This is a genomic window from Microbacterium sp. PAMC22086 (genome assembly GCF_019443525.1).
Taxonomy (GTDB): domain Bacteria; phylum Actinomycetota; class Actinomycetes; order Actinomycetales; family Microbacteriaceae; genus Microbacterium; species Microbacterium maritypicum.
The window spans coordinates 57,672-115,342 of sequence record NZ_CP080380.1; the positions used below are offsets into that span (position 1 = coordinate 57,672).

Sequence of the window (57,671 nt, forward strand, 5' to 3'; positions counted from 1 at the left end):
TCGAGCAGCGTCGACTTGCCCGCACCGCTCGGCCCGAGCACCGCGACGGTCTCCCCCACTCCGACCGCCAGTTCGACGTCGAGCCGGTACGCGCCGCGGTCGACGACAGCTCTCACCTCGAGCCCGCTCATCGGATGCCTCCCGCAAGGTTGCCGGGGCGCCACGCGCGCACGAGCAACAGCACCGCGATCGCTGTGACGAGCAGCAGCAGCGACAGCGCGACGGCCGTGCCCTGCGAGACGCCGGCGCCGTTGAAGGCAGTGTAGATCGCGAGCGGCATCGTCTGCGTGACTCCCGGCGCGTTACCGGCGAACAGCGCCGTCACGCCGAACTCTCCGACGGCGCGCGCGAAGCACAGCACGACACCCGAGACGAGCCCGGGAGCGGCCAGGGGCAGCGTGACCTGCCCGAGAATGCGCCAGCGGCCCGCGCCGAGCGCCGCGGCGGCACGCCCGTATTCGACTCCCGTCGAGCGCAGCGCCCCCTCGAGCGCGAGGACGAGGAACGGCATCGCGACGAACGTCTGGGCGAGCACGACGGCGGTCGTCGTGAACGGGATGCGGACGCCGAACTCGAGCAACAGCTGCCCGAGGGCGCCGTTGCGGCCGAACAGGAACAGCAGCGCGACACCACCGACCATGGGCGGCAACACGAGCGGCACCGTGACGATCGCACGCAGCACCGACGCGGTGCGTCCGCCCGAGCGGGCGATCAGCAGCGCGAGCGGCACGCCCAGCAGCAGGCACATAGCGGTCGCGACAAGCGCCGTCGCGAGCGACAGGCCGAGGGCCGACAGCGCCTCGGGTGAGGTGATGTCGGCCCCCAGCGCCGTCCACTCGACGCGGGCGACGAGCGCCCCGAGCGGCACGACCAGCAGCGCCAGCCCGAGCAGCGCGGGAACGAGGAGGATCTGCGGCATGAAGCCGCTCTCCCCCCGCCCGCGCCGGGCGAGGCCGCTCGACCGGCCGCTCACGGTGTGACTCAAGGAGCGCCGAAGCCCAGTCCGCTGAGCACCGAGCGACCCGTGTCGCTCAGCACGAAGGCGACGAACGCGGCGGCGATTTCGGAGTCGGGGGCGCCGGTCAGGGCGACGATCGGGTAGCGGTTGACGACGGCATCCGCGCCCTCGGTCTCGGCGGTCTCGACCTCGTCGGTCGTCGCGGCATCGGTGACGTAGACCAGGCCCGCATCGGCTTCGCCGCTCGCTACCTTCGTCAGCACGGCGGTGACGTTCTGCTCGTAGCTGTCGACGCTTGCGGTGACGCCGGCGTTCTCGAGCAGCGTTGCGGATGCCGCGCCGCACGGCACTTCGGCGGCGCACAGCACGACCGTGAGGTCGGCGTTCGCGAGGTCGGCGAGGCCCGTCACACCACCGGGGTTGCCGACCGGCGTGACGAGGGTCAGCACGTTCGTGGCGAACAGCTCGGGGTCGGTCGCAAGGTCTGCGTCGACGACCTTCTGCATGTTCTTCTCGTCGGCCGATGCGAACACATCGACGCTCGCGCCCTCGATGATCTGCGTCGCGAGGGTCGACGAGCCGTCGTAGCTGATCGGGTTGACCGTCACACCGGGGTTCTCGGCCTCGAACTGTGTCGCGAGCTCGTCGAACGCGGTCTTCAGCGGCGTCGAGCCGGGCGACGAGGTCGGCGGCGATGCGCTCGAGCTCGGGCAGCAGCTGGGCGACGGCGTCGGCATCCATGAACGGGTCGAGCAGGTGGCGCATCTCGGCGTGCGCCGCCCCGTCGAGCCCGTTGGGCACCTGCAGGTGGCGCGAGACGATGCTCGAGAAGGTCTCCGGGTCGTGCGCGAGGCGGACGACTTCAGCATGGTCGCCGATGACGAGGCGGCCCTTCTGATCGAGATGCACGCGGTCAGTCGTCGACATGGAAGATCCCCTTCGCCCCCTTCTCGGCGTCGCTCATGATGTGCGTGACGAAAGGATAGTTCCCCGCCTCGGGGAACGACAGCTCGACGAAGCCGCCCTGCGCGGGCTGCATCGCGAGCGCCTGCGATCCGCCGGCGTCTCCGGGGCGCAGCGTGTACGCGCCCTCGAAGTAGACCGTGTCGAACTGGCCGCCGACGATGTGGAACGACGAGGGCGTGTTGGGTCCGGCATCCAGGGTCCAGATGCGCACGCGCTCGCCCACGGCCGCCGTCAGCGGGCGGTACGCGTACTGGTTCGCGTACCCGTTGAAGGTCACGAGGTCGGGAAGCTGCGTCGCGATGCGGTCGGCGTCGGCCGTCTCGCCCTGCGGGCCGAGGTACAGCTCGCCCTGCACGAGCACGTACTCGCGGTCGACGGGGGCGAGGTCGGGAGGGTCGATGATGACGGCGCCGAACATGCCGTTCGCGATGTGCATCGACATCGGCATCGTCGAGCAGTGGTACATCCAGATGCCCGCCTGCGTCGCGGTGAAGCGGTAGGTGAGGGTCTCCCCCGGCTGGATCGTCCGCATGGGCGCGTCGGGTGCGAGTGCGCCCGCGTGGAAGTCGATCGAATGCCCGATCGACCCATCGTTGACGAGCGTGATCTCGAAGCGGTCGCCGATCTTCCCGCGGATGACGGGCCCGGGCGCGCTGCCGCCGAACATCCACCGCGTCTGCGCGACCCCGGGGGCCACCTCGACCTCCTCCTCGCTCACGTCGAGGGTGATGCGATGGACCGTGTCGGTGGATGCCGGGGCCAGCGCGGCCGGCCAGGGCTCGAAGTCGGCGTCGGGCTCGGCCTCGAGGTCGATGTCGTCGGCGGCCGAGGCAGCGCCCGTCGTGCTGCCGTGGTCGTGGCCCGACATCGAGCCGCTTCCGGAAGCCGTGCCGGCGCTGCCGCCGATGCCACCCGCGGGTGCGCCCGTCACGACGACGGTCAGCTCCATACCCATCTGGCGGTGCCCCGCGATCGAGCACCAGCCGGCCATGTCGGCGCCGATGAGGCCGACCTCGACCGTCTCGGAGGCGCCGGGGGCGAGGCGCTGCGTGCGCACGCCGTTGGCGAAGGTGAGGTCGTGCACGTCGGTGCCGGTGTTGTGGAACGTCACGACGAGCGCGTCGCCGTACGGCACCTCGATCTCGGCGGGCGTGAAACGCATACCCGACACCTCGACCGTGATCTCGGTGACCTCGCCGGATGCCGTGACGTCGCCCCCGGCTGCCGTTGAGATGCCGACGGCGGCGGGGTCAGCGGCGACTCCCCCGGCGACGCACAGCGCGAGCACCGTGAAGGCGACCGCGACCATGCCGACACGGCGCGGGGGCGCCGTGGGAGCGGCCGCGACGGGCACTCCGAGGCCGACCCGCCCGCTGCGGTCGGGGCTGTCGCCCTCGGCACGGCGCACGCGGCGCCCCACGACGATCGCGCGGATCGCGAGGACCAGGAACGCGATGACGACCCCGGCCGCCACGAACGACAGCAGCACGCGCGCGACCGACGGCATCGGCAGCAGGTACAGCACGATCGCGCCGTTGAACGCCGTGACGCGGAATGCGGCGCCGCGATCGAGCACTTCGGCGCCCGCCTTGGCGGCGGCGGGGCTGCCGAGCGCGACGACGGGCAGCAGGTAGCTCATCGCTCCGGTCAGCAGCTGCACCGCGAACCCCGCGACGAGGGGTCCGAGCACCATGAGGTAGCTCTCGCGCAGCGTCACCCAGTCGGGACTGAGCGCGGCGATCACCGCAAGGCATACCGCCGCGACGACGACCCAGCCGTACGCGGCCGCGAGACTCCAGCCGGCGAAGGTGCCCGGCGGCATGCTGCGCGCCTGCCGCCAGCCCTCGATCCCGATGCGGGCCGTCCCGACGATCCAAATCGCCATGCCCAGGGTCACGAGCAGCCGCAGGTCGAGGAGGGGCCCGGATGCCGCGACGACGAGCCCCGCGATGAGCACGGGCAGGGCGAACCGTGCCCCGGCATCCGCCGTGTCTGCCATGCGCGCGTGCAGCACGGTCGGGAACAGCAGCACGAGCGTGCCGAGCGCGGTCAGGCCGATCCAGCCGTAGGCGTTGAGCACGAGGTGCGCCGTCACGAGCCGGTCGGTGAGGTCGGGGTCGCCCGCGGCGCTCATCGTGGCGCCGATCGCGATGCCGCCGAGGAACACCACGGCCGCCGCGACGTAGTACCGCACGAGCGGCCCGAACCGCGACGGCAAGGCGCGGCGCAACTGCAGGAACAGCACGACGGCGTGCGCGAGGATCGCGGCGGCGACGACCGACGCTCCGACGATGACGAGCGGGACGGATGCCGCGAGCACGCCTGCCACCACGAGCCCCGCGCCGACCGTGTGCAGACCCAATCGGATGCCCAGCCCGGCACGACCCGCGGGTGCCTCGCGCCGCAGCAGAGTGTCGGAGAAGTGCTGTGACCAGATCAGGATCGCCGCCGTCACGGCGCCCAGCAGCGGTACGTGCACCATGAGCCACATCGGCTGCGACACGAACCGGTGGATCGTCACCGCGACGACCGTCAGCACGATCCATGCGAGCACGACCGAGTTTGTCAGCAGATACCAGTTACGCCGGGACACGACCGCGGCTCCTTTCCCGTGTGGGGGCGCTGCGGCCGGCCCGCAGCGATACGGCGACGACCGTCACGCCGAACCCGAGGATCGCGACGGCGGCGCCGATGCCGCCCGCCTGCAGCCCGAGGGTCAGTCCCCACGCGTCGCCGATGACGACGCGCACGAGCAGTGACAGTTGCAGCAGGGCGACCGGCACGTACAGCGCCACGTGGTACGGGATCCGCACACCGAGGACGGCGGGCAGGATGACGGGCGCGTGCGCCATGATCATCGTGATCACGAACCCGAGGAAGACCGCGTGCGTCGTGGCGTCGTAGATGACTCCTTCGGTGCGCGCGCCGCCCAGCAACCACCCGGCACCCGCGACAGCGAGCCACGCGTAGCCCGCGAACAGGCATACCGCGACGTACCGCGGCAGCCCCGGCATCCGCACCGTCGCACGGGCGACGTCGTACCGCAGCAGCCACGCGACGACGCCCAGCAACAGGATGCCTGCCACCGGCACCGCGACCACGGGCGTCGTGAGACTCAGGATGGCGACCGCCGACAGCGCGAGCGACAAGGCGAACAAGAGGCGCTCGGCGCGGATGCCGGGAGCCGCGATGCGGGCGAGCTCGAGCCGCTCGCCCGTGATCGTGAGGATGAGGAAGACCGCAAGCAGCGGCACGAGCCGCGGAGCGGGAACGCCGGCGCACCACACGACCGCCGCGACGAGCCCCGTCACGGCGCCGAGTCCCTGGATCGCGGTCGCCGTCATCGGCTGGCGCGCCCAGATCGCGCGGTACTGCAGCGCATGCACCGCCATACCGACGGCGATCGCAGCCTGGCCGGCGATGACCGGCACCGGCGTGAGCGCGAGGATCGTACCCGCCGCGAGCAGTGCGGGCGCGGCATAGGCCCACGCCGCGCGAAGCGCGACGGCGCGTTCGAGGCTGATGAGAGTGCCGACGAACCCGAACACCATGAGCGCCGAGTGCAGTTCGGGCAGCCGCGCGCTGACGATCGGCAGCGCGACGCCCATGAGCAGCAGCCCCGCGACGAGGCCCAGCACGAGCAACCCCGCGGCGGGGATCACCAGCAGCAGGCGCGGCCAGGTGTGGCGGCGCGCGGAGGTGTCCATACTCCGACGGTAGGCCCCTGGGCGCGGCGGCGGGCCGGGGATGACCGTGGTTATCTCCGGCGTTTGGCTCCGGCGGCTACCTCTCGTGCCTACAGCTCCCGCGCGAACGCGACGACGTCGTCATGCGAGGCGATGCGCGTGAACCCCAGCGATTCTCGTCATCGCGGGTTTGACGGTGATCGGTGCCGTGATCCTCACCACCGTCCCCGTCCCCGTCCCCGTCGCCGCCGTGGGCTGGATCATCGCCGGGCTCGGCGCCGGTCTCGGTTTCACGATCAACTCCATCGCCGTCCTCGATGATGCCGCTGGCACGGTCGGGCGCGCCTCATCGCAGATGGAGCTCGGCAACCAGGCCGGCATCGCCATCGGCACCGGGCTCGCCGGTGCCCTGGTCGCCACCATGGGCGCCACTGCAGCCGGACTAAGCGGCGTCCTCGTCGTCGCTGGGGCCGGCGTCGTACTCGCTCTCCTCGCCCCCACGAGGTTCGCCGAAACCCACCCACCCTTGACTCCCCCCGAAAGATGATGCTGACTTGGACTCGAAGTCCGAGCACAAAAGGAGAACACAATGACCATCAACGACATCGGGCCCCGCCCGAACGCGTTCGACATCGAAGAGGCCACCCGGCGGAACGAGAACTACCGCAGCGTGGCGTGGACCGGGAAGTATTTGCAGGTCACGCTGATGTCTATCCCGGTCGGGGAGTCCATCGGCCTGGAGGTCCACCAGAACACCGATCAGTTCCTGCGCCTCGATGCCGGACAGGGCAGGGCCGTCATGGGCCCGGCCAAGGACCGGCTCGACTTCGAGCAAAACGTCTCGGATGGGTGGTCTGTCCAGGTCCCCGCCGGCACCTGGCATGACGTGATCAACACTGGCGACGAACCGCTGCGCCTCTACGCGATTTATGCCCCGGTGCACCACGCACCTGGCATCACCCAGGGAACCAGCGACAAGGCAGAACAAGACGAAGCGACCGGTAAGGACGAGCCTCCCGCATGGACCGTCCAGCCCGAGGACAGCGCGCCGGACGAGCACGCCAACTGACGTCTACTTGTGTCACCGCTCCGTAAGGATGTTGCGGACGAGGATCGTCTTGGTCCACCCCGGGCAGCGCGCCCCGCCGCCGCGTGAAGACATCGGGCAGGCCAACACTGTGCCCTGTCTGCGACACCGTGCGATCACAGAACGCCGCCACAAAGCGTCAAACTCCACACGCATGGGAACGATGCATCTGGCGGCGGAGAAAGCGGGTGCCCAGAAGCCGCTGGCAAAAATTTCACCGAGCTAAGAGGACGCCCGCCGAAAACGATCGTTTGTGGCGGTTCGGTGACCTGCTCCAAGCCCGTTGTCTAACGTGGAGGCGGACGCCGGCCCGACTTTGGGTCTGCCCGTCCTAGTCAAAGGAGACCGATGACATTTCGCAGGCGCCGGCGCGCTCTAGTCAGCATCCTTGCGCTGGCTCTCTCCGGGTGCGCCACCACGGCCGTTCCCGGAACCACTCCAACGGCAACCCCCAAAGGCTTCCTAGAACTGGCTATCTCCGAGACGTGCACCGAGGGGTCCGATCCGCAGTGCATCCTTATCGGTGATGACTATGTGATGCGCCCCGCAACTTTCGAAGACGCTCCCGTCGCTAACGCCGCGGCAAGCGAAGGCCAGGAACAGGAGGCCGTTGACATCACTCTCACCGCGGAGGGAGCCGCGGTCCTTCATGACCTCACTGGCCAAGCAGCTCAGGCCAGAGGTGAGTCGCGTCTACTTTTCAAAGCCGGCGGCGAAATAATAGGCTCGACCGTAGTGATGGAAGCTCTGCAAGGCGACCACATCACCATCGCACTCCCATCCGAACACACTGCCCGAGAAGTGCTCGACCTAATCCGCGGCACCTGAAGCTCACCACATACGACAGTCGACGTCCGTTTCTGCGGCACCTGCCGGAAAGTTCGATAATATTCTCGGGCGGGACTGGCCTTCCCTCGAGGTCGGTCGCCGCACCCCGGAGCGGATATAACTCCCTAGCTTGGGAGGCGAGCCCCTACACTCGTCTCCCAAGCGCCCGTGGTTAGTCCCCGTGACTATAGGACTTCAGCCAGCTCGTCCAGCGGCGCCGACTGTCAAGCCGCCGGGCGTGGATCTAAGCGTCGGTTGAGCGATTGCGAACCTGTGCTCACCCCTCGGGTTCACCCTCGACAGGTGCCTCCGCGGCGTAGCGCTCCACCCGCAGCACACAGGAGAGATCCTTCTCGTTCACCGCCACGGTGGTCGACCATTCGGTCTCTGTGCCGGCGTCGATCGGATCGACGTTCACCTGGGTGAGCGAGCGGGTGTCGCCGCCCTCGGTGAGCAGTGAGACGTAGATCCGGTAGGAGGCGCTGGCCTCGCTGGAGTTCGTTACGGTGCCCGCGACATTCCAAGCGCCGTCGGCTAGTTCGCAGGTCTCCACCTGCGTGTCAGCGAGCGCGCCCACGAGGCCTGCACCGGAACCCGGCGCATCGGTGATCTCAGTGATCCCCGCCTGGGCGGTGGAGGTCGTCGTGGGCGTCGGCTTCGGCTGGGCGTCCGACGTGCACGCGCTAAGCCCCGCGACACCGAGCAGCACCGCGAGACCGGCTCCGAGCATCCGGCGACCGCCGACATGCTGCGCTCCGGCGCGGGTGTGCGGTGCCTGGTCGGTGCTGTCGTGATGCATGCTTTCGCCTTTCGGTGTGCGGATCTCGGAAGAGAGGATCAGGAGGTGTGCTGGCCGCGGCGACGCCCGGCCGCGATCACGACCAGGCCGGCGAGCAGCAGCAGCAGAGCAGCAGCAGCGTACGGCGTGGGGTCGCCTCCGGTGGCCGGCAGGGGCGTTCCCGGCGCGGGCGTGACGCCCGGAGGCACCGGCTGGCCCGGCGGCACCGGGAGCTGGAGCGTCGCGGACGCCGCATCGGCGACCGGCGCCGACGTGACGGCTTCCACACTGTTGACCACGGCCTGCGACGCTACCACCGAAGACTCCATGTCGGCCGTGATGGTCACCCGGGCCGTCGCTGTGACGGTCTGACCGGGCAGCAGCACTCCCGGCTCACCGGGCCACACGTAGTCGAGGTCGGACAGTCCCGGATACAGGTCCGAGATCTGCACCCCGGTCAGCGTCGTCGTGCCGGTGTTGGTGGCGGTGTAGGTGAACTCCAGCTCGTCGCCGGCATACCCTTCCTGCCCGTCCGCGATGGCGATCTGCATGCGGAGTTCGATGGTCGCCGTGCGCGGCACTGGCACGGTGTTCTCGTCGGTGGCATCGACGCGGGTGCCGTCCGGCGCCTCACCCACCGCGGAGGCGGTGTTCACGATCGATCCGCGGTCGACGTCAGCCTGTCCGATGACGTAACGCGCGGTGAAGACCGCACTCTCACCAGCGGCGAGTTCACCCGGGGTGCCGGGCCAGGTCGCGGTCAGCGGGCTGAGGCCGGCCAGCGCATCCGTCACGTCGACACCGCGGAGGGTGACGTTGCCGGTGTTCTCGACGGTCATCTCGTAGCGGACGCCTGCGCCCTGCTGAGCGACGGTCTCGAGCACAGCGGTCTTCTCCAGACGGATGCCGGGTGCGGCGGCGACGAGGACCTCGCCGGACGCGGTGTCGCTCACGATCGTTCCCGCTCCGCGTCCGCTCGTCGTCGCCGTGGACGACACACCGCCGGCGTCGACGTCGGCCTGGGTGAGGATGCGGGTCGCGCGACCCGTCGCGACCTGTCCGGGCAGCAGCACACCGGGCTCGCCGGGCCAGACGATGGTGATGTCGGAGAGGCCGGCCTGGCTGTCGCCGAGGGTCACACCGCCCAGGGTGACGTTGCCGTCGTTGCGGATGACGAACTCGTATTCGACGAGGTCACCCGGTCGGCCGGTCGCACCCGCCGCCAGCTGCTGGGTCTTGGTGATATCGATCTGCGGCGAGCCGGGGGCCGTGGAGACGACCGACTCCGGAGAGTCGCCGCGCACGCCATCGCCTTGCGGCGTCCTGGCGGAGACGTCCGCGGTGTTGCGGACCTCACCGGCATCCAGGTCCGCCTGCGTGATCGTGTACGACGCCGTCGCGGAAACGGACTGTCCCGGCGCCAGCTGTCCGACCGCACCAGGCCAGATGCCGTAGACGATCTCGCCGAGACCGGGCAGCTCATCGGAGAGCGCCATGTCGGTGAGGGTGAGAGTTCCGGTGTTCGTCACGGTGAAGGCGTAGTCGATCGCCGTGCCGACCGAGCCGTCCCCGGCGCGCGTGCCGACCTTCGAGACTCGCACCGCCCCCGTGCCGTCGACGAGCGGAACGACGGTCTGCTCCGATTGGTCGGTGACCTCGCCTCCACGCGGGTGGTCGCCTGCTCCGGTGGCGGTGTTGCGGATGGCACCGGCGTCGACGTCGGCCTGCGTGACCGTGTACTGCGCGGTGATCGTGACGGTCTGCCCGGGAAGGAGGCGCCCGGGGGCCGCCGCATCGGGCCACGTGTACACGAACCCGGTGAGCCCGGCGAGCGTGTTCGCCAGCGTGACGTCGTCGAGCGTGAGCGTGCCCGTGTTCCGGATCGTGAACGTGTAGTCGACCGTGTCGCCGAGCACGCCCGTGTCGCCCGCGGACAGGACTGCGGTCTGAGTCGTCTGGATCGAAGGCAGCCCGTTGGGCGCGCCGGTGCCGATGACGACGGGATCGGACTCGTCCGAGACCACGACTCCCTGCGGCGACGTGCCGAACGATGTGGCGACGTTCGTGATCGAGCCGGCATCGACGTCGGCCTGCGTGACCGTGTAGCGGGCCGTGCCGACGGCACTCGCACCCGGTGCGAGGATGCCGGTCACCGCGGGGAACGTGAGCTCCGGCGTGCTGACGCCCTCGAGTTCGTCCTCGAGGCGGATGAGACGCAGCGTCACGTTGCCGGTGTTGGTGACCTCGAAGTCGTACTCGATGACGCTGCCCACCGCTCCGCTGCCCGAGACGTAGGCACCGCCCTTGTCCGTGCGGATGGACGGGCTCTGCTCCTCGGTTGGGATCGGCGTGATCGTCGACTCCGCCCCCACCGGAGTGCCGTCAGGCGTGGTCGCCTGCACCGACGCCGTGTTCTCGACCGATCCGCGGTCGACATCCTCTTGGCTGATCGCGTAGGACGCCGTGGCGGTCGCGGTCTGTCCCGGTGCCAGCGAGCCGGCCGAGCCCGGCCAGTCGATCGCGATGTCGCCGATCCCGGGGAGCTCGTCGGTGATGGCGATGTCGGAGAGCGTCACGGTGCCGGTGTTCTCGATGCGGAAGCCGAAGGTGACGGCGTCGCCGAGACCGTTCGCGCCCGCGTCGGTCAGCTCGGCCGTCTTCTCGAACACGATGCCGGGTGCGGCGTCCACGCTCACCGTCGCCGGGGCCGTCGCCGACGCGGGGGCTCCCACCTGCGGTGCCCCCGTGCCGGTGACGATGCTCGACACGGAGCCCGCGTCGACGTCTGCCTGGGTGAGCGTGTAGGTGGCGCTGGCGGTCACGGTCTGCCCGGGGGCCAGCACGCCTGCAGCGCCCGGCCAGGAGTATTCGGGGGCCCCGACGCCGGGAAGGGCGTCTGCGAACGCGACGTCCGACAGCGTCACGTTCCCGGAATTGGTGAAGGTGTAGGTCCAGGTGACGGTGTCGCCGGCCCTGCCGGTCGCACCGGGAGCCAGAGTGCCGCTGTTCGTCGCGACGACGACCGGCAGACCGGCCTGAGTCTCGACGACGCTCGTCAACGACTCGGCGGCGACGTCCTCGCCGGCGGGCGTGGTGCCGCCGACGGTCGCGACGTTGCGGACCTCGCCCGCGTCGACGTCGGCCTGCGTGATCGTGTACTCCGCCGTTGCAGTGGCGGTCTCTCCGGGCGCGAGCACGCCGTCGTCGCCCGGCCACGTCACCACCGGAACGCTGACGCCGGGTAGTTCGTCGGTGAGGGACACACCCGACAGGGTCACGTTGCCCGTGTTCGCGATCTCGAACGCATACGACACCGCATCACCGACACCACCCGCACCCGACACCTCCCCCGCCTTCGACACCGACAACCCCGCAGCCGGTTGAACCGTGTTCACCCGCACCGTGTTCGTATCCACCCGCACCACCGCGCCCGACGGCGTCCGACCACCCACCGTGCCCGTGTTCTCCACGAACCCGGCATCCACATCCGCCTGCGTGATCCGATACTTCCCACGACCCGTCACCGAATCGCCCACCTCGAGCACACCCGGAACACCCGACCACGCGATCGACACGTCATACAGACCCTGCATCGGATCCACCAGACCACCCTCGGTGATCGTCACATTCCCGACATTCGTCGCCGTGATCTCGTACTGCACCACATCACCGACCTGCCCGATACCCCCACCCACGAACACACCCGACTTCACCGCCGACAACGCCGGGCGCTGCGGGACGGGAACGGTGGCGCCGTCGGTGACCGCGTCGAGCTCGCCGCGGGCGGGAGTCGCGTCGACGGTCACGACGTTGCTGACCGCACCTGCGTCGATGTCCTCCTGGGTGAGTGCGTAGCTCGCCCTTCCGATGGCGGTCGCACCCACCGGGAGCACGCCGTCGGCGCCGGGCCAGTCGATGACGATCTCGCCGAGACCGGGCAGCGGGTCGGTCAGGGTCACCGCGCTCAGCGTCTGGTTTCCTGTGTTGCGGAGAGTGAACGAGTACTGCACCTGCTCGCCCACCGTGCCCACACCGCCGGCTTCGAGCGCGCCGTCCTTCGCGACGGTCAGGGCGGGTGCGGGGATTGCGGTGTCGGCGGTCGCGGTGGCCGATGCGGTGACTTGCCCACCGCGGGCGCTGCCGGTCGCCGTCGCCGTGTTGGTGATCGTCCCGGCATCGACGTCCGCCTGCGCGATCGCGTAGGTCGCGGTGGCCGTCGCCGCCTCGCCGGGAGCGAGCACCCCGGGGTCGCCCGGCCAGTCGATGACCGGCGTCGAGATCCCGGGCAGCGGATCGGTCAACGTGACGTCCGTGACCGTCACGTTCCCGGTGTTCTCGATGGTGAAGTCGTAAGCGACCTGGTCACCGACCGCACCGTCGCCGTCGACCGACGCGGTCTTGCCGACGGTGAGCTCGCCCGCAGCCGGAGCCACCGTCGTCTCGACGGAGTCGGTGCTCGAGGTGATGATGTCGCCAACGGGCGGCTTGCCGCGCGCCGTCGCGATGTTCGTCACGGATCCGCGGTCCACATCGGCCTGCGTCACCGTGTACTGCGCCGTCGCGTCGACGGTCTGACCGGGCAGAAGGATGCCGACCTCACCGGGCCAGTCGAAGGTCGGATCGGTGACCCCATCGAGGGCGTCCTCGAGGTCCACGAGCGACAGCGTGACGTTCCCGCCGTTCGTCACCGTGAAGGCATAGTCGATGCGATCGCCGACCTGGCCCGCACCCTGCAGCTCGCTCGCCTTCGTGGCGGTGAGAGACGGCCGGGCCGCGATCACGACCGAGGCGGAGGCCTCACCGGTGACATCCGCGCCCCGCGGCGGCAGCCCGATGCCGTCGACCGCACTCGCCACGGAACCGCGGTCGACGTCTTCCTGCGTCAGGGCGTACTGCGACGTGGCGGTGACGCTCTGGCCGGGAAGCAGCACACCGGGAGCGGCCGGGTCAGGCCAGCTGTAGACAGGTGCCGTCGATCCGGCGAGGCGGTCGGCGAGGGTCACACCGGTCAGCGTCACGTTGCTGGTGTTGCGCAGAGTGTATCCCCACTCGACGAGGTCGCCGGCGACGCCAGCGGCACCCGCCGCGAGTGCCGCGGTCTTGGTGACGGCGATCGACGCCTGAATGCCCTGCGTGAGCACCGTCTCGATGCCGGGATCGCTCGCGACGGCCCCGCCCCGGCTCGCGCTGCCGGTCGCGGTCGCGGCGTTGGCGACTGCACCGGCGTCGACGTCGGCCTGCGTGATCGTGTACGCGGCGGATGCCGTCGCCTGCTGCCCCGGCGCGAGCACGCCGTCGGCTCCCGGCCAGTCGATCACCGGTGCGCTGAGCCCCGGCATCGGGTCGGCGAGCGTGATGCCGCTCACGGTGACGTTGCCGGCGTTGCGGATGACGAAGCCGTACTCGATCGGCGCACCGGCGCCGCCCTCTCCGACGACCACGCCGGTCTTGTCGACCGTGAGGGACGGAACCGGCTGCACGGTCTGCACGCGGACCGTGTTCGTGAAGGCGTTGACGCGCGTGCCGTCCGGCACATCGCCGCCGACCTGGGCGGTGTTGTCGATGAATCCGCGATCCACATCGGCCTGGGTGAGCCGGTACTTGGCGCGCCCGACGACGGACTCGCCGACGTCGACGCGACCGGGCTGTGCCGGGTCGGCCCAGGCGATCGACAGGTCGAAGAGGTTGGGCATCGGGTCGATGAGGCCGCCGCGGGTGATCGTCACGTTGCCGGTGTTGGTCGCCACCACCTCGTACTGGATCACGTCGCCGACCTGGCCGATGCCGCCGGCGGTGATCACACCGGTCTTGACGGCGGAGAGGCCCGGGGTCTGCGGGATGGTGACCTGAGCGGATGCCGTGCGCGCGAGGTCGTCGCCGCGGGCGGGATCGGCGGTCGCCGCCGCCTCGTTGTCGATGAAGCCGCGGTCGATGTCGGCCTGCGTCAGGGCGTAGGTCGCTGTCGCGGTCGCGGTCGCGCCGGGCGCGAGTTCACCGCTGGCGGCAGGCCAGTCGATCGAGAGGTCGGAGAGTCCCTCGAGCTCGTCGGTGATCGCGACCTCGTTCAGGGTGACGTTGCCGGTGTTCTCGATCTGCAGGAGGTACTCGATGAGGTCGCCGACCTCGCCGGTGGCGCCGGGCTCGAGGCGGCCCTCCTTGGCGAGCGTCATGTCGGGTGCGGCGCCGGCGGTGGTCGCGAGCGTCGACGGCGAGGAGTCTGCGACGGGGTCGCCGATCGGCGGGTTGCCTGTGGCGGTCGCGGTGTTGCTCACGGTGCCGCGATCGATGTCGGCCTGGGTGAGGACGTAACCCGCCCAGGCTGTGACGCTCTGTCCGGGCAGTAGCACGCCCTCGGTTCCCGGCCAGATGAGCTCCATCGGGGAGAGCCCCTCGAGCGGATCGCCGATGACGACGTCGCGCAGCGTGACGTTGCCGATGTTCTCGGCGGTGATCTCGTAGGTGACGGTGTCGCCGACCGCCCCGGTGCCGCCGGCGGTCGCGGACTTCGTCGTGACGAGCGCCGGGGCGGCGGCATCCGTCAGCGTCGTGGTCTCCGCGGGATCGGCGGAGACCGGCGCACCGCCGGCTGCTGTGCCGGATGCGCTGGCCCGGTTCGAGACCGCGCCGGCGTCGACGTCGTCCTGAGTGATGACGTAGGTGGCCGTCGCCGTAGCCTCCTGACCGGGCAGGAGCTCGCCGCTCGCCCCCGGCCACTCGATCACGGGATCGGTGAGCCCGGCGAGCGGGTCGTCGAGCACGATGCCCGAGAGGGTGACGTTGCCGCGGTTCGCGATCGTGAAGTCATAGGTGATCGTGTCGCCGACCACGGGGGCATCCGGGGCCGAGGCCTCCTTCGCTAGCACGAGCGACGGACGGCGCTCCAGCTCGACCGTCGCCGCGCCCGTCGTGGTGACGGCTGCGCCCACCTGCGGTGTTCCCGTGCCCGAGACGAGGCTCGTCACAGCGCCGGCATCGATGTCGGCCTGAGTCAGCGTGTAGGTCGCGGTCGCCGTCACCGAGTCGCCGGGGGCAAGTTCGCCCACCGGTGTCGTCCAGACGTACTCGGGTGCGCCGACGCCGGGAAGAGCGTCCGCGAGGGACACAGCGCTCAGCGACACGTTTCCGGAGTTGGTGAGGACATAGGTCCAGGTGACGCTGTCACCCGCCACCCCCGTCGCGCCGGGCGCAAGGGCTCCGCTGTCGCTGACCGTCAGCGCCGGTCCCGCGGCGGCGGTCGGCACGACGCTCTCCGGGGACTCCGCCGAGATCGGGTCGGCCCCGCGCGGCGGCGTGCCGGTGGCGGTCGCCGTGTTGACGACGCGGCCCGCGTCGACCTGTGCCTGGGTGATCGTGAGCGTGCCCTCGGCCGTCGCGATCTGGCCCGGCGCGATGCGACCGGGGAAGGCGGCATCCGGCCAGGTTATCGCCGAGAGCGAGACGCCGGGGAGGGCGTCGGTGAGGGACACACCCGACAGGGTCACGTTGCCCGTGTTCGCGATCTCGAACGCATACGACACCGCATCACCGACACCACCCGCACCCGACACCTCCCCCGCCTTCGACACCGACAACCCCGCAGCCGGTTGAACCGTGTTCACCCGCACCGTGTTCGTATCCACCCGCACCACCGCGCCCGACGGCGTCCGACCACCCACCGTGCCCGTGTTCTCCACGAACCCGGCATCCACATCCGCCTGCGTGATCCGATACTTCCCACGACCCGTCACCGAATCGCCCACCTCGAGCACACCCGGAACACCCGACCACGCGATCGACACGTCATACAGACCCTGCATCGGATCCACCAGACCACCCTCGGTGATCGTCACATTCCCGACATTCGTCGCCGTGATCTCGTACTGCACCACATCACCGACCTGCCCGATACCCCCACCCACGAACACACCCGACTTCACCGCCGACAACGCCGCGTCAGGAGTGATTGGGACGGTCTCGGAGGCCGTGCGCTCGTCGACGGGCGGCAGCTCGCCGCGCGCCGGTGCACCGTCGGCGGTGACCGTGTTGGCGACCGCGCCCGCATCGACGTCCGCCTGTGCGAGGGTGTAGGTGGCGACCGCGGTGGCGGTCTGCTGCGGCAGAAGCACGCCGTCGGCTCCCGGCCAGGTCACCGTGATCGGGCTGAGCCCGGTCAGCGGGTCGCTCAGGACCACATCGTCGACACTGACATCACCGGCGTTGGTGACGGAGAACCGATACTGCACTGTGTCGCCAGCGCGTCCCGTCGAGCCTGCGGCCAGTGCACCGGCCTTGGTCACGGTGAGCGCCGGGCCAGCATCGGCGGCCGTGGTCTCGACATCCGCGTCGACGGAGACCTCGGCGCCGCGCGACGGCTGGCCGCTGACGGTGGCGCTGTTCGCGACCTGCCCCGCGTCGTAGTCGGCCTGCGTGACCGAGTAGCGTGCGGTCGCCGTCACCGTGTCGCCCGGCGCGAGCACGCCGGTCTCGCCGCGCGGCCAGGCGCCGAAGGCGATCGCTGAGAGACCGGCCAGGTCATCATCGATGACCACGTCGGTGAGCGTCACGTTGCCGGTGTTCTCGATAGAGAAGCCGTACTCGATGGTGTCGCCGACGACCACGCCCGTGTCAGGCGTCGAGGTCTTGGCGAACGCGAGGGCCGGCACGGCCGGGACCGTTCCCAGGTCGAGTGCGTCCGTCGCGCCAACAGCCGGACCCGTGGGCGGCCGGCCGGTCACGGCGGCGCTGTTCTCGATGACGCCGCGGTCGAGGTCCGCCTGGGTCACGGTGTAGGTCGCCGTCGCCGTGACCGACGCACCCGGGGCGAGGCGACCGGGCGTGCCGCCCGGCCAGGCGCCGAACGTGAGTGCGGACAGCCCGGGCAGTTCGTCGCTGATCGCGATGCCGCCGATGGTGAGAGTGCCACTGTTCGTGACGACGAAGGTGAACGTGACGGTGTCGCCGAGATCCAGCCCCGTCGTCACATTCGCCGTCTTGTCGAGGGTGAGCTGCGCTGCCGCCTCGATCTCGACGGTCGCCGGCGCGGTCGCCGTGACCTCGGCGCCGCTCGGCGGAGTGCCCCGTCCGGTCACGAGGCTGACGATCGACCCGGCGTCGACATCGGCCTGAGTCAGCGTGGTCGTGGCCGTCGCGGTGACGAACTGGCCGGGCGCGAGGACGAACGGCGTCCCCGGCCAGTCGTAGGTCGGAGCGGTGGTGCCGGCCAGGGCATCGGCGAGCTGCACCCCGGTGAGCGTGACGTTGCCGGTGTTGGTCAGGACGTAGGTCCAGGTGACGTCGGCACCGGCGACGGATCCGGCGGGAAGAGATCCGCTGTTCGTCACCGTGATGGCGGGCGCAGACGCTTCGGTGGGAACGGAGCTCTCACCGCTGCTCGCCGTCACGGGGGCCCCGCCGGGCGCGGCTCCGTCGGCGCTGGCCGTGTTGATCACTTCACCCGCATCGACATCGGCCTGGGTGATCTCGTACGTCGCCGTGGCGGTCGCGGTCTCGCCCGGAGCGAGCTGCCCGACGGGACCCGGCCAGGTGATGTCGCCCAGCGCCACATCGCCGCGGTCGTCGCGCAGATCGATGCCGGTCACGGTGACGTTGCCGACGTTGCGGAGTGCGAGCTGGTAGGTGACCTCGTCTCCCACGCCGGCAGCGCCCGGGAGGGTGGTGCCGGTCTTCGTCAGATCCAGCTGGGCACGCTGTGCGCCTGTGGCCACGGTGTACTGATCGGTGGCCGACGCCGACTGGCCGCCCGGGGCTGTCCCGGAGACCGTCGCCGTGTTACTCACCGCCCCCTGATCGACATCGGTCTGGGTGATGGAGTACGCCCCGGTGGCCGTGGCCTGCTGCCCCGGGGCCAGCATGCCGGGCTCTCCCGGCCAGGAGACCTCGGGGAACAATCCGGGGATGCTGTCGACGAGCTCGACACCCGACAGGGTGACGTTGCCGGTGTTCTGGAACACGAATGCGAAGCGGATGACGTCACCGGCTTCACCCGCGCCGCCGTCGAGCACCGCTCCGGTCTTCGTCAGCTGCAACGCGGGAGCCGGTGCGATGGGCACGGCGACCGAGGTGGTCTCGGAGAGAAGTGGCCCGGTGGGCGGGGTCGCCACGGCCTCGACGGCGTTGGTGACGGTTCCGGCGTCCGCATCGGCCTGGGTCAGGACGTACGTCGCGGTCGCCGTCGCAGTCTGGCCGGGTGCGAGCGTCCCTGCCGTTCCGGGCCAGGTGAAGCTCAGGGGGGTGAGCCCGGGCAGCTCGTCCCTCAGCTCGGCGCCGGTGAGCGTGACGTTGCCGGTGTTGCGGAGTGAGAACGAGAAGGTGACGGTGTCGCCGGCGCGGCCGAGGGAACCCGGCGCCAGAGCGCCGCCCTTGGTCACTTCGAGATCCGGCGCGGAGGCGGCGGTCGGGGTGGTCAGCGAGGCCGGGTCGCTGACAGCGGGACCTGTCGGTGGTGTGCCCGTGCTGGTCGCGGTGTTGACGATGCTGCTGGCGTCGAGATCGGCCTGCGTGATGCGGTGCGTCGCCGTCGCGGTGATCGTCTGTCCGGGCCGGAGCGTGCCGCTCGCTGTGGGCCACTGGCCGTACGTGAGTGCGGAGAGGCCAGGAGCCGGGTCGCTGATCTCGACCCCCGTCAGGGTGACGTTGCCGGTGTTGGTCGCGGTCAGGGTGTACACGACGATGTCGCCGACGGCGCCGGACCCCGAGACGGATGCCGTCTTGCCGGTGATGATCGCGGGCGCGGCGGCAGCCGTCGCGAGGACGACCGTGTCGGACGTGTTACCGACGGTGGCGCCGCCGGGTGTGCGCCCGGTGGCGGTGGCGGTGTCGCTGATGCTGCCGGTGTTCACGTCGCTCTGCCGCACCTGGTACGTGGCGGTGGCGGTGACACTCTGGTTCGGGTCGAGTGTTCCCGCCGCGCCCGAGGGCCACGCAGAGTAGCTCAGGGCGGAGAGCCCGCTGTGCGGGTCGTTCACGACGATGCCGGACAGCGTCACGTTGCCGGTGTTGCGCACGATGTAGGTGTATGTGATCGTGTCGCCCACTGATCCGTTGCCGGCGGTGTATGCGCCGGCCTTGTCAATCGTGAGAGCCGGGGTGGCTGCGAGCGGTACGGTGGCGGAGCCGGTGGCGGATGCTGCGCCGCCGCGCTCCGGCGTTCCGGTGGCCGTCGCGGTGTTCGCGACCGAACCGGCGTTCACGTCGGACTGCCGCACGACGGAGCTCGCCGTCGCCGTCACGGCCGTTCCGGGCGCTAGCGTGCCGGTGACGCCTGATGGCCACGCGCCGTACGCGAGTTCGCTGATTCCCGGCAGGGAGTCGGTCGCGTTGACGCCGGTGAGCGTGACGTTGCCGGTGTTCCGGATCGTCACAGCCCAGGTGATGGTCTCACCTGCGATTCCCGAGGCCTCCGCAGGCAGGGCGCCCGACTTGACGACCTCGAGGGCCGGCGCTGCGGCGGCGGTCGGGGTAGTGATGGTGGTCGAGGCGCCGCTCACCACCGCACCATTGGGTGCCGTGGCGTTTGTGGTGGCGACGTTCACGAGAGAGCCCGCATCGACGTCGGCCTGCGTGATCGTGTGCGATGTCGTCGCGGTGACCTGCTGGCCGGGCGCCAGGATCCCGGCTGTGCCGGGCCAGGTGTACTGGAACGGGGTCAGGCCGGGCAGCGGATCGCTGACGGCGACCGAGCGCAGAGTCACGTTTCCGGTGTTGACGGCCGTGATCTCGTAGTTCACCGTGTCGCCCACGGCTCCCGTGCCGGTGACCGTCGCCGACTTGGTCGTCGAGAGTGCGGGTCCTGCGGGCGCGGGCGCGAGCACCACCGTCGGGGATGCCGCAGCCACCGTCGGCCCGGTCGGCGGGGTGCCGGCCACGGACGCCGCGTTCACGATCGTGCCGGCATCGACGTCGGCCTGGGTCACGGTGTAGGACGCTGTGCCGGTGACCTGCTGCCCGGGTGCGAGGCGTCCCGCCGTGCCGGGCCACGTCAGGGCGATCGGGCTCAAACCCGCATGCGGGTCGGTGATCGCGACGCCGGTAAGGGTCACGTTCCCCGAGTTCTGCGCGACGAAACTGTAGGTGATGACGCTGCCGACCGCGCCGTCGCCCGACGTGTACGCGCCGCTCTTGCCGAGGGTGAGGGCGGGACCGGCGACGAGAGGCAGGGTTGCCGGCGCGGTCTGCTGCACCGCGGCCCCACCGGGTGCGGTCGCCGTCGCGGTCGCGGTGTTGGCCACCGATCCGGCATCCACGTCCGTCTGGGTGAGGGCGCGGGTAGCGGTGGCGGTGACGCTCTGGCCCGGCTGAAGGGTGCCCGCGGTTCCCGGCCAAGGGCCGAAGGCAATCGCCGACAGGCCGGGGAGCGGGTCGGTGAGCGCGACGCCGGTGAGCGTGACGTTGCCGCTGTTGCGCAGAGTGAAGCTGTAGGTGACAACGTCGCCTGCTCGACCGGTGGAGCCGGGGGCGAGAGCGGCGGACTTGGTCAGGGCGAGCTGAGGAGCGGCGGTCGCGGTGGCCGTGTCGCGGGTGGCGGACGCACTCACCGGCACGCCGCCCGGGGCCGTCGCGGCCGCGGTCGCCCGGTTGCTCACCGAGCCCCCATTCACATCAGCCTGGGTGATCGCGTAGGTGCCGCGCGCTGTCGCCACCTCTCCCGGGGCGAGCGTCCCAGCGGCGGTGGGCCAGGTGACGGCGAGTCCCGATAGGCCCGGGAGCTCGTCGGCGATCGTGACCGCGGTCAGCGTCTGATTTCCGGTGTTCTCGACGCGGATGCCGTACTGAATGACGTCACCGACACCTCCGGCTCCGCCCACGGTCGATGTCTTCGTGATCGCGAGAGCGGGCGAAGCGGGCGTGGTCGGTACGACGGCGGGCGCCGTGGTGTCCGACACGACCGGCCCCGTCGGCGGGCGCCCGCTGGCGGAGGCCACGTTGGCCACCGAACCGGCATCCACGTCGGCCTGCCGCACCGTGTAGGTCGCTGTCGCTGTCGCCGTCTGCCCCGGGGCGAGCGTGCCGACGGCTCCTGGCCAGGAGGTCGCTGGGGTGCTCAGTCCGGCGAGTGTGTCGGTGAGCGAGACACCGCTGAGTGAGACGTTGCCGGCGTTGCGGATCGCGATCGAGAAGGTGATGACGCTGCCCACGCCGCCGTTTCCTGACGTGACCGAGCCGGACTTGGTGACGGCAATGGCCGGGGCAGCGGCGATCGGCACTGTGGCGGGCCCGGATCCCGAGACCACCGCTCCGCGCGGGGGCTGCCCGGAGGCTGTCGCGATGTTCGCCACGGATCCGGCGTCGACGTCACTCTGCCTGACGGTGTAGGTCGCGGTACCGGTCACGGCCTGGTCGGGCGCGAGCGTGCCGACCGCTCCCGTCCAACCGCTGAGCGTGATCGGGGCGGAGCCGATCAGCGGATCTCGGAGCGACACCCCCGTCAGGGTGACGTTGCCGGAGTTGCGCACCGTGAAGGAGTAGCCCACGGTGTCGCCCGCGACCCCATCGCCGTTCAGCGTGCCGTTCTTGGTGACGGAGATCGCCGGAGCGATCGGCGCGGTGGGCGTGACCACCTCCGCGGACGCGGCCGTCACTGTCGCCCCGCCCCCGGTACCGCGAGCGGTCGAAGTGTTCGTCACCGACCCGGCATCCACATCAGCCTGGGTCAGAGTGTAGGTGGCCGTCGCGGAGACGGTCTGTCCCGGCGCGAGGCTGCCGGCCGTGCCCGGCCAGGCATACGTCAGAGCCGACAGGCGCGGAAGGGGATCGGCGATCGCTACGCCGGTGAGCGTGACGTTTCCGGTGTTCGTCGCGCGGAACGTGTACGTGAGCGTGCTGCCCACTCCCCCGCCGGATCCGGTTGCGGACTTGGTGGTCGTGATCGCCGGCGCCGCCGCGACGGTCGCCACCTGGACCTCCGCGGAGGACGCGGAGACGTTCGGTCCGCTCGGCGGTGTGCCCCGCACGGTCGCTGTGTTCCTGGTCACGCCCGCGTCGACGTCGCTCTGCCGGATCGCGTAGGTCGCGGTCGCGGTGACCGTCTGGTTCGGCTGCAGCGTGCCCGCGGTGCCCGGCCAGGTGTAGGACAGTGCGGAGAGTCCTGCGTGCGGGTCGCTGACGGCGACCCCGGTGAGCGTGACGTTGCCGGTGTTGGTCGCCCGGAACGTGTAGGTGACAGCGCTGCCGACGCCGCCGGATCCCGCCGTGACCGCGCCGCTCTTCACGAGCACGATGCCGGGGGCGGAGGCGAGGGACACGGTCGCGGGCGCGACCGAGGAGACGGCCGCACCTGTCGGCGGCGTACCGGAACCCGTGGCGGTGTTGCTGACGGCGCCCGAGTTCACGTCGGCCTGTGAGATGGTCGACTGCGCGGTCGCGGTGACCGTCTGACCCGGGGCGAGAGTGCCGGCGGTGCCGCTCGGCCACGCGCCGTAGACCGGCGCCGTGATGCCCGGCAGCGAATCGGTCACCGACACCCCGGTCAGCGTCACGTTGCCGGCGTTGCGCAGCGTGATCGTCCAGGTGATGCCGTCGCCCGCGCTGCCCGCCGAACCGCTCTGCAGAGCGCCGCTCTTGGTGGTGACGATCGCCGGTGCGGCCACCGCGGTATTCGTGACCACCGCTCCCGACGAGCTGGCGACGGTGGCCGAGGCGAACTGCGCCGTGGAGGCGGCGGTGTTGCGCACCGCACCGGCATCCACGTCGGCCTGACGGATGGTGTAGGTCGCGACCGCCGTGACGGACTGACCGGGCGCGAGTCGCCCAGCCGTGCCCGGCCACGTGTAGGCGAAGGCGGAGAGGCCCGGAAGCGGATCGCTGATCGCCATCCCCGTCAGGGTGACGTTGCCCGAGTTCGTGGTCCGTACGGTGTAGGTGATGACGTCGCCGACGCCCGCGGAGCCCGACACCGCGGCGGTTTTCGTGGTGGTGCTGGAGGGGGCCGCGGCCACCGTGCTCACCCGTGTCGTCTGGGATGCGCCGGTGACCGTGTCACCCGCGGGCGTGCGTCCGCTGGCCGTCGCGGTGTTCGTCACCGACCCGGCGTCCACGTCGGCCTGCCGGATCGCATAGGTGGCCGTCGCGGTGACCGTCTGGCCGGGTGCGAGGGTGCCCGCCGTCGCGGGCCAGGTGTAAGTGAGAGGTGACAGGCCGGGCAGCGGATCGCTCAGCGCCACCTGCGTGAGCGTGACGTTTCCGGTGTTGGTCGCGGAGAAGCTGTACGTGACCGTGCTTCCCACCCCGCCCGCGCCGGATTTGACCGCGCCGGATTTGAGGACGGAGAGCGTTCCTGTCGGTGCGACCGGAACGGTCGCTGCGCGCGTCTGAGTGACGCGGGCGCCCGTCGGCGGAGTCGCGGTCGCGGTCGCGGCATTCGCCACGGCGCCGGCGTCAACGTCGGTCTGGGTGAGCGTGTACGTGGCCGTGGCACGGACGACCTGCCCTGGCGCGAGGGTGCCGACGGCGCCCGGCCAGGTGTAGGCCAGTGCGGAGAGGCCGGGAAGCGGATCGTTAATCGCCACGCCGGTGAGGGTCACGTTGCCGGTGTTGGCGAGCGTGAAGCTGTAGTTCACGCGGTCTCCCGCGCGGCCTGTGCTGCCCGGTGCGAGGGAACCCGACTTGGACAGGTTCACCGCCGGCGCCGCCGCTGCCGTCGCGATCGTCGACGGGCTGCTGGGGGCGGTGAGCAGTGCACCGGCAGGCGTGGTCGCCGAACCGACGGCGGTGTTGCGCACCGAACCGGCGTCGACGTCGGCCTGGGCGATGGTGTACGTCGCGGTCGCCGTGACGGTCTGACCGGGAGCGAGACGCCCGGGCGTCCCTGGCCAGGTGTAGGAGAGGGACGAGAGACGAGGTAGCGGATCGGCGATGGAGACGGCGGTGAGCGTTGTGTTGCCGGCGTTGCGGGCGGTGAAGCTGTAGGTGATGACGCTGCCGACGCCGCCCGAGCCCGAGGTGATTGTTCCCGACTTCGTCGTCGTGAGCGCGGGGGCCGAGGGGATCGTCGACACCTGGACCTGGGGCGAGGTGCCGGAAGCGGTGGCGCCCGAGGGGGTGCGGGCGGTGACGGTGGCGGTGTTGCGGACGGAGCCGGCATCCACATCGGCCTGGGTGATCGTGTAGAAGGCGGTGGCGGTGGCGGTCTGGCCGACCGGGAGCGTGCCGGCGGTCGCGGTGGGCCAGGTGAGGACCGGAGGCGAGAGACCAGGCAGCGGGTCGACCAGCGACGCGTTGACGAGGGTGACGTTGCCGGTGTTGGTGAACGTGACCGTGTAGTTGATCCGGTCACCCACGCGGCCGGTGGCTCCTGAAGCGAGCGTGCCGACCTTGCCGACCGAGATATTCGCCGCGGACGCGATCGGGGTGGTCTGACTGCTGTTGCCGACGGGCTTCACACCGCCGTCGTCGTCGGTCGCGGTCACCGAGGCGGTATTGGCGACGGAACCGGCATCGACGTCGTTCTGCGTCAGTGTGTAGGTTGCCGTGGCGGTCACGGATTGGCCCGCCGTTAATGTGCCTGCGGGTCCGGGCCAAGAGTCGAATGTGATGGCGGACAGTCCGACGAGGGGGTCGGTGATCGAGATGTCGGTGAGCGTTGACTGGCCGGTGTTCGTCACGGTGAAGGTATAGATGACGGTTTCGCCCGCGCGACCTGAGGCGCCGGGGGCCAGCGCACTGGACTTGACGAGCTCGATGGCGGTGAGGAGCACGGTCGTGCTGTCGCTGTCCTGGGCGAGATAGTTGCCGGCTGATGTGTAGGCGGTGCCTTCTGCCGTCGAGGTGTATCCCGTCGAGGCGGGGGCGGTCGCCGTGCAGGTGTACGTGGTGGTCTGCAGTGGGGCGAGTGTCAGGGCACCGAGGTTTCGCGCGCAGCCGGCCTGATCGTCCTCGATGATGATGTTGCGGAGGGTGCCCGCTCCGGTGTTGGTGACGCGGATCGTGAAGGTTGCGAGTTCGGATGCGGTCCGAGATTGCGTGTCTGCGGTGCCGTCGAACGTTTTCACCACCTGGAGACCTGCTGTCGGAACGGAGAGGATGGCGTTACGCAGAAGGTAGGAGTCGCCGATGGTGCCGAGGCGCAGGTTGACTCGGGTGTCCCCGCCGGCGACATTCGATAGCGGGGCTGTCGATACGTCGACACTCTGATTGGTGAACGCGGTGTTGCCCGCGCCGGTATACCGAACGGAACGTTCTGCTCGTCCAATACCGAAGTTGTTGGTGGCGCCAGCGGGGTTTGCAATAGGGGTGAACGTTGTCGAGGTGCCTCGTGAATACGATGCCGCGTCGCCCGTGATGTTGCGGTCGCCCTCGAAGAGGGTGAATCCGGCTCTGGTGCCCGGGGCGACGGCAGTGAAACCGTTGAAGGCCACGGACAGGTCCGGGTCTGATGCTCCCTGCCGGACGTGGCCTTCGTAGAAGATGATGTTGTGCGGCACGGACGCCTGGTTGCCGAGGATGAAAGTGCCGTAGTCGTACACGACGGTCACCGACCATCCGGCGTAGCAGCCTGCTCCGGTCGGCGTCCAGAGATTGCCAGCGGAAATAGTCACATCGGACCCGGTGGTGACGCCCGCGAAGGCGCTCGTGACGTCGGCACTCGCGGAGTAGTAGCGAGCCGTTGCCTGGTTGGTCGGATCGACGAGCATGCTCTGCGGTGCGATGCTGCTGATTCCGCCAGAACCTACCCGGAACTGGACGGCCCGGTTTAGGTACCCGGTGGCCGAACCGGCCGGCAGGGTGGCGGTGCCGCGGGCCGTCGAAAAGGTCGTGCACAGCGAGCGGTTGTCTCCCGTGTACGCGCCCGTGTTGGCGCTCCAGCTCAAGAACGCCTTGACGACGGTCGCGCCTGCCGGGACGTTGATCGTCGCACTGGACGAGTTGGTGGTGAACCCGCCGGCTGCGTTGGTGTTCGACATTACGAAGTTATCGTTCACGTTGTCGGCGTCGCTGTTCGACGCCGCGTGCAGGTCGTTGCAGGTTCCTACGCCGGTGCCCGCCGCGGAGGTGCAGGCGAGTACGCCGTTGCCTGCCATCAGGAAGTCGCCGTTGACGTTGGCCTGATAGTTGGGCGCGGTGCCCGAGTTCGTTCCCCACTGCACCACCACCGCCTCGGCTGGAGCAGGGGATGCGAGAGTTAGACCGACGGTTGCGAGGGTGGCAGCCATCAGCATGGCGACGAATAGGCGCCAACGCCGAGCATGCAGGACATTGTCCTCCATGAAACGCCCCCTCCCAAGGCCGACCGTCTGCGCCGGATGCTTATGGGGATCGACGAATGCGGTACCGCTCAGCCTAGTCAGACTTTCGCATACCTTCAATCACCCGTATGCCGTCGCGCTCCTTGTTCCACCTTTCGCCAGGTCAACGGAGCCTCATCGCGCCCGGGCCTGCATCACAGCCAGCGTCGGGCTTTGAAGACCCAGTACAGGCCGAATCCGCCGAGGATCATGGCGAGGACGGCGAGGGGGTAGCCGAGGGGCCAGTCGAGTTCGGGCATGTAGGTGAAGTTCATGCCGTAGATAGTGCCGATGAGGGTGGGGGCGAAGAGGATGGCTGCCCAGGAGGAGATCTTCTTGATCTCTTCGTTCTGCGCGAGACCGGTCTCGGAGAGGCGTTTGGTCTCCTCATTCTGGGCGAGGCTCGCCTCCGACAGTCGCCGCATCTCGTCGTTCTGCTGCTGGGTCACGAGGGTGGAGTGGACAGTGAGTGCGTTTTCGAGGAGAGTGCGGAATTCGTCGGCGCGTTCGGTGATCCGGATGACGTGATCGAGGACGTCGCGGAGGGAGCGGCGCAGCTCGAGGTCGACACCATACTTTTCCGCACCCCGCTCAAGCCCTTCCAGCATGTCCCGCAGCGGCCGCGTGGCGCGCTGGAACGAGATCACTTCTCCGAGGAGTTCGTAGATACGCCGGGAGACGGCGGGGTCGCCGCCGAACAGCTGGTCCTCGATCTCGTCGATGTCGTTTTCGAGGCCCGCGGTCACGGGGGCGTATCCGTCGACGATCTCGTCGAGCACGGTCCAAGAGCGAGCAGGTCGGGGTTTGCCTCGAGCCGGGAGCGGACACGGGCGAGGTTCGGGTTCTCGGCGTGACGGACCGGTTCCGAGGAACTCGGCAGCGGCTCGGCGCAGCATGTGCGGTCGTTCGGCTGCGGCGAGGGACGGCTGAGTAGTTTTCATGTCGGCTCATCTTGACCCGAACCATGTACTTCAGTCAATATTGAGACAATGAACACTGAGAGAACTGACCAGGTGGAGGCGCGCGCCGCGAGGCACGCCGCGTTAGGCGATCCCTCACGTCTGCGTATCGTCGACCTCCTCACGCTGGGCGATCTCTCCCCGACCGAGATCCGCGTGGCTTTGGGTCTTCCCTCGAACCTCGTCACGCACCACCTGAACGTGCTGGAGTCCGTGGGGATGGTGTCGCGCTCCCGCTCGGAGGCCGACAAGCGCCGCAGCTACGTCCACCTGACCGAGAACGCACTTCGCGGACTCACCCCTGGACGGGTGGAGCGCGCGAGCCGGATCGTGTTCGTCTGCACCGCGAACTCCGCCCGCTCGCAGCTCGCGGCGGCGCTGTGGTCGACCCACAGCAGCATCCCGGCGTCATCCGGCGGAACGCACCCGGCCGAACGGATCGATCCGGGGGCGATGGCCGCAGCCGCTCGCCACGCGCTTTCCCTGCCCGACGAGCTGCCCCGCGACCTGACGTCAGTGCTGACCGGCTCGGACTTCGTGGTCACGGTGTGCGACAACGCCCACGAAGAACTCGGCATCGCCGGGCACCTGCACTGGTCGATCCCCGACCCCGTGCGAATCGGTACCGACGACGCCTTCGACACCACCTTTGACGAGTTGGAGCGCCGCATCGCGGAACTCGCGCCCCGGCTCGCCGCCAGCTGACTCACCCTGAAAGAGAACCCATGACTGACACCACTCCGACCGTCCTCTTCATCTGCCAGCACAACGCCGGCCGCTCACAGCTCGGCGCAGCCCTCCTGGAGCACCTAGCCGGCGAACGCTTCACCGCCACCTCGGCCGGCCTTTCCCCCGCCGACGAAGTGAACCCGGCCGTAGCCGCCACCGTGGCAGAGCTCGGAATGGATATCACCGCTCGGGTGCCCCGCGCCGTCACGCTCGAGGACCTGAACACCGCCGACATCGTGGTGCTCATGAAGCCGGGACTCACACTGCGTTCCACGCCCCGCGGAGAGGTTCTGGAGTGGTCGTTCCCGAATCCAGAGTCGTGGGACGCCGACGCAGTACGCCCGCTGCGCCAGGCCGTATCCGAGAAGATCCAGACCACACTTCTCAACCGTTGAGCTGATCGGAGCGGGAACGCCAAAGCTCAGCACTCGTCCACCGAATACGCCTGCCGAAACCCTCTTACGGCGCACGTTTCTGGATCCCTGTCAGCGGCTGCACGGGTCGCCTCGCCGAAAACGATCGTTTTCGGTGACCAGCGTGCTGAACGAGTGGCAGGCTCGGAGAGTAAGCCGAACGGGGACAGATAATAGGTACGAGCTTGAGCCAAGCTGTGTCGGCCAGCTTGGTTCCCGTAAGGCCGAGCAACCCCACGCACGATGACATTCGAACATCGGAAATGCTATGCAAAAGACCTCACTCATCGCCCTCGCGCGACACGAACTCTCTCAGGCGAAGGAAGCGTCCAGTGGTAGAAGCGCGAAGACCGTCTTCGGAGGACACGAGCATCAACTCCGACAAACGCTTATTGCTCTCAAGGCCGGCGAAAGCCTGGCTGAGCACGAAAGCTCCGGAGAGGCAACCCTGCAAGTCCTCGAGGGCCGCGTCCTGCTCAGATTCGGAGACCTGTCGTGGAACGGATCTCCCGGTGACCTCCTCATCATCCCGGACGGGCTCCACTCACTCGACGCCATCGAGGACTCAGTCATCCTCCTGACCGTCGTTAAGAAGCACTGAAGCAGGTTGCGTACGGATCGTGGGAACTCCGCAGTACGGTGCACTTGATCCTCTCGCGCTCATCCATGATGAGCTGATACACGATTCCACCAACAACGCGCTGCGAGAGCAGGGCATGGACCCCATTTACACGGTGGGTGCCGCTGCGCGCGTGGCCGTCATTGGCCAGGCGCCGGGACGCCGCGCGCAGGCAAGCGGGGTGCCGTGGGACGACGCCAGTGGTGCCACCCTCATGCAGTGGCTTGGTGTCACCGAAGGACAGTTCCGAGACCCGGACAATTTCGCTCTCTTGCCGATGGACTTCTACTACCCCGGCCCCGGTCGCAGCGGGTCGGGAGATGCGCCGCCGCGTCGAGGCTTCGCGGCCAGGTGGCATCCGCCGCTCTTCGCGTTGATGCCTGATATTCGTTTGACTTTGTTGATCGGACGCTACGCACAGCAGGCGTACTTGCCGATTGCGAAGACCGCGACGCTGACCGCGACGGTACGGAATTATCAGCAGTTTCTTCCTGAGCTGTTCCCTCTAGTGCACCCGTCGCCGCTCAACTTTCGTTGGCACGCGAGGAACCCGTGGTTCGCCGCAGACGTCGTGGAAGATCTCCGTTGGCACATCGAGACCGCGTTGCGGTGAAACCGTTTCTGGGGGTGAATCAATCGCTGATGCCCGCGCACTACATCGGGTCGCGCCGGCCCGTGATGTCCTCCCGCACTGCGATCGTGTTCTCAGGGCTCGCGCCGGCACCGCCGAGTCCGCCCCGGGTGTGGGGACCCGCACCTCGCCCCTGACGACAAGCCCCCCTGTCGTCAGGGGCGAGTCGTTGCGGGTCTGCGCCAGCTGACGGGGAGGTCGCGCATCACGAGGGCACTGTCGATCTGCGCAGCCCCTCGCGGAAGCCCGTCGAAGAACGACGACCCGACCTCGTTCACGCGCCCCGCCTCCGCGACCCACCGCGTCGTCGACAGCTCCACCGCCTCCGCTCCTCTGCCGTCCCGCCGCGGCGACCAGCCGATCGAGCCCGCACGGTAGAACTGCGAGGCGTCCTCGACCGTCGGGAAGAGCGTGCTCTCCCATCCGTCGGTCACCTCGACGTCAGCGAACACGCTCGCGTCGGACGCCTCCATCCCGACCCGGAACCGGGCGCCGATCTCCTCGATCACGAACCGTGCGCGCCGCTGGATTCCCGGGAAGAACCTGCCGCCCCCGACAACCGGAACGATGTCGGAGGAGTGCCGTTCGATGACGTACACGCCCGTGCGCGTCGCCCCACCCTCATCCCACTCGACCGCGAATCGGTGCGCGGCGTTCTCCGTGGAGATGCCCCAGCGCGGACGCACCCAGCCGGGACGCAACTCCGTCAGCGCGATCAGGCACACTCCCCCGACGGCGCTCCCGTCGACGAGTTGGGGTCGAAAGGGGGCAGGGATGATCCCGCCCGCGACCGCGGGATCGACCCGATAGGTCAGCAGCAGACGGCGCCGCATCCGGCCACGGAGAGTGCGCAGGAGAAGGTTCATGCCTTCAATTTAACAGCTTCGCTAAATAGCTACAAGCCTTCGGCGAGAGAGGGGCCGGCCACTCGGCCGTCAGGCTCCGAGCCGCTTGAGGGCGTTGGCGACGACGTGCTTCGCGGATGCCGCCGCACGTCCGACGACCTCGGCCGCATGGGTGGCGCTTTCGTTGAGCGGGATGCCCGGGTAGACGATGTCGGGGGCACCGTCGCCGAAAGCGTCGACCAGGAACGGCACCAGCCAGTCGTCCACGGCCTCGAGCGGCTCGACCGCGAGACTGTAGAAGCGTCGCTGGCCGTCTTCGCGCACGGTGACGAGCTCGGCGTCGCGCAGCACCTTCAGGTGCTTGGACACGGTGGGCTGGCTGATGCCCAGATCGGCGACGATCTGGCTGACGCTCGTGCCCGCCTCTCCTTCGGTCGTGCGCCGCAGCAGGAGCTGGAGGATGTCTCGCCTCGTACCGTCTGCGATCACGTCGAAGATGTCCGTCATGAGTTCAGGGTAGTCGTCCCCGGCACGGAGTACCATGACGAAGGCTCGGCGACAGGCGCCGTGCGGCCGCTGTGCGCGGTCGAAGGAGAAACCACAGGGGGCAGCGATGTCGGGCATCGTTTCGGCGTCGTCCCCGCGGCAGAGCCTCAAGAGCGCGGCCGGTTGGGTAAAGCACCTCGTCACCTCTTCGCCGTCACGCTTCGCGATCGTCATCTTCGCGCTGCTGATCCTGGTCTTCACCGTGCTGCTCTCCCTGCCGATCGCCTCCGCGAGCGGAACCGTGACGCCGCTGAGCGATGCCCTCTTCACCGCCGTCTCCACCATCTGCGTCACCGGACTCGCGACCGTCGACATGGCCAACTACTGGTCGCCGTTCGGTCATGTCGTGGTGTTCCTCGGCGTGAACATCGGCGCACTGGGTGTCCTCACCCTCGCCTCGCTCATGGGCATGCTGATCTCGAAGCGCCTCGGCCTGCGCGCCAAGCTGATGGCCGCCGGCGACACCAATCCGATGCGGGCGCACGGCGGCGTGGTCAACGAGAGCCAGACCGTGCGGCTCGGCGAGGTCGGCCAGCTGCTGACCACGGTCGCCGTGTCAGCGCTGATCATCGAGGCCTCGCTCGCGATACTCCTCTACCCCGCGCTCGTGATGGCCGAGGTCGACCCGATCGCGGCACTCTGGGAGGCTCCCTACTTCGCGGCGATGGCGTTCACGAACACCGGGTTCGCACCGAACGACGGCGGCGTCGCCGTGTTCGCCGACGACTACCTCGTGCTCTCGCTCCTCATGGTGGGCGTCTTCCTCGGCAGCATCGGTTTCCCCGTCATCTACACCCTCGCCAAGCACGTCTGGCATGTGAAGCGCTGGTCGCTGCACACCAAGCTCACGCTCGTCACCACCATCCTGCTGTTCATCCTGGGTGCCGCCGTGTTCGTGGTCCTCGAGTTCAACAACCCCAAGACGTTCGGGTCGATGGATGCCACCGACACCACGTTCCAGGCCTTCTTCCTCTCGGCGATGACCCGCTCCGGTGGCTTCAACGTCATCGAGATGGACGATCTGAACGGCTCATCCCTGCTCGCCGCGAGCATGCTGATGTTCGTCGGCGGCGGCTCCGCCTCGACCGCCGGCGGCATCAAGGTGACCACTCTCGCGGTGCTGGCCATCGCGGTGTGGTCCGAGGCCAAGGGGCGCCAGTCGGTCGAGGCCTTCGGTCGCCGCATCCCGAGCGATGTGCAGCGCGTCGCCCTCAGCGTCGTCGCATGGGGCGCGACCATCGTCGCCCTGTCGACGATCGTGATCGCCCAGATCACCAAGGCGGACATCAGCCATGTCCTGTTCGATGTCATCTCGGCGTTCGGCACTGTCGGGCTGTCGACAGGGCTCACCGCAGAGCTCCCCGATTCGGCGTCGTACGTCATGGCCGCGACCATCTTCATGGGCCGCGTTGGTACAGTGACTCTCGCCGCGGCAGTCGCCGCGACATCACGAACGCAGTACTACTCACTGCCCGTGGAAAGGCCGATCGTTGGTTGAAGTCCTCCGGGGCGACGCTCCCGTCCTCGTCATCGGCCTCGGCCGGTTCGGCGCCGCCTGCGCCGGAGAGCTCGACCGCCTCGACCGCGAGGTGCTCGCGATCGACGACAACCTCGAGCTCGTGCAGAAGTGGTCCGAGCGCGTCACGCACACCGTGCAGGCCGATGCGAAGAACATCGATGCCCTCCGGCAGATCGGCGCACAGGACTTCCAGGTCGCCGTCGTCGCGGTGGGTTCCTCGATCGAGGCATCGGTGCTGATCACGGCCAACCTCGTCGACCTGAAGGTGCCGCAGATCTGGGCTAAGGCCGTCTCGCAGTCGCACGGCAAGATTCTCGCCCGCGTCGGCGCCAACCACGTCATCTATCCCGAGCGCGAGGCAGGCGAGCGCGTGGCGCACCTCGTGAGCGGACGGATGCTCGACTTCATCCGCTTCGACGACGACTTCGTCCTCGCCAAGATGTACCCGCCGAAGTTCATCCGCGGTGTCGGTCTGAACGAGTCGGGCGTGCGCTCGAAGTACAAGGTCACCGTCGTGGGCGTGAAGAGCCCCGGCAAGCCGTTCCGCTATGCCGAGGCGAACACGATCGTCACGAACCACGACCTCATCATCGTCTCGGGCACCAACAGCGACATCGAGCGCTTCGCCGGCCTCGATCGCTGACGCCGCCCCGGCTTCGTTTCCCGGCTCCCCCTCGCGGCGGATGTGCGAGGCCTCACAGCCGTGGTGGGATGGGAGTCATGACCGACCCCGCAGCGGCCCCTCCCGTCCTCGCCCTTCGCGGGCTTCGCAAGCAGTTCGGGCAGAAGGTCGCCGTCGACGGTCTCTCCCTCGATGTGCCCGCCGGATCCATGCTCGGCCTGCTCGGCCCGAACGGCGCCGGCAAGACCACGACGCTCGCGATGGCCACGGGCCTGCTGCGTCCGGATGCCGGAACCGCCTGGGTGCTCGGTGCGGACGTGTGGCAGAACCCCGCAGAGGCGAAAGCGCGCATGGGTGTGCTCCCCGACGGCATCCGCATGCTCGACCGGCTGACCGGCGCCGAGCTGCTGCGTTACACCGGGCTGCTGCGCGGAATGGCCGAGACGGAGGTCGTCTCGCGGACCGGTGATCTCCTCGATGCGCTGGGGCTCGCCGATGCGCGGGACACGCTCGTCGTCGACTACTCCGCCGGCATGCGCAAGAAGATCGGGCTCGCCTGCGCGCTGATCCACGCACCTCGACTGCTCATCCTCGACGAGCCGCTGGAGGCGGTCGACCCGGTATCGGGCGAGACGATCCGTCAGATCCTGCGCTCCTTCATCGACGGCGGCGGCACGGTCGTGCTGTCCAGCCACGTGATGGAGCTCGTCGAGTCGATGTGCGACAGGGTCGCCATCGTGGCCGAAGGACGCCTGCTGGCGCACGGCCCGCTCGACGAGGTGCGCGCCGGCCTCTCGCTGCAGCAGCGATTCCTCACGCTCGTGGGGGCGCACGACCTCGGGACGGAGACGCTCGCATGGTTGCGCTCCTCGTAAGCCTGCGCTGGCGGCAGCTGCGTCATCAGCTGTCCCGCAATCCCTGGATGATCGTCACCCTCATCATCACCGGGATGATCGCCCTCGGCCTCCTGGCCGTTCTCACCGCCGGGCTCGTCGCTCTGCGATTCGCCACGCCGGAGGGTGCCGTCACCGCCCTCGTGCTCACCGGGGCCGCGATCGTCATCGGATGGTGGATCGGCTCGATCCTGGTCAGCGCCGACGACTCACTCTCTCCCGAGCGCTTCGCGCTGCTGCCCGTGACCGCGCCCGCACTGCTGCCCGGATTCGTGATCGCAGGGGCCACGACCATCGGCGGCATCGGCACCACCGTCGCACTGCTGCTGATGCTGGTGGGCTGGTCGGTGAGCCTGCCGGCACTGTTCACCGCCCTCCTCATGATCCCCGTGGCCGTCGTCACCTGCGTGCTCGGTGCGCGCGTGGTGAGCGGCCTGCTCGCCGGCTGGCTCGCGCGTCGCAGCACGCGTGATCTGGTGCTGACTCTCGGTGTGCTGCTCGCCGCCTCGTCCGGGCTGATCCTCAACCTCGGGATCGGTGCGCTCACCACGGTGACCGACGTCGGCGGAGCCTTCTCCATGGTCGCGGACATCGTCGGATGGACACCGCTCGGTGCCGTGTTCGGGGTTTCCGCATCGGCCGCGCAGGGCGACGTCGTCACCGCGGCGCTTCGCCTGGTGATCGCCCTCGCGACTGTGTTCGTCCTATGGTTCGCGTCGCAGCGCCTTCTGGCCGCGCGTCTCGTCTCGCCGATCCAGAGCAGCGGTGGCGGACGAGTGCGCTCCGGTGGCCTGCTCGATCGGATGCTGCCGGCGAACTCGACGGGCGCGGTCGCTGCACGGTCTCTGCGCTACTTCCGCCGCGATCCGCGACAGCTCGTCAACATCGTGATGCTTCTGCTGCTGCCGGCGATCTTCATCGGTATCGCCCTGATGAACGGCCTGCAGGAGGAGGCGATCGGCTTCGCCCCCGCGATCACCCTGATCCCCGCGATCAACGCCCTCCTCGCCGGAACGATCGTGCAGATGGCGATCGCCTACGACAACGACGCCGTCGCCATGCACATCCTCACCGGAGTCACCGGGGCCGCCGACCGCGCGGGGCGCCTGCTCGGCTTCGGACTGATCGCGGTACCGGTCACGGTCGCGCTGTGCGTGGCAACCTGCCTGCTCGCAGGACGGCCGGACCTGCTGCCCGGCAGCCTCGGTGCGTCGCTCGGCCTCACGGCGATCGCCGCCGGCGCCGGAGCGTGGGTGGGCAGTTTCCTCCCCGGGCGGGCACCGGCCCCGGAGGCGAACCCCTTCGGCCGCGGATCTTCCGGCGGGGTGCAGTCGCTGCTCGCGATGATCATCATCGGCCCGATCACGCTCGTGCTCGGTGCACCGGCGCTCGGATTCGCCATCGCAGCGATCTGGAATCCCGGGCTGGGGTGGATCAGCCTCGCCTGCGGCATCGTCTTCGGCGGTCTGGCGCTCTGGGGCGGAACCGTGCTCGGCGGGAAGATCCTGGATCGTCGCTGGCCCGAGGTGCTCGCCGACGTGTCCAGCGAGAGCTGACCGCGGCGGACCGGGTCAGGCGTCGATGTTGAGCACGATCTCGATCACCAGATCGCACCCTCGATCCGCAGTCGCATGGCTCAGGCGCCGGCGGCGAGCTCCCTGGCCCGTGCGAGTGCGGCGTCCGCAGCCTGGGCGAAAGTGCGATCGAGGTGCGCTTCCTGCAGCACGGCGATCGCCCGTTCGGTCGTTCCCTTCGGGCTCGTGACGCGACGGCGCAATTCTGCCGGCTTCTCGCCCGAGGCATCGAGCAGGGCTGTCGCCCCGATGAACGTCTGCTCGACCATGAGCCGCGCATCCGCATCGGCGAATCCCATGCCGACGGCGGCCTTCGTGAACTCCTCGATCAGCAGGTAGACGTAGGCGGGCCCTGAGCCCGAGATCGTCGACAACGCATCGATCTGAGACTCCGGCACCTCGACGACAGCCCCGACGGTCTCGAAGAGGCGGCGGACGAGAGCGAGATCCTCGTCCGGGACCGCAGCGCCGGCGGCGAGACCGGTGACGCCCTTGCGCACGGTCGACGGAGTGTTGGGCATCGAGCGGATGACTCGGGCTTCAGGACCGAGCACATCGGCGAAGGTCTGCAACGTGACGCCGGCGGCGACACTGACCACGATCGCGTCGGCGGCGAGGTGCGGGGCGATCTCGCGCAACAGATCGGGCACCATCGCCGGCTTCACGCCGACCACCACGATCCGCGCTCCCGCGGCTGCCTCGACGTTGCCCTCCGGACGCTCGGCGAGGGCGACGCTCGTGACGCCGTCGAGGTCGGCGAACGCCTCCGCCTTCTCCGCGGTGCGGTTCGTCGCGGTGATCCCGCCGTCGATCCGGATGCCCGAGGCGACCACTCCGCGCAGGATCGCACCGCCCATCGAGCCGGCACCGAGGAAAGCGAGGGAAGGAAGCGAGTCAGCCATGTCGTCATCCTACGGCGGGCACTCCGACATCCTCAGGCGGGCGGTTCTAGACTCATCCCATGAGTGCATCCGGAGGCAACAAGGCCATCGTCGCGGCGTTCCTGGCGAACATGGGCATCGCCCTCGCGAAGTTCATCGCCTGGGCTCTCTCCGGATCCGCCTCGATGCTCGCCGAGGCCATCCACTCCGTCGCCGACTCGGGCAACCAGCTGCTGCTGATGCTGGGCGGACGCAAGGCCCGGCGCGAGGCCGACCGAGCGCACCCGTTCGGCTACGGCCGAGAGCGCTACGTGTACGCCTTCGTCGTCTCGATCATCCTCTTCTCGGTCGGTGGCCTCTTCGCGATCTACGAGGGCGTCGAGAAGCTCACGAACCCGCACGAGCTCGACAAGACATGGTGGTGGCTGCCGCTCGTGGTGCTCGTCGTCGCCATCGGACTCGAATCGTTCTCGCTGCGCACCGCCATGCGCGAGAGCAACCTCGTGCGTGAGAAGGGCCAGTCGTGGGTGTCGTTCGTGCGCCGCTCGAAGGCACCGGAGCTTCCCGTCGTGCTGCTGGAAGACGTGGGCGCACTCACCGGCCTCACGTTCGCGCTGCTCGGCGTCGGCCTCACCCTCATCACCGGCAACCCGATGTTCGACGCGCTCGGCACCGTCATGATCGGTGTGCTGCTGGTGCTGATCGCGATCGTGCTGGGCATCGAGACGAAGAGCCTCCTGGTCGGAGAAGGCGCGACCCAGGCCGACCACGACCGCATCGTGGACGCGATCAACGCGGGCGATGAGATCGAGAAGATCATCCACATGAAGACCCTCTACCTCGGCCCCGACGAGCTGATGGTCGCGGCGAAGATCGCCCTCAACGCCGACAAGCCGCTGCGCGAGGCCGCCGACGACATCGATGCGATCGAGGCGCGGATCCGCGAGGCCGTGCCGGTGGCACGGATCGTCTACATCGAGCCGGACGTCTACCGCCCCGCGATCGATCCCGAGCCCTCGACCGACGTCTTCGTGCTCAAGTCCTCGGACTGACCGCGGGAGCGCTCAGCGCCGCTGCTCGAAGAACGAGCGCAGGAGTGCGGTCGCCGCATCGGCCGCGACACCGCCGATGACCTCGGCACGGTAGGGCAGCCGCCGGTCGCGCAACACGTCGTACATCGAGCCCGCCGCGCCCGCCTTGTCGTCCCAGGCACCGAAAACCACGCGACCGATACGGGCCTGCAGGACCGCCCCGGCACACATGATGCACGGTTCGAGAGTCACCACGAGCGTGTGCCCCTCGAGATTCCAGGAGCCGACCACTGCCGCGGCACGTCGGAGCGCTTCGATCTCGGCGTGACCCGTCGGATCGTGGGTCTCCTCGCGGGTGTTGCGACCCTCGGCGATGATCCGCCCGTCGGGGTCGAGGACCACCGCGCCGACGGGGATCTCCGAGGCCGCCGCAGCCTCGGCCGCGAGCACGAGGGCGCGCGCCATCGCGAGGTCGTCGGCAGCGGTCATGCGTCGAGCCTACGACAGCCGCCGAGCGCGGCCGGAGCATCCGATGTCGTGCCTGGCCCCGCAGCGCATTACCCTGTATCCATGCGTGTTCACGTGGCCGACCACCCTCTCATCACCCACAAGCTCTCGGTGCTGCGCGACGCGCGCACGCCGTCGCCGGTCTTCCGGCAGCTCACAGAGGAGCTCGTCACGCTGCTCGCGTACGAGGCGACTCGCAACGTGAAGGTCAGCCCGATCGAGATCACGACCCCGGTGACGACCACGATGGGTGTGAAGATCTCGGAGCCCCGCCCGATCGTGGTGCCGATCCTGCGCGCCGGTCTCGGCATGCTCGAAGGCCTCGTGAAGCTGCTCCCGACGGCCGAAGTCGGCTTCCTCGGCATGGTGCGCGACGAGACGACGTTCGAGCCGACGACCTATGCCGAGCGCCTGCCCGACGATCTGAGCGATCGCCAGTGCTTCGCGATCGACCCGATGCTGGCTACCGGTGGCTCGCTCGCCGCGGCGATCCAGTTCCTGTTCGACCGCGGCGCGAAGGACGTGACCGCGATCTGCCTGCTCGGAACCCCCGAGGGCGTCGCCGCGATCGAGGCCATGGCGGGCGACCGCGACGTGACTCTCGTGCTCGGCGCACTCGACGAGCGCCTCGACGAGAAGGGCTACATCGTTCCCGGGCTCGGCGACGCCGGCGACAGGCTCTACGGCACCGTCTGATTCGGCTCTACGCCGCCGGATTCAGGCGGTACGCCCGTTCGTCGCCGTAGTGAGTGAATCCGGCGCGCGCCAGGATGGGCGCCGATGTCGAGATGCGACCCTTCACGAGGGCCGTCTTCGCTCCCCAGGTGGCACTCCGGCGCAATCGCTCCGCGAGCACCGCACGGTACGCCCCCCCGACCGCGGTCCGTCGCAAGCGTGGATGCACCCCAGAGGCGGACGAATCCGTCGTCGATGGTGCACCCTCCGGTGCTGACAGCGCGGTCGCCGATCCGCGCGAGGACCCGGAACCCCTCGCGCGCCTCGAGTGCTGCGGTCACTTCGGCGAACTCGGCCTGCAGACCTTCCGCATCGAGCGGTCGCTGCTGCCACACCGGCACGTTGACGGTGTCCACAGCGCGCACCTGCTCCAGCGTGCGCACGACCTCGACGGTCACATCCGCGGGCACGTCAACGGTTGCACCGTCGAGAGGGCGAGCGAATACCGCCACCGTGTCGATGTGTTCTGCGCCGCGCCGACGCAGTTCCTCCTCGAGGTCAGGGCGGTCGGCGGAGCTCGTCCAGAATGTGAATCGCTGCGCGCCCCACGCTCTCGTCCGCTCCAGCGCATGATCGACCACCTCCGCGGGGCTGAGACTCGATTCCACCTGGGAACCGCGCACCCCGCCGCCGAACCTCTCCGGATCACGCACGAGCAGCAGGTGCTCGCGCCCATTCTCGCTGTCGCGGGGGAACCAGACCCATGCGGCCGAGGCGGCCAGGATCTCGTCGACCGTGTGGGCGCTCATCCCGCTGCCCCGACGAGACGGGCGAAGGCGCTGAGGCGAGCCACACCCTCCGGCGTGTACGGCAGATCGTCCAGCAACGCGGGCGAGTGGATCAGGTAGGCGACAACCTGGGCGCGGGAGATCGCCACGTTGAGTCGATTCTGCAACAGCAGGAATTCGGGCCCGCGTGGCGCATCCCGACCGCTCGATGCTGCCAGGGAGGTGATGGAGACGACGGCCTCCTTGCCCTGGAAGTTGTCGACGGTGCCCACCGGGACGTCGGGGAACCCGGCATCGGCGAGCGCATCGAGGACCAGCTGACGCTGCGCGTTGTAAGGGGTGACGACGATGATGTCGGACTGCGTGAGAGGCCGCTTCGAGGCGCCGGGGTCGTTGTCCGTGAAGGTGCGCCCGACCAGGTCGGCGACGAGCCGCACGACCTCCGCGGCCTCTTCGGGAGACTGGGTCGCATTGCCGCGATGACGAAGAGGCATGACGTGAAGGCCCGGGTCGATGCCGTCGAGCGATCGGCGCTCCATGCCAGGGGCCGAGGCGAGCTGTCCGGCATAGGCGAGCTTCGATACGGGCGCGGCGACGAAGGGATGCATCCGCCACGATCGCGCGAGGAAGTAGCCGTACTCGGGACGCACGACCGGATCGCCGTCCATCACCCAGCCGAGGGCGGATGTGTCCACCGGCTCGGGGTGGGCTCCCTGACTCACCTGCGGCAGCTGCTGCGGATCGCCGAGGAGGAGCAGCCGCTTCGCCCCGGCCGCGACCGCGATCGTCGAGGCGAGCGAGAACTGCCCCGCTTCATCGATCACGAGGAGGTCGAGTCCTGCCCGACCGACGCGCTGGGTGTTGCTGAAATCCCACGCCGTACCGCCGACGACGGCCCCCTCGCCGGCGTGCTCCCCGAGGAACGACGCCATACCGCTCTTGGGGATCACGGTGTAGGGCGGATCCGCATCCGGGTCCTTCGGCGCCTTCGCCACCTGTGCCGGCGAGACGCCGTCGGCGACGACCCTTGCCAGGAGAGTCTCGATGATGGCATGCGACTGCGCGACGACACCCACCTTGAAGCCGTGCTCATTCACCAGGCGTGCGATCACCCGCGATCCTGTATAGGTCTTGCCTGTGCCGGGAGGACCCTGCACGGCGAGATAGCTGCGGTCGAGATCGAGCACACCGCGCACGATGGCATCGACGGTGTCATCACCGGCCTCCGGCAGTGCGCGTCCCGGCACCGTGCGTGGCGGGATACGGCGCAGGATGTCGGTCGCGGCGTCTTCTGGGAAACCGGGAGCGGCCAGGTGCACGGCGTCGGCCCACTCGTCGATGGCTCCCTGGAGTGAGACCACACGTGGGGGCGCCGCCGGCGTGAGCGCGAGCGGCAGCTCGTCCCAGGTCTGGCCCTGCACGGCCGTCTCGGTGACGAGGTAGCCGTCGTCGAGCACCTCGGAGACCGTGACCGTGTGCGGTACATGGACCGCACGAGACGGCACCTCGGTGTCGAACGGAGCCGGGACCTCGTAGAGCGCGAACGGCTGAGCCCCCGGGCCGAGCGTCGTGCCGGGTGACACCTCGCCGCGGATCTCGATGTCGCGCGACATCACCCGTCGCCCCTCGCCGATGCTCCACTCCCGACGCACGACCGATGACGGACGGTCGATCCGCACCACGTCTCGCGTGCCGTCCCACATCGTCACCGGTTCGCGCAGCCGCTGGAAGTGCGACACCCAGAAGCTCTTCGCCTCGCGGGGGAAGTAGTCGATGGCCGCAGCGGCGATCCGGTGCACCAACCCGTCGTCGCCGGCCTCGACAGCACGTTCCGCGTCGGCGAGGAGCGCGACCGAGCGGGGCGACGGCTCGTAGATGACCTCGTCGGCATCGTCGGGCGGTGCGGGCGTCACGCCCTGCTGTCTGGCGATGTCGATGAGCCAGTTGCGCAACCGCCGCGTCGAGACGCAGTCGTAGCGGTTGTAGTCGGCGAGGTCGGCCAGAACGGCGTCTGCCTCGGCCCTCTCCCCCGCCGCCGCGAGCTCGCGGGCCGCGACGTACTGCACGATGGAGTCGTCGCCCTTCTGCACGTCGCTGGTGCGCACGTCTTCGCCCATGTAGAGCGGTTCGAGCTTCTTGATCGAGTACGAGCGGGACCCGACCCGCACCGTCCGCAGCACGAGCGGGTAGAGGTCGACGAACACCCCCTCGCGCAGCAGCCGGTCGACCTCGCCCTCGCGCACACCGTGCCTCGCAGCCATGGCCACCAGGTGCGAGGTCTCGTAAGGCGCATAGTGGTAGATGTGCATGCCGGGGTGTGCGAGCCTGCGTGCGTTCACGAAGTCGAGGAAGTCCTCGAGCGCGCGCTTCTCGTCGGCGAACGTGTGCGCCCACAGGGCCGAGTACTGGTCGGCGTTGTCCACCCAGCCGAACAGGTAGTCGATCCCCCAGCGGGCCTCGCCGTCGGGAGCAGGCTCGGTGTACAGCGGATCGCCCTCGAAGTCGAAGAAGATGTCGCCGTGACTGGGCAGCGGAAGAGTGTGGATCGCCTGCGCGTAGTGAACGTCGAACGTCGGCGCCCCCTCGGCGTCCGCCTGCAACTGCAGACGGGCCTGTGCGCGAAGGGTCTCGAAGGTGTCGGCGTTCATGCCCGCCGGCGCCTCGACGGCCGCGGCCAGTGCGTCGATCGTCTCGACGCCGGAGGCCCGCAACCGGGCCCGCTGCACCGGTCGCATCCGCGCGACCATGAGAAGGTCCCGGTGCGCGAGCACCTGCTCCTCGCAGGTGGCGCAGCGCCCGCAGGCCACGACCTGGAGGTCGCCGCGATCGTCGCCCCACGCCAGCGGAGCGCCCGCCGCACCGTCGGCGATGCGCCGATCGGCGATGAGTGCGCGCAGCCGTGCGCGTCGCACCTGGAACAGCGGGAGGAGATCGTCGACGGCATGCGTGCTGAGCGTGCCGTCGCCGAGGATGAGGTCGACCTCATCGGCACGCGCGATGCCGAGGCGATCGAGCTGGTCGACATATGCCGCGAGCTGCATGAGGGCGGTGACACGCGCCTTGCGCGCCAGCTTCGAGTCCTGCACCCGCCAGCGCCCGTCGTCGTCTTTACGGAGGAAATCGGCGAAGCCGACGAACTCCTCGGTTGCGAAAGCGGCCTGGAAGACGACCTGTACGTCTGAGCGCAGCGCGGTCACCGTCTCATCGATCGCCGCGGCCAGTGCTTCGGCGTCGACCGACGAGACCTTCTCGACACGGTGGACGTTCTCGTCACCGAGATCGCCGATGTAGCGGGCGAGCACGTTCTGCTCGTGCACATCGCCGAGCTGCGCCGCGCGCTTCAGCGTGGCGTCTTCCGGTTCTTCGACGGCTGGCACCCGCCCCAGCTTCGCGTCGATCGCCCGACACCATGCGAACTCGCATTCGGCGGCCGCCTTGAGGTCGCTCGCGCTCCAGATGACGCGCTGCGCCTGAGTGTCGATCCGCACGATGCTCCCGTTCTGTCGGATCCTTCGACACTATCCGCGGCATCCGACACGGGCGAACGCGTGCGCCTGTCGAGACGACCGGCGTCAGCGCCACCAGGTGTCATCGGGAGTCACCGGAAGATGCCGCTTGTGCTGCGTCGCGAGGTACCTCGCCTCGATGCGGCCGGCGACCTCGGGGTCGACGTCGCGCCCTTCGAGGAAGTCGTCGATCTGCTCGTAGGTGAGTCCGAGCTCATCCTCATCGGCACGCCCCGGTTGACCGTCGAGCAGGTCGGCGGTCGGCACCTTGAACGCCAGCCGATCCGGGGCGTCGAGGAACTGCAGCATCGAGCGCCCCTGCCGCTTGCTGAGCCCGGAGAGCGGGAGGATGTCGGCCGCGCCGTCGCCGAACTTCGTGTAGAAGCCGGTCACAGCCTCGGCGGCGTGATCCGTGCCGATCACCAGCATCCCGTCATGGCCGGCGAGCGCGTACTGCGTGACCATGCGGACACGCGCCTTGATGTTGCCCCGGTTGAAGTCGCTGATGTCGCTCGTGACCGCGAACTCGATGTCTTCCTCGACACCGTCGACGCCGTTCTGGATGTTGACCTCGACCGAGGAGTCGGGCGCGATGAAGTCGAGGGCGGCCTCGGCGTCTGCGGCATCGTGCTGCACACGGTAAGGCAGGCGCACGGCGAGGAACTTCGCCTCCCCTCCCTCCGCCCGCACCCGCTCGACGGCGAGCTGCGCGAGGCGTCCGGCCAGCGTGGAGTCCTGCCCACCGGAGATCCCGAGCACGTAGCCCTTCGCCCCGGTCGTTCGGAGGTAGTCGACGAGGAATCTGACCCGACGCTCGACCTCGGTCTCGGGGTCGATCTCGGGCCTGACGCCGAGGTCTTCAGAGATCTGCTTCTGCAACGACATGTCATCCTCCGTCTTGTCCTCGAATCAGTATCGCCCTTCCGTGTTACACCCGGGTGACGCCGCGGCGTGCGCATGCTCCTGCCAGCGAAGACCTGAGAGAATAGGCCAGTGAAACTGCTGCTCGCTGCCCTCGAATCCGAACTGTCCGCATTCCCTGAGGAGCTCGACGGCTTCGACCGTCTCGTGAGCGGCCCCGGCAAGCTCCAGGCGACCTACGCCCTGACTCGCGCGCTCGACGCCAAGGTCTACGACGAGATCGTGGTCGTGGGCACGGCCGGCGCGATCGATCCCGACCTCGCGGCGACCGTCCACGAAGTCGGCACCGCGTTTCAGCATGACGTGACCGATCTCGACGGCATCTCGGGCCGGCACGTGTCGCTGCCGGCACGTGTCTCGACCGGGCGCGACGGCGTGCTGATCGCCACCGGTGACCACTTCGTCGAGGACGCCGAGGTCACCGCCGTGATCCGTCCCTCGGGCGCGGCCCTGGTCGACATGGAGACCTACGCCTACATCTGGGTCGCCGGACAGTTCGATGTCCCGATCCGCGTGTTCCGCGCGGTGTCCGATCAGGCCGAAGACGGGGCGTTGACGGATTGGCGTGAGGCCGTCGCGCGCTGCAGCGTGCAGTTGCGCGAATTCATCCGCAGCGAGTACGGCGTCTGAGAGCGCGGGGACGCCTGTCCCCGCGTTTCGACTCAGCCGGCCTGCGCTCCGCGGGCCACGATTGACTCAGCGCGCCTGCCTCAGCGGGCCTCGATGATGCTGGGCCCGTTCGGCAGCGCTCGCACCGTGAGCTGAGCGGGAATCTGCTCCTGCATGGCCTCGACGTGGCTGATGATCCCGACCGTCCGGCCTCCCTGTCGCAGCTCGTCGAGAGTGCGCATCGCGACGTCGAGCGTGTCTCCATCGAGGGAGCCGAATCCCTCGTCGATGAAGAGGGTGTCCAGGCGGATCCCGCCCGCGCGTGCGGTCACAACCTCGGCCAGTCCCAGAGCGAGGGCGAGGGATGTGAGGAACGTCTCACCCCCCGACAGCGACTGCGGCGGTCGGGTCTGACCGGTGAAGGCATCGGAGACCACGATCCCGAGACCGGACGCAGCACCTCGAGCCGCCAGTGCATCGGAGTGCTGCAGTTGGTAGCGGCCCGTCGACATGTCGTGCAACCGGCGGTTGGCCGCCTCGACGATCTCTTCGAGCTCGGCGGCGAGGACGAAGGTCTCGAGCGTCATCTTGCGGGTGTTCGCGCCTCTGCCCGCGATCGTGTCGGCCAGGTTCTGCAGCACCTCGAACTCCGCGGCGTCGTCGGCGGTGCGGGCATGCTCGGTCGAGGCCGACTCGATCAGGCCTCCGAGCCGTTCCGCTGTGCCGGCCGCCCTCGCCGCTTCGTCGACGGCCGCCGTCCAGGCGCCGCGGGCGGCGGCAGATGCCTGCTCAGCCGGCTCCAGGTCGATCGGCTCCTCGGGCAGCGTACGCAGTTCGAGATCGAACAGGACGGCCCGTTCCTTCTCCCGCTGCACGGCATGCCGGGCGATCCTCGCGTCGAGGGCCTCCTGCTCCTCCATCGAACGCAGCGCCCCCTCGGCGGCGGCCACGTCGTCGAACACGGATTCTGCGAGCGCCGCGTCCCGCTCCGTCTCCGCCTCGACGAGCGCCTCGGCCCTGCGCGTGCGCTCCGTGATGGCCTGGATGAGCGCGTGCGCTGCGGCAATCCTCGACTCCGTGTCGGCGAGCCGGGCGGCGACGGTGTCGAATCCACCCCGCGCCTCGACGATCCGTTCGTGCGCCTCGGCGCTCCGCTGCCGCAGTAGAGCGTGCTGTTCTCGTGCTTCCGCAAGGGCTCGCGCATCCTCTTCCCGTTCGGCATCGAGCCGCTCGGCACGGGCGACGAGCTCGCCCAGCTGGATGTCGAGCGCCGTGAGGTCTTCCAGGGCCGCACGGGAGATCGAGAGCGCCGCAGCGGCGTCGGCGTACTCACTCTCGGCCTGTTCGATGTCCCGCCCGTCGGCGCGGGCGGTGGCGGCGGCCGACTCGGCGCGCAGCGTCGAGGAGGTCGACGCCAGCTGCCGCTCCTTCTGCGCCGCGGCATCTCGCGCTTCTTCCGCGAGGGCGATGTCCTCGAGCGAGACGGGGTCGGAATGCGTGGCCGGTGCCGGGTGATCGAGCGAGCCGCAGACAGGGCAGGGATGTTCCTGTCGGAGTGTCGATGCGAGCTCTCCGGCCATGCCGTCGGTTCGCCGTTGACGCAGCTGAGACAGGGCCGACTGCGCAGCCGCATGCAGCGCTGTGGCCTGCGTGACCTCGAGGTCGAGTGCGCTCTCGGCGGCACGCAGCCGTTCCGCCTCCCGCGCGGCCTCTCGACGCACGTCTGCTGCCGCCAAGGCCGCCTGTCGGTCGTCCACACGGTCGGCGAGGCGCCGGGTCTCGTCTCGTCTCGTTGTCAGCGCGGCGATCTCGTCGGGAAGTGCGGTGCGCTTCGCGTCCGCGGCTTCGATGCGTAGAGTCGCTGCTTCGACCGCGGCCTCTGCCGATCGCACCTCGGCGTCGAGTGCCGGCGCCGCCTCTTCGAGTTCTCGCGCCCGCTGCCAGGCTCCGCTCTCCCGGGTGCGCTCCGCCGTCCACGCGTCCAGGTCGCCATCCACAGCGAGTCCGAGGGCCTCTCCTGCCGCACGGGCGCTCTGTTCGTCTCGGGATGCGCTCGCGAACGCCGTATGCGCGCGTGCCGCGGCGGCGATCGTCGAGCGGAGCGCTTCGGCGGCGCGCGCCGCGGTGAGCTCCGCACGGGCCTCCTCGATGACGGGCACCTCGGAGTCGAGGCGTTCGAGCGCAGCCCTGGCGCGGTCGCGCTCACGCTGCGCGCGCTGCTCCTCGCGCGTCGCAGCGAGCGCCTCATCGGCTGCCGCCGATTGCTTCTCCGCGTCGATGCGCTCCGATGCTCGGCGCTCTGCACGATAGTCGGCGCGGGCCTTCGCCCGTCGGAGGGCGCCGAGACGCTCATCGATTGACGACGACACGTGCGGAGCCTCGGGCTCTGTGTCATCGCCGTCTCCCGACAACCCATCGGCGGCCACAAGGCGCTCGGCCTCGTCGACACGGGCCTCGACGGTCGCGAGCCGAGTGCCGAGCGCCTGCTCCGCCTCCCGACGACGCTCATCGAACCGCGCCTGCACATCTTCGAAACGCTGCGTGCCGAACAGCCTGCGCAGCAGCGCCTGCCGGTCGCGGCTCCCCGCGAGCAGGAACTCCGAGAACCTGTTCTGCGCGAGCAGGATCACCTGCAGGAACTGCTCCCGGCTGAGCTGGAGGATCTCGTCGAGCTCGCCTGCGACATCGACCGCGCGTGCGGCGCGTCCGACCCACCCTGCATCCGTCCACACCTCGAGGGCCACGGCCGACGCCTGCTTGGTCATGCCGCCGCCGCGCTTGGCCGGGCGCAGATACTCGGGCGAACGGGTCACCCGGAACCGGCCGGTGGGAGTGCTGAACTCGACGACCACCTCTGAGGGATCGTCGGGCTCGCAGTGGTCGCTCCGAAGGCGCTTCTCGCCGCCGTCGTATCGTGGCACTCCGCCGTAGAGACCGAAGCAGACGGCGTCGAGGATGCTGGACTTGCCCGCCCCGGTCCGTCCGGCGATCAGGAAGATGCCATCGTCGGCGAACGCGTCGAAGTCGACCGTCTGACGCGAGCGGAAGGGGCCGAAGCCCTCGACCTCCAGGCGATGAAGACGCATCTAGACGAGCGCCTCAGCGCGCACACGCTCGTCGAGGATCGCCCGGATCAGGTCGCGCTCGGCCACCGTCGGCCCCTGACCCGCCCGCACATGTTCGAGGAAGGCATCGATGCGGTCGGCATCGGTCACCGCGTTGCGCAGACGCTGCACGTAGGAGCGCTCGTCTGCTTCGGCCCTGACCTCGGGCTGATGTTGCACCATGGCGCAGTAGGGGTAGCTCTCGCGGAGGCGGCGCATCGGCTCGGTCTGCGGCACGGCGTCGGTGTACACGGCGCAGACCCAGTCGTCTGCGTGCGTGGCGACGCTCTCGGCGGAAAGGAGCTCGTCGAGCGGGCCGGTGAGCGTGACCAGGCGGCGCGGCACCGGCAGCTCGAGCCACTCGACCTCGGCGAGTCCATCGGCATCGACGTCGACGAGCCACGACCCGCGAGGCTTGTCCTGCTCCCCGAAGCTGTAGTGCAGAGGCGCCCCCGCGTAGCGGACCCGATCACTGAGCTTCTGACGCCCGTGGATGTGGCCGAGCGCCACGTAGTCAGGACCGTCGAACACACTCAGCGGTACGACATCGAGGCCGCCTTGACGCACCTCGCGCTCGAGCCCGACCGTCGCGTCGACACCGGCGGCGAAGCAATGGGCGATCGCCACCGAGCGCCCCTCGTGTCGCGCCATCCCGGCGCGCACGAGGTCCATCGCATGCGCCATGGTCTGCGCCTGCGTGCGCAGCTGACGCCCTGAGCCATCGCCCTCGGGCCAGTGCTGGCGCACGATCGCCGGCTCGAGATAGGGAATTCCGAAGAAGTGCACCGGCCCATGCGCATCGGCGACGGTGACGGGGACGCCGACCGCCAGCGGGTCAGTCAACACGTGGATGCCTTCGCGGAGCAGACGGGCCTGGAAGCCGAGCCGTGCGGCCGAGTCGTGGTTGCCGCTGGTGACGATGACACGGGCACCCGTCTCGTGCAGGGCCACCAGCGCATCGCCCAGCAGGGTGTAGGCGGCGCCGGACGGAGTGGCGGAATCGAACACGTCTCCCGCGATGACGACGACATCGACCGCGTTGTCGCGAACCTGTGCGGTGAGCGCTCCGAGAACCTCGGCGAGAGCGTCCATGGTCGAGTTGCCATGGAACGTCCGGCCGATGTGCCAGTCAGAGGTGTGCAGGATGCGCATACTCACACGGTACGAAGCCCCTCCGACATTCCGTCCGAGGCGTGCCGTGGCATCCGTTCCCGATGCGGGATCCTCGCCCCGGAACGGATGCCGCGCCACCACGTCAGTGCGCCGTGAGAACGGGCGTGTCCTGCGCCGGAAGCAGCTGCTCCTTCGTGCCGCGCACCATGGTCGCGGCGATGACGGACGCCACGACCATGAGGATCGACGCGGTGATGAAGGTCCACCCGTAGGCGTCGGTCAACTGCTGCGGTGCGAGATCGGCTTGAGAGCGACCGCCGACGGAGGCGGCGTACACCGCGGTGAACACCGACAGGCCGATCGAGCCGCCGATCTGCATCGATGAGTTCGCCACCGCCGACGCCACTCCCGCGTCATGCGGGGCGACTCCCGAGAGCGCTAGGTTCTGCAGCGGGATGAAGACGAACCCCATGCCGATGCCCAGGAGCACCAGTCCCGGAGCGATCTGCACGAAGTAGGCGCCGTCCGGGGTGATCCCGGAGAGCAGGAACAGCCCGACCGCGGCGAACAGCGGTCCGACGACCAGCTGCGGACGTGGGCCGATCACCGACAGCAGCTTGGTCGCGATCGGGGCCAGAACCATGGTCGCGATCGGCAGCGGCAGGCTCGCGAGGCCCGCCTGCAGCACGCCCATGCCCAGCACGAACTGCAGGTGGAAGGTCAGGTAGATCGTTGCCCCGATCATGATCGCACCGGCGATTCCCTGGATCAGGAACGCCGCGCCTCGCACTCGGTCCGCGACGACGCGCAGGGGTAGCAGCGGCTGCGCCACCCGGCTCTCCACCCAGACGAACACGGCCAGGAGCACGACCCCGATGGCGAGGAATGCGATCGTCAGCGGATCGGCCCACCCGTTCTCGGCACGACTGAATCCGTAGACGAGCGCACCGAGGCCGAGGGTCACGCAGATCGCACCCCAGACGTCGTAGCGGTTCTCGCCCTCTGCCTTGCTCTCGGTCAGGAAGAGTGCGCCGCCGATCACGCCGATCGCGACGAAGAAGAGGTTGACCAGGAGACACCAGCGCCAGTCGGCGAACTCGGTGAGCACGCCGCCGAGGAGCAACCCGACGGCTGCGCCGGTGCCGGCCACGGTTCCGAAGACGGCGAATGCGGTGTTCCGCTCCCGCCCCGAGGGGAACGTGACGGTGAGAAGGGCGAGCGCGGCGGGCGCGAGGAGGGCGGCGAAGGCCCCCTGCAGCCCGCGAGCGAGGATCAGTTCCCACCCCTGCTGTGCGAACTCGCCGTACAGAGATGCCGCTCCGAATCCGACCATGCCGATCATGAAGACGCGCTTGCGCCCGACGTAGTCGGCGATCCGGCCGCCGAGCAGCAGCAGGGCCCCGAAAGCCAGGGCGTAGGCCGTGACGACCCACTGTCGCTGCCCGTCCGAGAGCCCGAGGGCAGCTTGGGCGCGGGGCAGGGCGATGTTCAAGATCGTGCAGTCGAGGACGACGACCAGTTGCGTGAGCGAGATGACGATGAGTGCCCACCACCGGGAACGAGGATGGGCGCGCAGGGAAGAAGACATGGAAAAACCTCCGGTGTCTGTTGAGGATGCCGGAGGTTTCGAGCCTCGGATCAGCGTGCCTCTCGGCACCTGACCGCCTCAGCCAACGGGGCTGAGCAGAACTCGATTTTATCGCAGGCACTCTCGCCCCAGGGGTACGAAGAAGAAGCGGAAGGTCCCCTGACCCACCCTCGTCACGATGATCGGCACGCGGTGATGCGAGATGCGCTGTGCATCTTCACCTGTGCGGCGTGCGGGGCTGCGCGATGCGATATCGGGGCTGCCCTCCGCCCGACAGGTGCCGGCTTGCCCCGCCGGCTGGGGGTTGTGCCCGCTTCTTCGTGACTACCGACTTCCGCTCTCCTCCTCCAGATCGTTCGACCAGTTCGCCTGCTGGATCCGGTTGTCGAGCTCGCGCAGCTCCTGGGCCACGGTGTCGGCCTGCGAGCGCAGCTGCGCCACCGGGAGCGCCGCGACCTGACGCAGCTCCGATCGCATCTGGCGCAGGAACTGGTCGTTGGACCCGGAGGCCGCGGCCGCGGCATCGGTGAGCACGGAGTGCCGCAGACGCAGCACGTCGCGCGCGGCGAGCGCGTCGGTCATGGTGCCGTCGGCCCCCAGATTGAGACGCGCGTTGGTGGCGTTGATGCGCCGGATGAGGTCGCGAAGCTGCGTGAGCGCGGCATCCGCCTCCACGATCAGGGCGGCGGCATCCTCCGCCGGCTCCTCACCTTCCTGGTAGCGGGCGTTCGCGACGATGCGCGCCCGCAGCTGCTCGATGCGGCGCTGCAGGTCGGCGCGTGCGGTGAGGGCTTCGGCGAGTTTCATGACGTCATCCTCGCACGGAGCGACCGTAACAGTTCGTCATACGACCGGAGAGTCAGCGGGTGCGCAGGAGACCGGCACGCTCCGGGTGGGCGGAGAACCAGTCGGCGACGTACCAGCAGACGGCGTCGACCTTGCGATCACCTCGCTCCTCGATGTCAGCCACAGCTCCCTCGACGGCCTTCCCCGCATAGCCGTTGCCGCGGAAAGTCGGGACGGTGAACGCCCTGGTGAGCGCGATCGTCCGGCCATCGTCACGGTAGTCGAGCACGCTCACGAGCTTGCCGTCGCGCATGAGCGTGTACCGCGAGGCGTCCTTCTCGTCGGTCAGGATGAAGCCGTCGACAGTGTGCGAGATCGTCATTCGAACCACGTTACGCCCGCTCCGAGCGCCCGGGCGTTTTGACATGGGGCGTCACGATCAGACATAATCCCCCCATGACCACCAACGCAAGCCCTTTGTCCGCCCAGGAGGCGAACAGGACTGCCGGGATGATGATGCCCGGTCGCGTCGGTATGTGTTGCCGAATGTGTCGCTGAACGAACAGCAACCCCGCCTGACCTGAACTCCTCGCCATCTGCGAGGTCAGTGTCTCCGAGCATCCACCCTCGCTCGCTTCCCGGCTCCGCCGGTCATTCATGCAACGCATCAGAGCCCCGTTCGATTCGGGCTCACGTCCTGAGGACTTCATCATCATGTCGAACACCGCACTTCTCGAGCGTCCCGCCACCACCGCCGCGACCCGCACCCAGCCGGAGCCCGCCGCGCCGCTCCCCGCAGCGGGAGCCGACCTTCCCGCCGTGCGCTCGCCCCGTGGCTTCGCCCTCTACGTCGGGCTGGACGAGATCAAGGCCGCAGAGGCCGGTGTCAGTCTCCCCCTCCTCGTCGACGCACTGCGCCGCACCCTCGCCGAGCTCGCGCCCGGAGCGGAGACCCACGCCACCGTCGCGCTCGCACCGCACGGCTCGGGCGGCCGTGACCTCGATGTGGTCCGGCTCGCGCTGCAGGAGCCGGGCGCCATCGCCCGCACCAAGGCCGCCGCCGAGGAGGACACCACCGACGAGGAGAGCGGCGTGACCGTCGATATCTCCCGCAAGCGCGTGCTGATCGACGGCGAGTCCGCCGCGTTCACGTACAAGGAGTTCGAGCTGCTGCAGTACCTCGTGCTCCGCGAGGGCCGCACCATCGAGCGCAGCGAGCTGGTCTCCGCTCTCTGGCAGGCACAGGACGACGAGACTCCCGGCGAGCGCACCATCGACGTCCACGTGCGTCGCCTCCGCGCGAAGCTCGGTCGCTACGAGGACATCGTCCGCACCGTGCGCGGAATCGGATACCGCTTCGACCGGCACGCCGACGTCGTCATCCGCTACGGCCACGGCACCCCCTCGCCCGACCGCTTCTGAGTCGCCGGGAGTCGGTGTCAGAACCGACGCGTAGGGTGGGCGCATGACCCTCATCGAGCATCCCGCGGCGGCCGACGCCGCCTCCGCGGATGCTCGCCGAGAGACCGTCTACCGACCACCGCACCCCCTGGACCTGCGTCGCACGGTCGGCATGCTCCGCCGCGGGGGCAACGATCCGACGACCATCATCGACGGAACGGTGATCTGGCGTGCCACGCGTACCCCGCACGGCCCCACGACACTCGCGGTCCGCATGTCAGGCGACGAGGTTCGAGCCTCGGCCTGGGGTCCCGGTGCCGAGCACGCTCTCGACAGCGTGCCCGCGCTCTGCGGTGCCCACGACGATTCCGGAGACTTCGATCCCGCGCTGCACCCGCTCATCGCCGAGTCCGCGCGACGACACCCGGGCCTGCGCCTGACCCGCACCGACGAGGTGTTCGACGCGCTCGCGTGCGCGATCCTCGAGCAGAAGGTGACCGGCATGCAGGCCTTCGGCGCGTGGCGCTGGCTGGTGTCCCGCTTCGGCGCACGGGCGCCGGGCCCGACGCCGCGCCCGATGTTCGCCGCTCCCTCCCCCGAGCAGTGGTTCCGCATCCCCTCCTGGGCCTGGCACCGCGCCGGGGTCGAACCGCCCCAGTCGCGCACCATCGTGCGCGCGGCCGAGCGCGGCGACCGCATCGCCCGCGCTGTGGGAGCCGCCGTCACAGGAGCCGACCGCGACCGCGTGCTCACGAGCCTTCCCGGCGTGGGGGTGTGGACCTCGGCGGAGACCCGCATCCGCGCACTCGGAGATCCGGATGCGGTCAGTATCGGCGACTATCACCTCGCTCACCAGGTCGGTTACGCGCTGACGGGAAAGCGCACCGACGACGACGGCATGGTCGAGCTCCTCGCCCCCTGGGCCGGACAGCGGCAACGGGTCGTGCGCCTCATCCACGCCAGCGGTGTGCAGGAGCCACGAAGGGGTCCCCGCCTCGCACCCGAAGATCATCGTGGGCACTGAGGACGCCACCTAAGCTGAGGCCATGTCACGTTCTCTGCTGCGCATCCTCGTCACCGTCGGCCTGCTGATCGTCGGCGTCGTGATCGGGCTGATCTTCCAGAACGTCTGGCTCGGTGTGCTGCTCGCGGCGATCGTGTGGCTCGGTTGGTTCCTCGGCTACGAGTCGCGCCGGGGCAACAACGCCGGCGTCAACGACGAAGACCACGGCATCGAGCTCTGAGGGGCCCGCTCAGTAGTAGACGGCAAGCGGCCCGGACGGACCGTCGACGACGCGCACAGGAGTGTCGAACACGCGGGTGAGCACCTCATCCGTCATGATCGCGGCGGGGGACCCGAACTCCACCACAGCACCGTCCTTCATGGCGCAGATGTGGTCGGCGTAGTGCCCGGCGAAGTTGATGTCGTGCAGGACGATGACGATCGTGCGCCCCAGCTCCTCCGCCGCCCGCCGAAGATGCTTCATCATCTGCACGGCGTGCCGCATGTCGAGGTTGTTCAGCGGCTCGTCCAGAAGGACGAACTCGGTGTCCTGCGCCAGGACCATCGCGACGTACGCGCGCTGGCGCTGCCCGCCGGAGAGCTCATCCAGATAGCGGCCCTCCAAGGCGCCGAGGTCGAGGAAGTCGATGGCCCGACTGATGATCTCCTCGTCGCCGCGATTCAGCCGCCCCTTCGAGTGCGGGAAGCGCCCGAAGCCGACGAGCTGGCGCACGGTGAGCCGGGTCACGAAGTGGTTCTCCTGACGCAGGATCGACACGACCTTCGCCAGGTCCTTCGACTTGGTGGAGGCCACGTCGAGTCCCGCGATCTCGATCGCACCGGCGTCCATTCCACTGAGACGACCGATCATCGTGAGCAGGGTCGACTTGCCCGCCCCGTTCGGACCGATGAGGGCGGTGATGCCGCCGGCGGGTATCTCGAAGTCGACGGGGCCGATCGCGACCTCGCTGCTGTAGTCCCGGCGAACGCCGTCGAGAGCGATCACAGTCTGCCCTTTCTGAGGATGACGATGAGGAATACGGTGCCGCCGACGAGCTCGATGAGGATCGACACCATCCCCTGCGCGTAGAAGACGTTCTTCATCACGAAGTACGCCCCGGCCAGGATCGTGAAGGCCGTGAGCACCGCGACGGGGAAGATCAGCCGGTGGTCATGCGTGTCGGCGAACTGGTAGGCGAGCGTGGCCACCAGGAAGCCGAGGAACGTCATCGGTCCCACCAGAGCCGTCGATGTCGCCATCAGCACGGCGACGAGGAACAGCACGATGAACAGCTCACGGCGATGATCGACGCCCAGGGAGCGCGCGGCATCGGGCCCGAGCGCCATCAGGTTGAGCCGACGCGAGCGGAGCCACAGCAGCGCAGACGCCGCCACGACCAGTGGGATCGCCAACGGCAGGTACGAGGAGTCGGCGTTGGAGACATTGCCGAACAGGCGCGCGGCCAGCACGTCGAACTCGCTGGGTGTGAGCAGGCGCTGCATGAAGGTGGAGATCGCCCCGAGGCCTCCCCCGATCACGATGCCCACCAGGAGCATGATCTGCAGATTGCCGTAGCGGCCGGACAGCAGCCAACCGTAGAGGGCGACCGCGAGAGCGACCATGATCGCGACCTGGATCGCGAACTGCCCGATGCCCTGGATCGCCACGATCCCTGCCACGCCGAACAGGTACACGGTCGAGGTCTGCACCACGCGGTACAGCGATTCGAAACCCATGATCGACGGGGTGATGATGCGGTTGTTGGTGACGGTCTGGAAGCTCACCGTGGCGATGGCCTGCGCGACCGCGACGAGCGCCATGACCGTGACGTCGGTCGCCCGGTGCTGGGCGATCCGCCAGAACCCGGTGGAGCCGACCGGCATCGGATTCGCCCACGCCAGCAGGCCGAAGCCCGAGACGACGGCGAGGACGAGAAGGGTCCCGAGCACAACGAAGTAGCGACGGCGCGCACGCGGGGTCGTGAACGAGCCCGCCGACCGCAGCGGGCCGGTGGTCGCCACCTCGCTCATCACGCCGCTAGCCACGTCGACGCTGCCTCAGCAGGAGGAGCACGAACACCACGGCACCGACCACCCCGAGGATCAGCGACACCGGCACCTCGAACGGCATGATGATGGTGCGTCCGATGATGTCGCACACCGTGACGATCGCGATGCCGAGCAGGCACACCCACGGCAGGTTGCTGCGCAGGTCGTCGCCGCGCACCATCGAGACGATGTTCGGCACGATGAGCCCGAGGAAGGGAAGATTGCCGACGACCACGGTGACCACACCGGTGGTGACCGCGATCAGCACCGTTCCGAGCAGGATGATCCTGTTGTAGTTCACGCCGACGTTGGTGGCGACCTCTTCGCCGAGGCCGGCGATGGTGAGTCGATCGGCGACGATGAACACGATCACGCCGACGATCGCCACGATCCAGAGCATCTCGTACTGGCCGCGCATCACCGAGGTGAAGCTGCCCGCGAACCAGACGCCGATGATCTGCAGCGAGTTCGTCGCCAGCGCGAGGTACGTCGACAGCGCGCCGACGACCGCACCGAGCATGATCCCGACGATCGGCACGATGAGGGAGGACTTGAGGGCGACCCGCCGCAGGAACGCGAAGAACACCATCGTGCCGACGAAGGCCGCGAGCACCGCACCGGCCATCCGCAGCGAGAGCGACGGCTGCGGCACGAGGATCATGACCAACAGGAGTCCGAGCCCCGCCCACTCGGTCGTTCCGGTCGTCGTCGGCTCGACGAAGCGGTTCTGGGTAAGCAGCTGCATCACCAGACCCGCCATGGCCATCGAGGCTCCGGCCAGGACGAGGGCGATCGTGCGGGGGACGCGCGTGATCTGGAACATCTGCGCGCCGTCTTCCGCGCCGGTGACGTCGTACACCCCGGTGAAGAGCGAGATCACGAGGAGCACGGCGACGACGAGCACGCCGATGAGCAGTTTCACGTCGAAGAGCCGCCCGGCGTTGCGGGGCGGCGAAGCGATGTCGGTGGAGACCATGATGACGATGCGGCGGCATCCGGGTCACCCGGATGCCGCCGCAGTACCTCAGTTCTTCGCGCTCTTCTCGAGGGCGTCTGCGAGGTCGTTGAGGAATGCCGTGTACGTCTGGATGCCCTCGTTCAGGTAGGTGTCGGTGGGCATGTAGACGAGCTGCTTCTCCTTGACGGCGGTGACGCCGGCAAGCGCCTCCGAGCTCTCGAGGATCTCGGCCGCCTGCACGTAGTCGGGGGTCTCGGCGGCGAACACGGCGTCGCGGTCGAGCACGAGGATCCAATCGGGGTTCGAGGTGGCGATCGCTTCGACCGAGATCTCGTCGCCCTGGTGGTCGTCGGTCGCGTCGTCGACCTCGAGTGCGGGGGTCAGCCCGAGGATGTCGTAAATCGGTCCGAGCGAGCGTCCGACGGTCGGGGCGAGGTAGCCGATCTCGCCGCCGGAGGTGTTCACGGCCATGACGGTGTCGGCGTCGTCGTAGGCGGCCTTGGCGCGCTCGACGGCAGCATCGAAGTCGTCGACGAGCTTGTCGGCCTCGTCCTGCTTGCCGAAGATCTCACCGAGCACGGTGACCTGACGCTTGAGCTCCTCGTCGAAGGGCTCACCCTCGCGCGGCTCGAGGTCGATGATCGTGGCGTCGGGCACGAGGTCCGCGATCGCCGTGTTGTGCTGCGTGAACCGCTGGCCGCTGATGATCAGGTCGGGCTCGACGGCGACGACCGCTTCGAGGTCGGGCTCGCTGTGGAGCCCGATGTCGACGATCGCGTCGTCCTTCACGTACGACACGGTCTCCGGCATGAGCGCGACGGCGGCGGCGGAGAGTTCGACGCCCCAGTCGGAGAGCGTCTGGAATGTGCGGTTGTCGAGG

40 protein-coding genes and 1 pseudogene (2 of these 41 cut by a window edge) are annotated in these 57,671 nt (G+C 69.1%); 17 read left to right on the forward strand and 24 right to left on the reverse strand.

The window, feature by feature from the left end:
- From KY497_RS00305 to KY497_RS00325, 5 genes are all read right to left on the reverse strand, one after another.
- Positions 1-131: the beginning of a sulfate/molybdate ABC transporter ATP-binding protein gene (locus tag KY497_RS00305; RefSeq protein WP_219869550.1), read on the reverse strand. 937 nt of this gene lie to the left of the window's left edge; only the first 131 of its 1,068 coding nucleotides appear in the window; it begins with the start codon at positions 129-131; its stop codon lies off the left edge, out of view.
- Entirely contained in the window at positions 128-919 is a 792-nt protein-coding gene (locus tag KY497_RS00310) for an ABC transporter permease (RefSeq protein ID WP_219870271.1), read from the reverse strand. Before KY497_RS00310 ends, KY497_RS00305 begins: the two co-directional genes overlap by 4 nt.
- A 62-nt stretch (positions 920-981) precedes the next feature.
- Complete coding sequence (gene modA / locus KY497_RS00315) at positions 982-1,695, reverse strand: molybdate ABC transporter substrate-binding protein (protein ID WP_219869551.1); 714 nt, start codon at positions 1,693-1,695, stop codon at positions 982-984.
- Between the two features lie 176 nt (positions 1,696-1,871).
- Positions 1,872-4,517, reverse strand: coding sequence for a multicopper oxidase domain-containing protein (locus KY497_RS00320; protein ID WP_219869552.1), 2,646 nt, complete (start codon positions 4,515-4,517; stop codon positions 1,872-1,874).
- Positions 4,504-5,631, reverse strand: a complete 1,128-nt coding sequence (locus tag KY497_RS00325; RefSeq protein WP_219869553.1) for a hypothetical protein — start codon at positions 5,629-5,631, stop codon at positions 4,504-4,506. The genes KY497_RS00320 and KY497_RS00325 overlap by 14 nt, the downstream gene beginning before the upstream one ends.
- Before the next feature lie 175 nt (positions 5,632-5,806).
- Between KY497_RS00325 and KY497_RS00330 the strand changes: the two genes are divergently transcribed.
- The 3 genes from KY497_RS00330 (at position 5,807) to KY497_RS00340 (ending at position 7,525) form a co-directional block, all read left to right on the forward strand.
- Positions 5,807-6,157 carry a hypothetical protein gene (locus KY497_RS00330; protein WP_219869554.1) on the forward strand — a complete coding sequence of 117 codons (351 nt, stop codon included), beginning with the start codon at positions 5,807-5,809 and terminating at the stop codon, positions 6,155-6,157.
- Between the two features lie 42 nt (positions 6,158-6,199).
- Positions 6,200-6,679 carry a cupin domain-containing protein gene (locus KY497_RS00335; RefSeq protein WP_079113303.1) on the forward strand — a complete coding sequence of 160 codons (480 nt, stop codon included), beginning with the start codon at positions 6,200-6,202 and terminating at the stop codon, positions 6,677-6,679.
- A 366-nt stretch (positions 6,680-7,045) separates the two neighbouring features.
- Complete coding sequence (locus tag KY497_RS00340) at positions 7,046-7,525, forward strand: hypothetical protein (protein ID WP_218682695.1); 480 nt, start codon at positions 7,046-7,048, stop codon at positions 7,523-7,525.
- A 277-nt stretch (positions 7,526-7,802) separates the two neighbouring features.
- Here the strand turns inward: KY497_RS00340 and KY497_RS00345 are convergent, their stop codons facing one another.
- The 3 genes and pseudogenes from KY497_RS00345 to KY497_RS00355 form a co-directional block, all read right to left on the reverse strand.
- A complete protein-coding gene (locus tag KY497_RS00345; protein WP_256934639.1) occupies positions 7,803-8,324 on the reverse strand; it encodes a hypothetical protein in 522 nt (173 codons plus the stop codon).
- Between the two features lie 38 nt (positions 8,325-8,362).
- Positions 8,363-26,503 carry a DUF11 domain-containing protein gene (locus KY497_RS00350; protein WP_219869555.1) on the reverse strand — a complete coding sequence of 6,047 codons (18,141 nt, stop codon included), beginning with the start codon at positions 26,501-26,503 and terminating at the stop codon, positions 8,363-8,365.
- A 173-nt stretch (positions 26,504-26,676) separates the two neighbouring features.
- A pseudogene (locus tag KY497_RS00355) lies at positions 26,677-27,380 on the reverse strand (magnesium and cobalt transport protein CorA); the annotation flags it as partial.
- A gap of 130 nt (positions 27,381-27,510) precedes the next feature.
- Here KY497_RS00355 and KY497_RS00360 point away from each other — a divergent pair.
- The 4 genes from KY497_RS00360 (at position 27,511) to KY497_RS00375 (ending at position 29,854) form a co-directional block, all read left to right on the forward strand.
- Positions 27,511-28,185 carry a helix-turn-helix domain-containing protein gene (locus KY497_RS00360; protein WP_219869556.1) on the forward strand — a complete coding sequence of 225 codons (675 nt, stop codon included), beginning with the start codon at positions 27,511-27,513 and terminating at the stop codon, positions 28,183-28,185.
- A 20-nt stretch (positions 28,186-28,205) separates the two neighbouring features.
- Positions 28,206-28,604 carry a low molecular weight phosphatase family protein gene (locus KY497_RS00365; protein WP_219869557.1) on the forward strand — a complete coding sequence of 133 codons (399 nt, stop codon included), beginning with the start codon at positions 28,206-28,208 and terminating at the stop codon, positions 28,602-28,604.
- A gap of 286 nt (positions 28,605-28,890) precedes the next feature.
- The gene (locus tag KY497_RS00370; RefSeq protein WP_058631432.1) at positions 28,891-29,223 is read left to right on the forward strand and encodes a cupin domain-containing protein; all 333 of its coding nucleotides are present in this window, start codon (positions 28,891-28,893) and stop codon (positions 29,221-29,223) included.
- Between the two features lie 19 nt (positions 29,224-29,242).
- Entirely contained in the window at positions 29,243-29,854 is a 612-nt protein-coding gene (locus KY497_RS00375) for a uracil-DNA glycosylase family protein (protein ID WP_054682934.1), read from the forward strand.
- 173 nt (positions 29,855-30,027) lie between these two features.
- On the opposite strand, the gene KY497_RS00380 is transcribed toward KY497_RS00375, so the two are convergent.
- Together KY497_RS00380 and KY497_RS00385 are read right to left on the reverse strand one after the other, a co-directional pair.
- Entirely contained in the window at positions 30,028-30,738 is a 711-nt protein-coding gene (locus tag KY497_RS00380; RefSeq protein WP_219869558.1) for a DUF2071 domain-containing protein, read from the reverse strand.
- A gap of 69 nt (positions 30,739-30,807) precedes the next feature.
- Positions 30,808-31,224 carry a helix-turn-helix transcriptional regulator gene (locus KY497_RS00385; protein ID WP_055871149.1) on the reverse strand — a complete coding sequence of 139 codons (417 nt, stop codon included), beginning with the start codon at positions 31,222-31,224 and terminating at the stop codon, positions 30,808-30,810.
- Positions 31,225-31,330: 106 nt separating this feature from the next.
- On the opposite strand from KY497_RS00385, the gene KY497_RS00390 reads away from it, so the two are divergent.
- The 4 genes from KY497_RS00390 (at position 31,331) to KY497_RS00405 (ending at position 35,853) form a co-directional block, all read left to right on the forward strand.
- Complete coding sequence (locus tag KY497_RS00390) at positions 31,331-32,761, forward strand: TrkH family potassium uptake protein (RefSeq protein WP_017828120.1); 1,431 nt, start codon at positions 31,331-31,333, stop codon at positions 32,759-32,761.
- A complete protein-coding gene (locus KY497_RS00395; protein WP_017828119.1) occupies positions 32,754-33,425 on the forward strand; it encodes a TrkA family potassium uptake protein in 672 nt (223 codons plus the stop codon). Before KY497_RS00390 ends, KY497_RS00395 begins: the two co-directional genes overlap by 8 nt.
- Before the next feature lie 77 nt (positions 33,426-33,502).
- Positions 33,503-34,279, forward strand: coding sequence for an ABC transporter ATP-binding protein (locus tag KY497_RS00400; RefSeq protein ID WP_219869559.1), 777 nt, complete (start codon positions 33,503-33,505; stop codon positions 34,277-34,279).
- Positions 34,261-35,853, forward strand: a complete 1,593-nt coding sequence (locus KY497_RS00405) for a hypothetical protein (protein WP_219869560.1) — start codon at positions 34,261-34,263, stop codon at positions 35,851-35,853. The genes KY497_RS00400 and KY497_RS00405 overlap by 19 nt, the downstream gene beginning before the upstream one ends.
- An 80-nt stretch (positions 35,854-35,933) precedes the next feature.
- On the opposite strand, the gene proC is transcribed toward KY497_RS00405, so the two are convergent.
- Positions 35,934-36,773 carry a pyrroline-5-carboxylate reductase gene (gene proC / locus KY497_RS00410; protein WP_219869561.1) on the reverse strand — a complete coding sequence of 280 codons (840 nt, stop codon included), beginning with the start codon at positions 36,771-36,773 and terminating at the stop codon, positions 35,934-35,936.
- Positions 36,774-36,832: 59 nt separating this feature from the next.
- Between proC and KY497_RS00415 the strand changes: the two genes are divergently transcribed.
- Positions 36,833-37,804, forward strand: coding sequence for a cation diffusion facilitator family transporter (locus KY497_RS00415; protein ID WP_218682366.1), 972 nt, complete (start codon positions 36,833-36,835; stop codon positions 37,802-37,804).
- Positions 37,805-37,816: 12 nt separating this feature from the next.
- On the opposite strand, the gene tadA is transcribed toward KY497_RS00415, so the two are convergent.
- On the reverse strand, positions 37,817-38,272 hold the full coding sequence (tadA, locus tag KY497_RS00420; protein WP_218682365.1) for a tRNA adenosine(34) deaminase TadA: 456 nt from the start codon (positions 38,270-38,272) through the stop codon (positions 37,817-37,819).
- 81 nt (positions 38,273-38,353) lie between these two features.
- Between tadA and upp the strand changes: the two genes are divergently transcribed.
- Entirely contained in the window at positions 38,354-38,986 is a 633-nt protein-coding gene (upp, locus tag KY497_RS00425) for a uracil phosphoribosyltransferase (RefSeq protein ID WP_017828113.1), read from the forward strand.
- On the opposite strand, the gene KY497_RS00430 is transcribed toward upp, so the two are convergent.
- The 3 genes from KY497_RS00430 to nadE all read right to left on the reverse strand — a co-directional run bounded on the left by KY497_RS00430 (position 38,971) and on the right by nadE (position 44,144).
- Positions 38,971-39,774, reverse strand: a complete 804-nt coding sequence (locus tag KY497_RS00430) for a hypothetical protein (protein ID WP_258185776.1) — start codon at positions 39,772-39,774, stop codon at positions 38,971-38,973. The genes upp and KY497_RS00430 overlap by 16 nt on opposite strands.
- Positions 39,771-43,241 (reverse strand): bifunctional RecB family nuclease/DEAD/DEAH box helicase, encoded by a 3,471-nt coding sequence (locus tag KY497_RS00435; RefSeq protein ID WP_219869562.1) that lies wholly within the window; start codon positions 43,239-43,241, stop codon positions 39,771-39,773. The genes KY497_RS00430 and KY497_RS00435 overlap by 4 nt, the downstream gene beginning before the upstream one ends.
- 84 nt (positions 43,242-43,325) lie before the next feature.
- Complete coding sequence (nadE, locus tag KY497_RS00440; RefSeq protein WP_219869563.1) at positions 43,326-44,144, reverse strand: ammonia-dependent NAD(+) synthetase; 819 nt, start codon at positions 44,142-44,144, stop codon at positions 43,326-43,328.
- A gap of 108 nt (positions 44,145-44,252) precedes the next feature.
- On the opposite strand from nadE, the gene KY497_RS00445 reads away from it, so the two are divergent.
- Positions 44,253-44,810: a nucleoside phosphorylase gene (locus KY497_RS00445; protein WP_219869564.1), complete on the forward strand. Its 558-nt coding sequence runs from the start codon at positions 44,253-44,255 to the stop codon at positions 44,808-44,810.
- A gap of 80 nt (positions 44,811-44,890) precedes the next feature.
- Here the strand turns inward: KY497_RS00445 and KY497_RS00450 are convergent, their stop codons facing one another.
- From KY497_RS00450 to KY497_RS00470, 5 genes are all read right to left on the reverse strand, one after another.
- On the reverse strand, positions 44,891-47,875 hold the full coding sequence (locus KY497_RS00450) for an AAA family ATPase (protein ID WP_219869565.1): 2,985 nt from the start codon (positions 47,873-47,875) through the stop codon (positions 44,891-44,893).
- The gene (locus tag KY497_RS00455) at positions 47,876-49,045 is read right to left on the reverse strand and encodes an exonuclease SbcCD subunit D (protein WP_055869977.1); all 1,170 of its coding nucleotides are present in this window, start codon (positions 49,043-49,045) and stop codon (positions 47,876-47,878) included.
- A gap of 103 nt (positions 49,046-49,148) precedes the next feature.
- Positions 49,149-50,594, reverse strand: a complete 1,446-nt coding sequence (locus KY497_RS00460) for an MFS transporter (protein ID WP_219869566.1) — start codon at positions 50,592-50,594, stop codon at positions 49,149-49,151.
- 324 nt (positions 50,595-50,918) lie between these two features.
- Positions 50,919-51,401: a DIP1984 family protein gene (locus tag KY497_RS00465; RefSeq protein WP_141386873.1), complete on the reverse strand. Its 483-nt coding sequence runs from the start codon at positions 51,399-51,401 to the stop codon at positions 50,919-50,921.
- A 52-nt stretch (positions 51,402-51,453) separates the two neighbouring features.
- The gene (locus KY497_RS00470; protein ID WP_141386874.1) at positions 51,454-51,762 is read right to left on the reverse strand and encodes a GNAT family N-acetyltransferase; all 309 of its coding nucleotides are present in this window, start codon (positions 51,760-51,762) and stop codon (positions 51,454-51,456) included.
- A 332-nt stretch (positions 51,763-52,094) separates the two neighbouring features.
- On the opposite strand from KY497_RS00470, the gene KY497_RS00475 reads away from it, so the two are divergent.
- From KY497_RS00475 to KY497_RS00485, 3 genes are read left to right on the forward strand one after another with little or no spacing between them, the layout of a single operon-like run.
- Positions 52,095-52,802: a winged helix-turn-helix domain-containing protein gene (locus KY497_RS00475; protein ID WP_017828103.1), complete on the forward strand. Its 708-nt coding sequence runs from the start codon at positions 52,095-52,097 to the stop codon at positions 52,800-52,802.
- A gap of 43 nt (positions 52,803-52,845) precedes the next feature.
- Positions 52,846-53,805: a DNA-3-methyladenine glycosylase gene (locus KY497_RS00480; RefSeq protein ID WP_141386875.1), complete on the forward strand. Its 960-nt coding sequence runs from the start codon at positions 52,846-52,848 to the stop codon at positions 53,803-53,805.
- Between the two features lie 22 nt (positions 53,806-53,827).
- Positions 53,828-54,025 (forward strand): hypothetical protein, encoded by a 198-nt coding sequence (locus KY497_RS00485; protein WP_017828101.1) that lies wholly within the window; start codon positions 53,828-53,830, stop codon positions 54,023-54,025.
- Positions 54,026-54,034: 9 nt separating this feature from the next.
- On the opposite strand, the gene KY497_RS00490 is transcribed toward KY497_RS00485, so the two are convergent.
- The 4 genes in view from KY497_RS00490 to KY497_RS00505 are tightly spaced (at most 48 nt apart) and all read right to left on the reverse strand, a layout consistent with a single transcriptional unit that may run on beyond the window.
- On the reverse strand, positions 54,035-54,790 hold the full coding sequence (locus KY497_RS00490) for an ABC transporter ATP-binding protein (RefSeq protein ID WP_218682616.1): 756 nt from the start codon (positions 54,788-54,790) through the stop codon (positions 54,035-54,037).
- The gene (locus KY497_RS00495; RefSeq protein ID WP_151486962.1) at positions 54,787-55,815 is read right to left on the reverse strand and encodes an iron chelate uptake ABC transporter family permease subunit; all 1,029 of its coding nucleotides are present in this window, start codon (positions 55,813-55,815) and stop codon (positions 54,787-54,789) included. The genes KY497_RS00490 and KY497_RS00495 overlap by 4 nt, the downstream gene beginning before the upstream one ends.
- A gap of 7 nt (positions 55,816-55,822) precedes the next feature.
- Positions 55,823-56,809 (reverse strand): ABC transporter permease, encoded by a 987-nt coding sequence (locus KY497_RS00500; RefSeq protein WP_055869965.1) that lies wholly within the window; start codon positions 56,807-56,809, stop codon positions 55,823-55,825.
- Between the two features lie 48 nt (positions 56,810-56,857).
- Positions 56,858-57,671, reverse strand: the 3' portion of a protein-coding gene (locus KY497_RS00505; RefSeq protein ID WP_055869962.1) for a siderophore ABC transporter substrate-binding protein. Its footprint extends 182 nt past the window's final position; the window shows 814 of its 996 coding nt (coding positions 183-996); the start codon falls outside the window, past its right edge; its stop codon occupies positions 56,858-56,860.

Bases quoted from the DNA above. Each gene is read 5' to 3' on its own strand.
- KY497_RS00385 (WP_055871149.1), bottom strand. From the start codon at position 31,224: ATGACGGACATCTTCGACGTGATCGCAGACGGTACGAGGCGAGACATC.
- KY497_RS00310 (WP_219870271.1), bottom strand. From the start codon at position 919: ATGCCGCAGATCCTCCTCGTTCCCGCGCTGCTCGGGCTGGCGCTGCTG.
- KY497_RS00360 (WP_219869556.1), top strand. From the start codon at position 27,511: ATGAACACTGAGAGAACTGACCAGGTGGAGGCGCGCGCCGCGAGGCAC.
- KY497_RS00340 (WP_218682695.1), top strand. From the start codon at position 7,046: ATGACATTTCGCAGGCGCCGGCGCGCTCTAGTCAGCATCCTTGCGCTG.
- KY497_RS00350 (WP_219869555.1), bottom strand. From the start codon at position 26,503: ATGGAGGACAATGTCCTGCATGCTCGGCGTTGGCGCCTATTCGTCGCC.
- KY497_RS00475 (WP_017828103.1), top strand. From the start codon at position 52,095: ATGTCGAACACCGCACTTCTCGAGCGTCCCGCCACCACCGCCGCGACC.
- KY497_RS00325 (WP_219869553.1), bottom strand. From the start codon at position 5,631: ATGGACACCTCCGCGCGCCGCCACACCTGGCCGCGCCTGCTGCTGGTG.
- upp (WP_017828113.1), top strand. From the start codon at position 38,354: ATGCGTGTTCACGTGGCCGACCACCCTCTCATCACCCACAAGCTCTCG.
- KY497_RS00450 (WP_219869565.1), bottom strand. From the start codon at position 47,875: ATGCGTCTTCATCGCCTGGAGGTCGAGGGCTTCGGCCCCTTCCGCTCG.
- KY497_RS00430 (WP_258185776.1), bottom strand. From the start codon at position 39,774: ATGAGCGCCCACACGGTCGACGAGATCCTGGCCGCCTCGGCCGCATGG.
- KY497_RS00465 (WP_141386873.1), bottom strand. From the start codon at position 51,401: ATGAAACTCGCCGAAGCCCTCACCGCACGCGCCGACCTGCAGCGCCGC.
- KY497_RS00470 (WP_141386874.1), bottom strand. From the start codon at position 51,762: ATGACGATCTCGCACACTGTCGACGGCTTCATCCTGACCGACGAGAAG.
- KY497_RS00390 (WP_017828120.1), top strand. From the start codon at position 31,331: ATGTCGGGCATCGTTTCGGCGTCGTCCCCGCGGCAGAGCCTCAAGAGC.
- KY497_RS00480 (WP_141386875.1), top strand. From the start codon at position 52,846: ATGACCCTCATCGAGCATCCCGCGGCGGCCGACGCCGCCTCCGCGGAT.
- KY497_RS00345 (WP_256934639.1), bottom strand. From the start codon at position 8,324: ATGCATCACGACAGCACCGACCAGGCACCGCACACCCGCGCCGGAGCG.
- KY497_RS00405 (WP_219869560.1), top strand. From the start codon at position 34,261: ATGGTTGCGCTCCTCGTAAGCCTGCGCTGGCGGCAGCTGCGTCATCAG.
- KY497_RS00415 (WP_218682366.1), top strand. From the start codon at position 36,833: ATGAGTGCATCCGGAGGCAACAAGGCCATCGTCGCGGCGTTCCTGGCG.
- KY497_RS00370 (WP_058631432.1), top strand. From the start codon at position 28,891: ATGCAAAAGACCTCACTCATCGCCCTCGCGCGACACGAACTCTCTCAG.
- KY497_RS00500 (WP_055869965.1), bottom strand. From the start codon at position 56,809: ATGGTCTCCACCGACATCGCTTCGCCGCCCCGCAACGCCGGGCGGCTC.
- nadE (WP_219869563.1), bottom strand. From the start codon at position 44,144: ATGTCGTTGCAGAAGCAGATCTCTGAAGACCTCGGCGTCAGGCCCGAG.
- proC (WP_219869561.1), bottom strand. From the start codon at position 36,773: ATGGCTGACTCGCTTCCTTCCCTCGCTTTCCTCGGTGCCGGCTCGATG.
- KY497_RS00365 (WP_219869557.1), top strand. From the start codon at position 28,206: ATGACTGACACCACTCCGACCGTCCTCTTCATCTGCCAGCACAACGCC.
- KY497_RS00380 (WP_219869558.1), bottom strand. From the start codon at position 30,738: ATGAACCTTCTCCTGCGCACTCTCCGTGGCCGGATGCGGCGCCGTCTG.
- KY497_RS00460 (WP_219869566.1), bottom strand. From the start codon at position 50,594: ATGTCTTCTTCCCTGCGCGCCCATCCTCGTTCCCGGTGGTGGGCACTC.
- modA (WP_219869551.1), bottom strand. From the start codon at position 1,695: ATGCCGACGCCGTCGCCCAGCTGCTGCCCGAGCTCGAGCGCATCGCCG.
- KY497_RS00455 (WP_055869977.1), bottom strand. From the start codon at position 49,045: ATGCGCATCCTGCACACCTCTGACTGGCACATCGGCCGGACGTTCCAT.
- KY497_RS00495 (WP_151486962.1), bottom strand. From the start codon at position 55,815: ATGAGCGAGGTGGCGACCACCGGCCCGCTGCGGTCGGCGGGCTCGTTC.
- KY497_RS00400 (WP_219869559.1), top strand. From the start codon at position 33,503: ATGACCGACCCCGCAGCGGCCCCTCCCGTCCTCGCCCTTCGCGGGCTT.
- KY497_RS00335 (WP_079113303.1), top strand. From the start codon at position 6,200: ATGACCATCAACGACATCGGGCCCCGCCCGAACGCGTTCGACATCGAA.
- KY497_RS00485 (WP_017828101.1), top strand. From the start codon at position 53,828: ATGTCACGTTCTCTGCTGCGCATCCTCGTCACCGTCGGCCTGCTGATC.
- tadA (WP_218682365.1), bottom strand. From the start codon at position 38,272: ATGACCGCTGCCGACGACCTCGCGATGGCGCGCGCCCTCGTGCTCGCG.